This is a genomic window from Methyloversatilis sp. (assembly GCF_030698125.1).
Taxonomy (GTDB): domain Bacteria; phylum Pseudomonadota; class Gammaproteobacteria; order Burkholderiales; family Rhodocyclaceae; genus Methyloversatilis.
Map to the genome: position 1 here is coordinate 57,672 of NZ_JAUYNV010000057.1, position 57,671 is coordinate 115,342.

Annotated in this window: 50 protein-coding genes (2 of these 50 cut by a window edge); 15 read left to right on the forward strand and 35 right to left on the reverse strand. The window is 63.6% G+C overall.

Going from position 1 to position 57,671, the window contains the following annotated elements; genetic code table 11:
* From Q8Q80_RS18835 to Q8Q80_RS18845, 3 genes are all read left to right on the forward strand, one after another.
* Nucleotides 1–268, forward strand: partial view of a hypothetical protein gene (locus tag Q8Q80_RS18835; RefSeq protein ID WP_305634386.1) — the 3' end only. It extends 296 nt beyond the left edge of the window; the window shows 268 of its 564 coding nt (coding positions 297–564); its start codon lies beyond the left edge, outside the window; its stop codon occupies nt 266–268.
* Between the two features lie 102 nt (nt 269–370).
* Nucleotides 371–1,726, forward strand: coding sequence for an ATP-binding protein (locus Q8Q80_RS18840; RefSeq protein ID WP_305634387.1), 1,356 nt, complete (start codon nt 371–373; stop codon nt 1,724–1,726).
* Nucleotides 1,723–2,406, forward strand: coding sequence for a response regulator transcription factor (locus tag Q8Q80_RS18845; protein ID WP_257093392.1), 684 nt, complete (start codon nt 1,723–1,725; stop codon nt 2,404–2,406). Before Q8Q80_RS18840 ends, Q8Q80_RS18845 begins: the two co-directional genes overlap by 4 nt.
* Nucleotides 2,407–2,432: 26 nt before the next feature.
* Here the strand turns inward: Q8Q80_RS18845 and Q8Q80_RS18850 are convergent, their stop codons facing one another.
* The 8 genes from Q8Q80_RS18850 to Q8Q80_RS18885 all read right to left on the reverse strand — a co-directional run bounded on the left by Q8Q80_RS18850 (nt 2,433) and on the right by Q8Q80_RS18885 (nt 8,655).
* The gene (locus Q8Q80_RS18850; protein WP_305634388.1) at nt 2,433–3,206 is read right to left on the reverse strand and encodes an RNA methyltransferase; all 774 of its coding nucleotides are present in this window, start codon (nt 3,204–3,206) and stop codon (nt 2,433–2,435) included.
* Nucleotides 3,203–3,670, reverse strand: a complete 468-nt coding sequence (locus Q8Q80_RS18855) for a CopD family protein (protein ID WP_305634389.1) — start codon at nt 3,668–3,670, stop codon at nt 3,203–3,205. The genes Q8Q80_RS18850 and Q8Q80_RS18855 overlap by 4 nt, the downstream gene beginning before the upstream one ends.
* Nucleotides 3,671–3,761: 91 nt before the next feature.
* Nucleotides 3,762–5,351 carry an alkyl hydroperoxide reductase subunit F gene (ahpF, locus tag Q8Q80_RS18860; protein ID WP_305634390.1) on the reverse strand — a complete coding sequence of 530 codons (1,590 nt, stop codon included), beginning with the start codon at nt 5,349–5,351 and terminating at the stop codon, nt 3,762–3,764.
* Between the two features lie 95 nt (nt 5,352–5,446).
* On the reverse strand, nt 5,447–6,010 hold the full coding sequence (gene ahpC, locus Q8Q80_RS18865; RefSeq protein WP_257081736.1) for an alkyl hydroperoxide reductase subunit C: 564 nt from the start codon (nt 6,008–6,010) through the stop codon (nt 5,447–5,449).
* Between the two features lie 301 nt (nt 6,011–6,311).
* Nucleotides 6,312–7,322, reverse strand: a complete 1,011-nt coding sequence (gene arsB / locus Q8Q80_RS18870; protein WP_305634391.1) for an ACR3 family arsenite efflux transporter — start codon at nt 7,320–7,322, stop codon at nt 6,312–6,314.
* 9 nt (nt 7,323–7,331) lie between these two features.
* The gene (locus Q8Q80_RS18875; protein ID WP_305634392.1) at nt 7,332–7,823 is read right to left on the reverse strand and encodes an arsenate reductase ArsC; all 492 of its coding nucleotides are present in this window, start codon (nt 7,821–7,823) and stop codon (nt 7,332–7,334) included.
* A gap of 1 nt (nt 7,824) precedes the next feature.
* Nucleotides 7,825–8,316 (reverse strand): ArsI/CadI family heavy metal resistance metalloenzyme, encoded by a 492-nt coding sequence (locus Q8Q80_RS18880; RefSeq protein ID WP_305634393.1) that lies wholly within the window; start codon nt 8,314–8,316, stop codon nt 7,825–7,827.
* Between the two features lie 12 nt (nt 8,317–8,328).
* Nucleotides 8,329–8,655, reverse strand: coding sequence for a helix-turn-helix transcriptional regulator (locus Q8Q80_RS18885; RefSeq protein WP_305634394.1), 327 nt, complete (start codon nt 8,653–8,655; stop codon nt 8,329–8,331).
* Nucleotides 8,656–8,804: 149 nt separating this feature from the next.
* On the opposite strand from Q8Q80_RS18885, the gene Q8Q80_RS18890 reads away from it, so the two are divergent.
* Together Q8Q80_RS18890 and Q8Q80_RS18895 are read left to right on the forward strand one after the other, a co-directional pair.
* On the forward strand, nt 8,805–9,176 hold the full coding sequence (locus Q8Q80_RS18890; protein WP_305634395.1) for a cupin domain-containing protein: 372 nt from the start codon (nt 8,805–8,807) through the stop codon (nt 9,174–9,176).
* Nucleotides 9,173–9,505: a cupin domain-containing protein gene (locus tag Q8Q80_RS18895; protein WP_305634396.1), complete on the forward strand. Its 333-nt coding sequence runs from the start codon at nt 9,173–9,175 to the stop codon at nt 9,503–9,505. Before Q8Q80_RS18890 ends, Q8Q80_RS18895 begins: the two co-directional genes overlap by 4 nt.
* 6 nt (nt 9,506–9,511) lie before the next feature.
* On the opposite strand, the gene Q8Q80_RS18900 is transcribed toward Q8Q80_RS18895, so the two are convergent.
* From Q8Q80_RS18900 to rpsB, 17 genes are all read right to left on the reverse strand, one after another.
* On the reverse strand, nt 9,512–9,751 hold the full coding sequence (locus Q8Q80_RS18900; protein ID WP_305634397.1) for a thioredoxin family protein: 240 nt from the start codon (nt 9,749–9,751) through the stop codon (nt 9,512–9,514).
* 21 nt (nt 9,752–9,772) lie between these two features.
* Complete coding sequence (locus tag Q8Q80_RS18905) at nt 9,773–10,777, reverse strand: permease (protein ID WP_305634398.1); 1,005 nt, start codon at nt 10,775–10,777, stop codon at nt 9,773–9,775.
* A gap of 99 nt (nt 10,778–10,876) precedes the next feature.
* Nucleotides 10,877–11,467 carry a ribonuclease HII gene (rnhB, locus tag Q8Q80_RS18910; RefSeq protein ID WP_371132790.1) on the reverse strand — a complete coding sequence of 197 codons (591 nt, stop codon included), beginning with the start codon at nt 11,465–11,467 and terminating at the stop codon, nt 10,877–10,879.
* 5 nt (nt 11,468–11,472) lie between these two features.
* The gene (lpxB, locus tag Q8Q80_RS18915) at nt 11,473–12,630 is read right to left on the reverse strand and encodes a lipid-A-disaccharide synthase (protein ID WP_305634417.1); all 1,158 of its coding nucleotides are present in this window, start codon (nt 12,628–12,630) and stop codon (nt 11,473–11,475) included.
* Nucleotides 12,630–13,409: an acyl-ACP--UDP-N-acetylglucosamine O-acyltransferase gene (gene lpxA / locus Q8Q80_RS18920; RefSeq protein ID WP_305634420.1), complete on the reverse strand. Its 780-nt coding sequence runs from the start codon at nt 13,407–13,409 to the stop codon at nt 12,630–12,632. Before lpxA ends, lpxB begins: the two co-directional genes overlap by 1 nt.
* Complete coding sequence (gene fabZ, locus Q8Q80_RS18925) at nt 13,409–13,843, reverse strand: 3-hydroxyacyl-ACP dehydratase FabZ (RefSeq protein ID WP_069037473.1); 435 nt, start codon at nt 13,841–13,843, stop codon at nt 13,409–13,411. The genes lpxA and fabZ overlap by 1 nt, the downstream gene beginning before the upstream one ends.
* A 10-nt stretch (nt 13,844–13,853) precedes the next feature.
* The gene (lpxD, locus tag Q8Q80_RS18930; RefSeq protein ID WP_305634422.1) at nt 13,854–14,894 is read right to left on the reverse strand and encodes a UDP-3-O-(3-hydroxymyristoyl)glucosamine N-acyltransferase; all 1,041 of its coding nucleotides are present in this window, start codon (nt 14,892–14,894) and stop codon (nt 13,854–13,856) included.
* A gap of 6 nt (nt 14,895–14,900) precedes the next feature.
* Nucleotides 14,901–15,371 carry an OmpH family outer membrane protein gene (locus Q8Q80_RS18935; protein ID WP_305634424.1) on the reverse strand — a complete coding sequence of 157 codons (471 nt, stop codon included), beginning with the start codon at nt 15,369–15,371 and terminating at the stop codon, nt 14,901–14,903.
* Between the two features lie 82 nt (nt 15,372–15,453).
* Nucleotides 15,454–17,745, reverse strand: coding sequence for an outer membrane protein assembly factor BamA (gene bamA, locus Q8Q80_RS18940; protein ID WP_305634434.1), 2,292 nt, complete (start codon nt 17,743–17,745; stop codon nt 15,454–15,456).
* A 19-nt stretch (nt 17,746–17,764) separates the two neighbouring features.
* Nucleotides 17,765–19,123 carry an RIP metalloprotease RseP gene (rseP, locus tag Q8Q80_RS18945; RefSeq protein WP_305634459.1) on the reverse strand — a complete coding sequence of 453 codons (1,359 nt, stop codon included), beginning with the start codon at nt 19,121–19,123 and terminating at the stop codon, nt 17,765–17,767.
* On the reverse strand, nt 19,120–20,280 hold the full coding sequence (ispC, locus tag Q8Q80_RS18950) for a 1-deoxy-D-xylulose-5-phosphate reductoisomerase (RefSeq protein WP_305634644.1): 1,161 nt from the start codon (nt 20,278–20,280) through the stop codon (nt 19,120–19,122). Before ispC ends, rseP begins: the two co-directional genes overlap by 4 nt.
* On the reverse strand, nt 20,280–21,116 hold the full coding sequence (locus tag Q8Q80_RS18955) for a phosphatidate cytidylyltransferase (protein WP_305634470.1): 837 nt from the start codon (nt 21,114–21,116) through the stop codon (nt 20,280–20,282). Before Q8Q80_RS18955 ends, ispC begins: the two co-directional genes overlap by 1 nt.
* Nucleotides 21,109–21,894, reverse strand: coding sequence for a polyprenyl diphosphate synthase (gene uppS / locus Q8Q80_RS18960; RefSeq protein ID WP_305634493.1), 786 nt, complete (start codon nt 21,892–21,894; stop codon nt 21,109–21,111). Before uppS ends, Q8Q80_RS18955 begins: the two co-directional genes overlap by 8 nt.
* A 15-nt stretch (nt 21,895–21,909) precedes the next feature.
* The gene (gene frr / locus Q8Q80_RS18965) at nt 21,910–22,467 is read right to left on the reverse strand and encodes a ribosome recycling factor (RefSeq protein WP_305634502.1); all 558 of its coding nucleotides are present in this window, start codon (nt 22,465–22,467) and stop codon (nt 21,910–21,912) included.
* Between the two features lie 76 nt (nt 22,468–22,543).
* Nucleotides 22,544–23,257 carry a UMP kinase gene (gene pyrH / locus Q8Q80_RS18970; RefSeq protein WP_305613233.1) on the reverse strand — a complete coding sequence of 238 codons (714 nt, stop codon included), beginning with the start codon at nt 23,255–23,257 and terminating at the stop codon, nt 22,544–22,546.
* Nucleotides 23,258–23,267: 10 nt separating this feature from the next.
* Nucleotides 23,268–24,167, reverse strand: a complete 900-nt coding sequence (gene tsf, locus Q8Q80_RS18975; RefSeq protein WP_305634536.1) for a translation elongation factor Ts — start codon at nt 24,165–24,167, stop codon at nt 23,268–23,270.
* Nucleotides 24,168–24,248: 81 nt separating this feature from the next.
* Complete coding sequence (rpsB, locus tag Q8Q80_RS18980) at nt 24,249–25,007, reverse strand: 30S ribosomal protein S2 (RefSeq protein ID WP_305634546.1); 759 nt, start codon at nt 25,005–25,007, stop codon at nt 24,249–24,251.
* 274 nt (nt 25,008–25,281) lie between these two features.
* On the opposite strand from rpsB, the gene map reads away from it, so the two are divergent.
* The 3 genes from map (at nt 25,282) to Q8Q80_RS18995 (ending at nt 31,430) form a co-directional block, all read left to right on the forward strand.
* Nucleotides 25,282–26,103, forward strand: a complete 822-nt coding sequence (gene map, locus Q8Q80_RS18985; protein ID WP_305634555.1) for a type I methionyl aminopeptidase — start codon at nt 25,282–25,284, stop codon at nt 26,101–26,103.
* A 3-nt stretch (nt 26,104–26,106) separates the two neighbouring features.
* Entirely contained in the window at nt 26,107–28,689 is a 2,583-nt protein-coding gene (locus tag Q8Q80_RS18990) for a [protein-PII] uridylyltransferase (RefSeq protein ID WP_305634565.1), read from the forward strand.
* Nucleotides 28,690–28,826: 137 nt separating this feature from the next.
* Nucleotides 28,827–31,430: an EAL domain-containing protein gene (locus Q8Q80_RS18995; RefSeq protein ID WP_305634573.1), complete on the forward strand. Its 2,604-nt coding sequence runs from the start codon at nt 28,827–28,829 to the stop codon at nt 31,428–31,430.
* On the opposite strand, the gene def is transcribed toward Q8Q80_RS18995, so the two are convergent.
* Both def and Q8Q80_RS19005 read right to left on the reverse strand, forming a co-directional pair.
* Nucleotides 31,409–31,939 carry a peptide deformylase gene (gene def / locus Q8Q80_RS19000; RefSeq protein ID WP_305634583.1) on the reverse strand — a complete coding sequence of 177 codons (531 nt, stop codon included), beginning with the start codon at nt 31,937–31,939 and terminating at the stop codon, nt 31,409–31,411. The two genes, Q8Q80_RS18995 and def, sit on opposite strands and share 22 nt — an antisense overlap.
* Nucleotides 31,936–32,685, reverse strand: a complete 750-nt coding sequence (locus tag Q8Q80_RS19005; protein ID WP_305634592.1) for an S-methyl-5'-thioinosine phosphorylase — start codon at nt 32,683–32,685, stop codon at nt 31,936–31,938. The genes def and Q8Q80_RS19005 overlap by 4 nt, the downstream gene beginning before the upstream one ends.
* A gap of 338 nt (nt 32,686–33,023) precedes the next feature.
* Here Q8Q80_RS19005 and typA point away from each other — a divergent pair, with 338 nt between their 5' ends.
* On the forward strand, nt 33,024–34,838 hold the full coding sequence (typA, locus tag Q8Q80_RS19010) for a translational GTPase TypA (protein WP_305634615.1): 1,815 nt from the start codon (nt 33,024–33,026) through the stop codon (nt 34,836–34,838).
* 78 nt (nt 34,839–34,916) lie between these two features.
* On the opposite strand, the gene Q8Q80_RS19015 is transcribed toward typA, so the two are convergent.
* The 6 genes from Q8Q80_RS19015 to smc are packed head-to-tail and all read right to left on the reverse strand — an operon-like array spanning nt 34,917 to nt 43,760.
* The gene (locus tag Q8Q80_RS19015) at nt 34,917–35,435 is read right to left on the reverse strand and encodes a hypothetical protein (RefSeq protein ID WP_305634617.1); all 519 of its coding nucleotides are present in this window, start codon (nt 35,433–35,435) and stop codon (nt 34,917–34,919) included.
* 3 nt (nt 35,436–35,438) lie between these two features.
* Nucleotides 35,439–35,984: a hypoxanthine-guanine phosphoribosyltransferase gene (locus tag Q8Q80_RS19020; RefSeq protein ID WP_305634619.1), complete on the reverse strand. Its 546-nt coding sequence runs from the start codon at nt 35,982–35,984 to the stop codon at nt 35,439–35,441.
* Nucleotides 35,981–36,865 carry a UTP--glucose-1-phosphate uridylyltransferase GalU gene (galU, locus tag Q8Q80_RS19025; RefSeq protein ID WP_257081766.1) on the reverse strand — a complete coding sequence of 295 codons (885 nt, stop codon included), beginning with the start codon at nt 36,863–36,865 and terminating at the stop codon, nt 35,981–35,983. The genes Q8Q80_RS19020 and galU overlap by 4 nt, the downstream gene beginning before the upstream one ends.
* Nucleotides 36,866–36,869: 4 nt before the next feature.
* Nucleotides 36,870–38,957: an NAD-dependent DNA ligase LigA gene (ligA, locus tag Q8Q80_RS19030; protein WP_305634621.1), complete on the reverse strand. Its 2,088-nt coding sequence runs from the start codon at nt 38,955–38,957 to the stop codon at nt 36,870–36,872.
* Nucleotides 38,957–40,177, reverse strand: coding sequence for a cell division protein ZipA C-terminal FtsZ-binding domain-containing protein (locus Q8Q80_RS19035; RefSeq protein WP_305634623.1), 1,221 nt, complete (start codon nt 40,175–40,177; stop codon nt 38,957–38,959). The genes ligA and Q8Q80_RS19035 overlap by 1 nt, the downstream gene beginning before the upstream one ends.
* A gap of 25 nt (nt 40,178–40,202) precedes the next feature.
* Nucleotides 40,203–43,760, reverse strand: coding sequence for a chromosome segregation protein SMC (smc, locus tag Q8Q80_RS19040; RefSeq protein WP_305634625.1), 3,558 nt, complete (start codon nt 43,758–43,760; stop codon nt 40,203–40,205).
* A gap of 348 nt (nt 43,761–44,108) precedes the next feature.
* Here smc and Q8Q80_RS19045 point away from each other — a divergent pair, with 348 nt between their 5' ends.
* Together Q8Q80_RS19045 and Q8Q80_RS19050 are read left to right on the forward strand one after the other, a co-directional pair.
* Nucleotides 44,109–44,351 carry a type II toxin-antitoxin system Phd/YefM family antitoxin gene (locus Q8Q80_RS19045; RefSeq protein ID WP_305634627.1) on the forward strand — a complete coding sequence of 81 codons (243 nt, stop codon included), beginning with the start codon at nt 44,109–44,111 and terminating at the stop codon, nt 44,349–44,351.
* Nucleotides 44,348–44,611, forward strand: coding sequence for a Txe/YoeB family addiction module toxin (locus tag Q8Q80_RS19050; protein WP_305634630.1), 264 nt, complete (start codon nt 44,348–44,350; stop codon nt 44,609–44,611). Before Q8Q80_RS19045 ends, Q8Q80_RS19050 begins: the two co-directional genes overlap by 4 nt.
* 422 nt (nt 44,612–45,033) lie before the next feature.
* On the opposite strand, the gene Q8Q80_RS19055 is transcribed toward Q8Q80_RS19050, so the two are convergent.
* Both Q8Q80_RS19055 and Q8Q80_RS19060 read right to left on the reverse strand, forming a co-directional pair.
* Nucleotides 45,034–45,429, reverse strand: a complete 396-nt coding sequence (locus Q8Q80_RS19055) for a type II toxin-antitoxin system VapC family toxin (RefSeq protein ID WP_305634632.1) — start codon at nt 45,427–45,429, stop codon at nt 45,034–45,036.
* Nucleotides 45,426–46,262, reverse strand: coding sequence for a hypothetical protein (locus tag Q8Q80_RS19060; RefSeq protein ID WP_305634634.1), 837 nt, complete (start codon nt 46,260–46,262; stop codon nt 45,426–45,428). The genes Q8Q80_RS19055 and Q8Q80_RS19060 overlap by 4 nt, the downstream gene beginning before the upstream one ends.
* A gap of 414 nt (nt 46,263–46,676) precedes the next feature.
* Here Q8Q80_RS19060 and Q8Q80_RS19065 point away from each other — a divergent pair, with 414 nt between their 5' ends.
* From Q8Q80_RS19065 to Q8Q80_RS19080, 4 genes are all read left to right on the forward strand, one after another.
* Nucleotides 46,677–48,785 (forward strand): type I secretion system permease/ATPase, encoded by a 2,109-nt coding sequence (locus Q8Q80_RS19065; protein ID WP_305634646.1) that lies wholly within the window; start codon nt 46,677–46,679, stop codon nt 48,783–48,785.
* Between the two features lie 90 nt (nt 48,786–48,875).
* Nucleotides 48,876–50,309 (forward strand): HlyD family type I secretion periplasmic adaptor subunit, encoded by a 1,434-nt coding sequence (locus tag Q8Q80_RS19070; RefSeq protein WP_305634636.1) that lies wholly within the window; start codon nt 48,876–48,878, stop codon nt 50,307–50,309.
* 100 nt (nt 50,310–50,409) lie between these two features.
* Nucleotides 50,410–51,318, forward strand: coding sequence for a hypothetical protein (locus Q8Q80_RS19075; RefSeq protein WP_305634638.1), 909 nt, complete (start codon nt 50,410–50,412; stop codon nt 51,316–51,318).
* A gap of 12 nt (nt 51,319–51,330) precedes the next feature.
* Nucleotides 51,331–57,671 carry part of the coding region annotated (locus tag Q8Q80_RS19080; protein ID WP_305634640.1) for a S8 family serine peptidase on the forward strand (this coding region is incomplete at its 3' end). Its footprint extends 2,409 nt past the window's final position, so 6,341 of the 8,750 annotated nt are shown.

The window sequence follows — 57,671 nt, forward strand, 5'->3', positions numbered from 1 at the left end:
CTATCGCCGGGCACTTGCGGCACCTGGCGCAACAGTGCAGGAAATGGCGTCAGCGCTCGGCCCGCTGGCCGATGGCCGCGATCCATACGAAGCCTGCAATCGGTGGCTGATAGACGAAGCGCTCGCGCATGCTGGCGGCGCACTGTGTTTCATCTGTCTGTGGAATGGCGACGGTCCGGAGGGCCCGGGCGGTACGGCTCACATGGTGGCCGAGGTCGGCGCACACGGCGGCCTGATCGAGCATATCGACACGCGTCTGCTCGCCTGACGCGGAGCCGCGAATCCGGGCTGGCGCAAGGGAAACAAGCGGGAACATTTCCCGGCGACCTTCGCATTAGCATGCAAGCCCTGCCTCGACCGGATTACCCGCATGAGTCTGCGCATCAGACTCACCCTCATCATTGCGTCGCTGATGACCTTGCTGGTCGTTGCCGACAGCGTACGCAGGCTGTACGACGCCCACGATGACGCAGTCGCCGAGATGGAATCGGTGGCCCGGCTTGCGCACGCGCTGCTGCCCAGCGCGCTGTCGCCGCCGCCGGTCGGCGTCAGCGCCGAAGCCCTGCTCGCCAGCATCCAGCTCACCCGCGAACTGAGCAGCCTGCGCCACCTGACGGTGGAAGTGCGGGCGGCGAGCGGACAGCTGATATTGAGCTCGCGCAGCGGCCCGGAACAATCCGCGCCCTTCGCACTGGGCTGGATGGGCGAGCGTTTGCGCAACCGTACGCCATTGCGCAAGGACATCCTGGTGGGCCAGCAGGTCATCGGCTACTACCTGCTGGTGCCCAATGCCGACGACGAATTGCGCGAGATATGGGACGACTACGTCAAGCAGACATCGATGGTCGCCGCGATCGGGCTGATTGCCTGCCTGATGGTGTTCTGGGCGGTCGGCCGGGCGCTGCATCCGCTGGGCAGCGTGATGCGTGCGCTGTCGGCGATCGGCGAAGGGCGGCTCGACGCGCGGCTGGAAAACGTCGGGCCGGGCGACCTGGCACCGCTGTCGGAATCGTTCAACAGCATGGCGTCCACCCTTGAAGCGGCGGTCGACGAACGCGCGCGGCTGCTGCGCAAGCTGATCACGCACGAAGAAGAGATCCGCCACGCGCTGGCGCGCGACCTGCACGACGAGCTGAGTCCGTATCTGGTGGCCATTCACCCGCATGCGCGGCTGCTGGCGGACGCCTGCGAAGGCCGGCCGGAACTGGCAGAACATCGCGAATCGGCACACTGGATGTCGGAACAGGTCGGCCACATGCTGCGTCTGGTGCGCAATCTGCTCGAACACCTGCGCCCGCCCGACATCGAAGAGCTGGGTCTGGGGCATGCGCTGCGCGAACTGGGCAAGCAACGCAGCCGCTGTGCCGACGCGGCCCAGGTGAATTTCGATCTGCACGAGGATCTGGGCCAGCTGTCGGCGATGCACGACATCACGCTGTACCGCATCGTGCAGGAGTGCATGACCAATACCGTCAAGCATGCGCGCTGCACCCGCATCGACATCCGGCTCGACATCGATCCCGCCGCGGGCCGGGTATCGCTGCGCGTACGCGACGATGGCGAGCCGCGACCGCACGCCACACCCGATAGCGGCTTCGGTCTGGTCGGCATGCGCGAACGCGCACTGGCGCTGGGCGGTGACTGCCGCGCCGGCCCGCGCCCCGAAGGTGGCTGGCAGGTTGATGCCTGGCTGCCGCTGAAAACTTCGCTACAGGAAAAATCATGAGCCTCCACAGCCCGATCCGCGTTCTGCTCGTCGACGACCATGCCGTCGTGCGCGCCGGCTACCGTCGCTTTCTCGAACACAACCGGGCCATGGAGGTGGTCGGCGAAGCCGGTACCTCGGACGAGGCCTATCAGCTGTTCCGAATGCTCAAGCCGGACGTGGTGGTGATGGACATTTCGCTGCCCGGTGCCAGCGGCATCGAAGCGACGCGGCGCATGCTGGCGCTGGACAACCGCGCCCGCGTGCTGATGTTCTCGATGCATGCGCAGCCTGCGTTTGCGCGCCAGGCACTGGAAGCCGGCGCGATCGGTTTCCTGACCAAGGACACCGAACCCGAAGCGCTGGTGCAGGCCGTGCTCGCCGCGGCGCAGGGGCGACGCACGCTCAGCCCGCGCGTGGCCGAACAGCTGGCGCTGGACAATGTGATGCCGGACGAGAAGCGGCTCGACGTGCTGACGCCACGCGAATTCGAAATCTGCCGTCTGCTGCTGGCCGGCATGTCGGTCGACGAAATCGCCGACGCACTCAAGCTCAGTCCGAAGACGATATCGAACCGCATGAGCGAAATCCGCCAGAAGCTCGACGTGCGCAGCGATGTCGAACTGGTGCGCCTGGCCACTGCCGCCGGACTGGTGCCGTGGGCGGCGCGACCGGACGCAGCAGGCGATTTCGGACAATGAGCCGGCAGTGAGCGGTCACTGAGCGGTCAGCACGTCTGGCGCTGACGCACCTGTTCGAACAGGCAGACTGTCGCCGCCATGGCCACGTTCAGCGACTCGGCTGCGCCGGGCATCGGAATCCGTATCGCATCACTGGCCAGTACGCTGATCGCCGGCGACAGCCCTGCGCCCTCATTGCCGAACAGCCAGGCGACCGGTCCGCGCAGGTCCAGGGCATAGGGCGATATCTGCGCATCCAGCCGCGTTGCGACGACCTTGCCTGCGAAGCCTTGCAGTAGCCCGGCCACGTCGCAGTGTTCCCGGATGCGCAGGCTGAAATGGGCGCCCTGCCCGGCGCGCAGCACTTTCGGACTCCAGGCCTGGGCGCAACCGGTGGTCAGCAGCACGTCCGCGACACCGGTCGCCCAGGCGGCGCGCAGCAGCGTGCCGAGGTTGCCGCTGTCCTGTACCGCGTCGAGCACCAGACAGTCACCGCGCACCGGTCCGGACGCTCCGGGAATATCGATCAGGCCGAGCAGACCGGTCGGCGTGTCGGTCGGACTCAGTTCGTCGAACAGGCCATCGGCGAGTAACAGCACTGCGTCGCCGTGCTCCGCCAGCAGCGCCGACACCTCCGGATGATGCAGGGCACGTTCGGCAACGATGGCGAGCGACGGCCGGTGCCCGGCGTCCAGCGCACTGCGGAACAGGTGCAGGCCGTCGATCAGCGTGCTTGAGGTGTCGCGCCGCTCCTTCGACGACGTGGCGAGCTTGCGCAGCTGCTTGAACTGCGGATTGTCGCGTGACTGGATGTGCTTCATCCGGCAACCAGCCAGCGTCCCAGCGTCGCCGTCGCGATGGTGACGAAACCCAGCACGGTGTTGAAGCCGACCAGCTTGCGGATCTGCGCCAGCGCGGCGCCGCCGGCCGGCCAGTCGGATGCATCGACCGCGCGCAGAAGCCGCCGGTACGGCGCGAAGAAGACGTGCATGAAAACGGCCATCATGACCAGACCCGCGGCCAGCATCAGATGCCAGTGCAGCGGTGCATCCTTCATGCCGACCGCCAGCATCATGATCAGACCGCTGGCAAGGATGACTGCGACGGCCGCCCATACCCACGGGAAGAAGCGGCCGAACACCGCGCGCCACAGACGCAGCCGGGCCGGCGGCTCAAGCTGGACCGCCGCGACCGGGCGCAGGCAGACATAGGCGAAGAACATGCCGCCGACCCAGATCGAGACGGCGGCGATGTGGAAGAACAACAACAGGGGTGTGAGCGACATGGCAGCGGATTCCGGTAACCGTCCGCCGCGGCGCCATGCCGCGGACGGACAGCCGGCATCTTACCGCCGCCTGTCCATGCCGCCCGCAGCGTCAGGCCGCAGCGGCCGCTTCCGGCGCCGAGTGGCGGATCAGGTAATCGAACGCGCTGATTGCGGCCTTCGACCCTTCACCCATGGCGATGATGATCTGCTTGTACGGCACGGTGGTCACGTCACCGGCCGCGAACACGCCCGGAATCGACGTTTCGCAGCGCGCATCGATGTCGATTTCGCCGTACCTGGTCAGCGTCATGGACGAACCCTTCAACCATTCGGTGTTCGGCACCAGACCGATCTGGATGAATACGCCTTCCAGATCGACATGGTTCAGCTCGCCGCTCGTGCGATCGATGTAGTTCAGGCCATTGACCTTCTTGCCATCACCGACGATGTCCTTGGTCTGCGCGTGCGTGATGACCCGGACGTTCGGCAGGCTGTGCAGCTTGCGCTGCAGCACAGCGTCAGCGCGCAACTGCTTGTCGAACTCGATCAGCGTCACGTGACCCACCACGCCGGCCAGATCGATGGCTGCCTCGACGCCCGAATTGCCGCCACCGATCACGGCCACATTCTTGCCTTTGAACAGCGGACCGTCGCAATGCGGGCAGTAGGCCACGCCGTGATTGCGGTATTCGCGCTCGCCCGGCACGTTGATTTCGCGCCAGCGCGCACCGGTCGACAGGATGACCGAGCGGCTCTTCAGCGTGGCACCGCTGGCCAGCGTCAGATGGATGTATCCGTCGCCCGAATCCGCTGCCGGCACGAGCTTTTCGACCCGCTGCAGGTTCATCACGTCGATGTCGTAAGCCTTCACGTGCTCTTCCAGCGCGGCGACCAGCTTGGGGCCTTCGGTTTCCTTCACCGAAATGAAGTTCTCGATGCCCAGCGTATCCATCACCTGACCGCCGAAGCGCTCGGCGACCAGCCCGGTGCGGATGCCCTTGCGCGCGGCGTAGATCGCCGCTGCCGTGCCGGCCGGTCCGCCGCCGACGACCAGCACGTCGAACGGCGCGCGCGCCGAAACCTTTTCGGCTTCGCGCTCGGCGACCTTGGTGTCCAGCTTCGGCAGGATTTCCTCGATCGTCATGCGGCCCTGACCGAAGTGCTGACCGTTCAGGAAGATCATCGGAACCGCCATGATCTGGCGCTCTTCGACTTCCTTCTGGAACAGCGCGCCGTCGATCGTGACCGCGCTGACGCGCGGGTTCAGCACCGCCATCAGGTTGAGCGCCTGCACGACGTCCGGGCAATTGTGGCAGGACAGGCTCATGAAGACTTCGAAGTGGAAGTCGGCGTCGAGCGCCTTGATCTGGTCGATCACTTCCTGCTCCACCTTCGGCGGATGCCCGCCCGCCTGCAGCAGCGCCAGCACCAGCGAGGTGAATTCATGGCCGAGCGGAATGGCGGCGAAGCGCAGCTTCATGTCGCCACCCTTGCGGTTGATCGAGAACGAGGGCTTGCGCTCGTCGTCGTCGCGCTGCTCGACCAGCGTGATCAGGTTCGACAGTTCGGCGATTTCCGCCAGCAGCGATTGCAGTTCGCGCGAAGCATCGCTGTCGTCCAGCGACGCCACCAGCTCTATCGGGTGGACAAGCTTCGTGAGGTAGGCCTGCAACTGGCCCTTGAGGGTGGCATCGAGCATGGTCTGTTCAGCTTCCTGTTTTCGGACTGACAAAATGAAACGCCCGGGCCAGGCGAATGAAACTCCTGGACCCGGGCGCGTGCAACGGTGAAGCTTTAGATCTTGCCGACCAGGTCAAGCGACGGGACCATCGACTGCGCGCCCGGCGTCCACTTGGCGGGGCAGACTTCGCCCGGGTGCGACGTCACGTACTGGGCCGCCTGCACCTTGCGCAGCAGTTCCTTCGCGTCACGACCGATGCCGAGTTCTACGATTTCAGCCATGCGGATCTTGCCTTCCGGGTCGATCACGAAGGTGCCGCGCAGCGCCAGACCGGCTTCTTCGATCATGACGTCGAAGTTGCGGGTGATGGCACCGGTCGGGTCACCAATCATCGGGTACTTGATCTTGCGGATGGTGTCCGACGCATCGGCCCAGCCCTTGTGCACGAAGTGCGTATCGGTCGAAACCGAGTAGATTTCGCAACCGATCTTCTGGAATTCGCCGTACATGTCGGCGAGGTCGCCCAGTTCGGTCGGGCACACGAATGTGAAGTCGGCCGGGTAGAACACGAATGCCGACCACTTGCCCTTCAGGTCTGCTTCGGTGATGTCTACAAACTTGCCGTTGTGGTAAGTGGTTGCCTTGAAGGGTTTGACGGTTGTTCCGACGAGGGACATCTGTATTCCTTTCTTTCTTCGTGGGTGGAGGAAAACATCTTATTTTCTAACCGAGCGGCCTGAATTTTAGACTTAATCTAAAACTATTTCCACCCGTCACACACCGGGAGGATCAGCGCCTGCAGACACTCCGGATGGCTTGCCGGCTGAGTTGCGGATCGCGTCCGCAATTCGATTGTACCCAATATATAAACGCATGCAGTAACCCTGCAAACCTACGTCGTCGCCGTCGCACTTTGGGGCACGTCATCCCCGGATCAAGACCTCACTGCAGAAATCCGGTTCCGCAAACGGCGATGACTCAGGCCGGGAAGCGGTGCCTGTTCCGGTTGGTGAAGGCCACCAGCGACAGCATCACAGGCACTTCGACCAGAACGCCCACCACCGTGGCCAGCGCAGCGCCGGAGTGCAGGCCGAACAGCGAAATCGCCACTGCAACGGCCAGTTCGAAGAAATTCGAGGTGCCGATCAGGCAGGCTGGCGCCGCCACGCCATACGACAACTTCATGCGACGCGCTGCGATGAAGGCAATGGCGAAAATGCCGTAAGTCTGGATGATCAGCGGAATCGCGATCAGGCCGATCACCAGCGGTTGTGCCCGGATCGTCTCCGCCTGGAAGCCGAAAAGAAGCACGACCGTGGCCAGCAGACCGACGATGGAAGCCGGTTTCAGGCGCGCCACGAAACGCGTCAGTGCAGCACCGTCGCGCAGCATGCGCCGCGTCAGCACGCCGGCGACCAGCGGCAGCACGACATACAGCACTGTGGACAGCAGCAGCGTTTCCCAGGGCACGGCCACATCGGTCACGCCGAGCAGGAAGGCCGCAATGGGCGCGAACGCGAACACCATGACCAGATCATTCACCGACACCTGCACCAGCGTGTAGGCCGGATCGCCCTTCGTCAGCTGGCTCCACACGAAAACCATCGCCGTACAGGGCGCGACACCGAGCAGGATCATGCCGGCGATGTATTCGGTGGCCGATTGCGGATCGACCCAGGGCGCAAACAGATAGCGGAAGAACAGCACGCCGAGTGCCGCCATCGTGAAGGGCTTGACCAGCCAGTTGATGACCAGCGTGAGCACCAGTCCCTTTGGCCGGCGACCGACATCGCGCACGGCCGCGAAATCGATCTGGATCATCATCGGGTAGATCATCACCCAGATGAGCACCGCGACCACCAGATTGACGTGCGCGAATTCGAGCGCCGCAACCGCCTCGAATGCGCGCGGCGCCAGCAGGCCCAGGCCCACGCCCGCCGCAATGCACGCCGCCACCCAGATGCTCAGCCAACGTTCGAACAATCCCATGACGCGGCCTCAGCGATCGGCCAGACTGCGCGCGGTCTGTTCAAGGCGGAGCGCGTCCAGACGTTCGGCCGGCAAGGCAACCAGGATTTCGAGCCGGCGGCGAATCATCGTCATCGTGTCGCGGAAAGCCATCAGCCTTGCCGCATCGGGACCGGTCGTGGCGGACGGATCGGCATAGCCCCAGTGTGCGGTTGCCGGATGGCCCGGCCAGACCGGGCACAGCTCGCCGGCTGCGCTGTCGCACACCGTGATGATGAGGTCCATCTCCGGCACGTCGGGTCCGGCGAACGTGTCCCAGTTCTTGCTGCACACGCCGGTCGTATCAACACCCGCTTCGGCCAGCGCCTGCAGCGCAAACGGATTCACCCGACCAGACGGCTGGCTGCCGGCCGAAAACGCGCGGAAACGCCCGCCGCCCAGGTGGTTCAGCAGGCATTCTGCGAGCACACTCCGCGCCGAATTATGGGTGCACAGGAACAGTACGTTCAGTGGCGCGCCCATGTCAGCAGCACCCGGAACCGGACGACTTGACGCCGATGGCCAGCGGCTTGCCGCGCGTGACGGGCGCCTTGGGCGCACAGCATGCCGACGCTGCTTCTGTTGCCACCGCAGCCGGTGCTTCGTTGAACACCGGAATGTCACCCAGCGTGTGGAAGTGTTCCCACGCAATGCCCTGCGGATCGGTGATCCAGTGCTTCTCGCTGCGCGCGTAGCAGCAACTCGTGGCGCCTTCGTCCAGCAGCGCCATGTCGGCCGCTTCAGCGCTTGCCTTCATCGCCGCCAGTTCGGCCGGGTCGTCGGTCTGGATGCCCAGATGATCGATCCCCGGCTGGCTGCCGCGGGTGGAAATCGCGAAATTGACCGGCGGATCTTCCAGCATCCATTTGGCGTAGTCTGCCTCGTGGCGCGCCGGTTGCGCGGAAAAAAGCTGGTTGTAGAAGGCGATGCTCCGATCGAGATCATCGACGTGCAGATGGACGTGAAAGCGCTTCATGGCGGACTCCGTTCAGCAGGTTTTACAGACAGGCGCTACCGGTTCGGCACAGGGCGCGCCGCGGCAGCAGTTTTCGGTCAGATAGCCAAGCAGCGCGTTCATCTGCGCATAGTCGGCGCGGTAGATCAGATGGCGGCCATCGCGCGTCGGCACGATCAGCCCGGCGTGGCTCAATTCCTTCAGGTGGAAGGACAGCGTGGTCGGAGCGACACCCAGCGCCTCGCCCAGCGCACCGGGCGTCACGCCGTCGGGGCCGGCGACGACGAGGGCGCGAAAGACGCGCAGGCGGATTTCCTGCGCAAGCGCCGACAGGGAGCGGATGACGTTCTGTTCTTCCATAGTTCAATAATACTTGAATTATAAAATTGAACAAGAAGTCAGTGCCAGGCAGACGCAGCGTCGGGTCGAATCCGGTCGTACCATCACGTTCTGCCTGAACGCACATTCCTTGCTGACGCGCGACCACAGCCGACACCGATGAAGATCCGATGAAAACCGCCCGCACCGACATTCCTGCCTACATCACCAAGGACGGCTCGCAGATCCGCGAACTGATGCATCCGTCGCTGCACGGCGGGCGGGCGCAAAGTCTGGCGGAAGCGACCATCCCCGCCGGCACACGCACCCTGCTGCATCGGCACGGCGTGACCGAAGAGCTTTATCACGTGACCGCTGGCCAGGGCAGCATGACACTGGGCGACGCCCGTTTTGACGTGGCGGCTGGTGACACCGTGCTGATTGCACCCGGTACGCCGCACTGCATCGAAGCCACCGGCGCCGGGGCGCTGGTCATCCTGTGCTGCTGCAGTCCGGCGTATGCGCACGACGACACCGAACTGCTGGAGGGCGGCGCGCCATGAGCGGCAATCTTTTCGACGGCTTGCCGGTGGGCGTGCAGGGAGCGGAGCGCATCGACACGCTGTGTGCCCGGCCCGGCGTGCGCATCGAGCGCATCGTGTCGACCGGCCAGAGCAGCCCGCCCGGATTCTGGTACGACCAGCCAAACGACGAATGGGTGGCCTTGCTGAGTGGTTCCGCGACACTGCGCTTTACCGACGAGGACGCGCCGCGGACACTTCAGCCGGGCGACTGGATCTTCATCCCGGCGCATCGCCGCCACCGCGTGGACCGCACCGATACCGACGTCGCATCGGTCTGGCTGGCGGTGCATCTGAACCCGCCGGACTGAGCAGCTTCAGTCGGCCTTGCCAAGCAGGGCGGCAACTTCCTGCACGGTCAGCACCTTGCCGACCGACACCAGCTTCCCGTCGATCACCAGCGCCGGCGTCGACATGACGCCATGGGCGGCGATCTCCGCGAAATCGGTCACCTTGACGATATCCGCCTGCTGGCCGCGAGCATCGAGCGCCTTGCGCGCGTTGTCGGCCAGCTCGATGCACTTGCGGCACCCACTGCCCAGTACCTTGATGATCATGTGCGTCTCCTCGTTGAAGCGTCAGACGAATGCGCCCGCAAAGGCGTTGAACAGGAAGCCGATCAGCATGATGCCGCTGGCCACGATGCCGACGAATACCGCCAGCAGCGGCGTGCGGACAACACGCTTGAGCATGATGATGGAGGGCAGCGACAGCGCGGTGACCGACATCATGAACGCCAGCGCCGTACCCAGCCCGACTCCGCGCGCCACCAGCGCTTCGGCGATCGGCAGGGTGCCGAAGATGTCGGCATACATCGGCACGCCGATCAGCGTGGCAAGCGGCACCGACCAGGGCTTGTCCTGACCGAGCAATCCATTGATCAGGCTGCCCGGTATCCAGTTGTGGATCGCGGCGCCGATGCCGACCCCGATCAGGATGTACAGCCAGACCCGACGGACGATGTCGATGACCTGATCGCGCGCGAACCGCAGGCGCTCGCGCACGCCCGGCTCGCTGTCCTCGAGCTGGATGACCGGGCTGTTGAACACGAAAGGTTCGATGTGGCGCTCCATCCCGGCGCGGCTGATCAACGTGCCGCCGATCACCGCAAGAACGACGCCGACGGTCACGTAGGCGAGTGCGATCGGCCAGTTGAAAATGCTGGCCAGCAGGATGACCGATGCCAGATCGACCAGCGGGGACGAAATCAGAAATGAGAACGTGACCCCTACAGGCAGGCCCGCCCTGGTGAAACCGATGAACAACGGGATGGACGAGCAGGAGCAGAAGGGCGTGACGGTACCCAGCAGCGCCGCCAGCACATTGCCGCGCACACCGGTGAAGCGGCCCAGGATGCGCCGCGTGCGTTCCGGTGGAAAGTGGCTCTGCACGTATGAAATGGCAAAGATCAGCACGGCCAGCAGGATGAAGATCTTCACCGTGTCGTAGATGAAGAAGTGCACGCTGCCGCCGATGCGGCCACTGACCGGCAGGCCCATGCCCTGCTCCACCAGCTGGCGAACGAGATCCGACAGCCACTGCATGCGCAGCAGCTGGTCATTGAGCCAGCCGAAAATGGTCACATGGGGTACGGATAGAAGGGCATTACCCGTATCCTGGTCTGCTGAAGCACGTGCGTCTTGTGCGCGATCAACATGCGGCGAGACAGGCCGGGACTACAGTCAGTCCGAGGTGCCGAAGTCCAGCCAGCTTTGCACCACCGGCGCAAAGCTTCGGCGATGGATGGGCGACGGACCGTGCTCGCGCAACGCAGTCAGGTGCTCGCGTGTCGGATAGCCCTTGTGGCGCGCGATGCCGTACTGCGGGTAGAGCACCGCAAGCGCCAGCATTTCCCGGTCGCGGCAAGTTTTTGCAAGAATGGATGCGGCGGAGATCGCTTGTTCCAGGGCATCGCCGCCGATGATGGCGCGCGCCGGCACGATCAGCCCGGGCGGCACCCGGTTGCCGTCAATCAGCACTTCGTCCGGCGGCACTTGTAGCCCTTCGACGGCTCGCCGCATCGCCAGCATCGTGGCGTGCAGGATGTTCAGGCGGTCGATTTCCTCGACCGTCGCCACGCCCACTGCCCAGGCCAGTGCGCGTTCGCGGATCAGTGGCGCCAACGCCTCGCGCTTCTTTTCGGACAATTTCTTGGAGTCATTCAGGCCGTCGATCGGCCGCGCCGGGTCGAGGATGACGGCCGCCGCATAGACCGGCCCGCACAGCGGTCCCCGCCCCGCTTCATCGACGCCGGCAGCCTTCCATTCAACGATGCCTGTCACGATACAGCCGCCGGCAGATGCGGCAGGATGGCCGCCGCTGCCCGCACAGCCGTGCCCTGCCTCAGCATGTTGTGGATGCGCTCGAATTCGGCGATCTGAGCGTCGCGTGCGGCCTCGTCCTCCAGCAGGGTATCGAGCGCATCCGCCAGTTCGCGTGGCGTGGCCGCGTCCTGCAACCGTTCCGGCACGACAAAGCGCCCCGCCATGATGTTGGGCAGGCTGCCCCAGGGCTGATAGGCCATGCGCTTCATGATCTGCCAGCTCAGCGCGTGCATGCGGTAGGCCATCACGTGCGGCGCGCGACACAGGGCGGCCTCGAGCGTCGCGGTGCCACTGGCCACCAGCGCTGCGTCACAGGCCATCAGCGCATCGCGCGCATGACCGAACAGTATGGTGATCGGCAACTCCCTGGCCTTGCAGGTCCACAGCGCCTGTTCGAACAGGGCGCGCGTCTCGCGCGTCGCCAGCGGCACCAGGAAGCGCAGTTCCGGATGGCGCTCGTTCAGCAGGCGCGCGGTCTCGATCCATATGGTCGCGTGATAGCGCAGTTCCGACTGCCGGCTGCCGGGCAACAGCGCGACGATACGTGCATCCGGCGGCAGAGCAAGCCGCTCGCGTGCGTCGATGCGTTGCGGCAGCGGAGAGATTTCGTCGGCGAAGGGGTGGCCGACGTAGCTCACCGGCACGCCGGCTTTTTCATACAGCGCAGGCTCGAACGGGAACAGGCACAGCATGCGTGACACGCTGCGCGCGATGCCCTTGATGCGTCCGCCTCGCCAGGCCCAGATCGACGGGCTGACGTAATGGATGGCCGGCACGCCGGCATCGCGCAGGCGGCGTTCGAGCCACAGGTTGAAATCCGGTGCATCGACACCGATGAAGGCGGCCGGCCGCGTCTGAAGGAGGCGGGCGAGCAGCGCGCGGCGGATGCCGGACAGTTCGCGATAGTGCCGCAGCACTTCGAAATAGCCGCGCACCGACAGCTTTTCGGCGGGCCACCAGGCGTCGAAGCCGGCGGAACCCATGCGCGGGCCGCCGATGCCGACGAAATCGATATCCGGCCGGACGTCGCGCAGCGCCTTGATCAGGTGCGCAGCCAACTGGTCACCGGATGCCTCACCGGCGACCATGGCCACCGTGATGCGGCCGGACATTATCGGATGATGCCGCGACCGCCAGAAGCGAGGAAGTCGGACAGCATGGCGACTTCGGGAGTCGCTTTCGCCGCCTCGGCGATGGCCGCCCGGGCGTCGTCCAGGCTCAGGCCCTCGCGATACAGCGTCTTGTAGGCGCGCTTGATTGCCGAGATGGCGTCACTGCTGTAGCCGCGACGGCGCAGGCCTTCGCTGTTGATACCATGCGGCGTCGCCGGCACGCCGTTGGCCAGCACGAAGGGCGGCACGTCCTGCAGCACGCTCGAGTGCACGCCGCAGAAGCTGTGTGCGCCCACGCGCACGAACTGGTGCACGCCGGTGAAGCCGCCGAGAATGACCCAGTCACCCACATGCACGTGGCCGGCGAGCGCCGTGTTGTTGGCCATGATGGTGTGGCTGCCGACCTGACAGTCGTGCGCCACATGCACATAGGCCATGATCCAGTTGTCGTTGCCGACCCGGGTGACGCCGACGTCCTGCGTGGTGCCGCAATTCATCGTCACGTATTCGCGCAGGGTGTTGCGGTCGCCGATTTCGAGTCGCGTCGGTTCGCCGGCGTATTTCTTGTCCTGCGGATCGCCGCCGATCGAACAGAACGGGTGTATCTGGTTGTCGCAGCCGATGCGCGTGTGCCCGGCGATCACCACGTGCGGATGCACGCGTGTGCCTGCACCGATCTCGACATGCGGGCCGATCACACTGAAGGCGCCGATGTCGACGCCGTCAGCCAGCTGCGCGGCCGGATCGACGATGGCGGTCGGATGAACGGTGACCGTCATCAGCTGGGCCGAACCGCACAGAGCAGGTCGCATTCGGTCACGACCTGGCCGTCCACCTTGGCGCGGGCGTTGTACTTCCAGATGCCGCGCGAATGACGGATCAGGTCGACTTCGAGAATGAGCTGGTCGCCTGCCATGACCGGTTTCTTGAAACGCGTGTTGTCGACGCCGCACAGGTAATAGACCGAATCCGCGTCGGGGGTCGTGCCCAGCGTTTCGAAGGACAGGATGGCTGCAGCCTGGGCCAGCGCTTCGATGATCAGCACGCCGGGCATGACCGGATGGTTCGGAAAGTGCCCCGGGAAGAACGGCTCGTTGATGGTGACGTTCTTCAGCGCGTGGATGTACTTGTTCGCTTCGACGGCGAGCACCCGGTCCACCAGCAGGAACGGGAAACGGTGCGGCAGCGACTTCAGCACCGCGTGGATGTCCATGGATTTCAAGTCAGTCTTCCTTGCTGCTTTGCAGTGATTCGATCTGGCGCTCGAGCGCACGCAGCCGCTCGGCCATGGAATCGAGCTGGCGGATGCGGACGAAGTTGCGCGACCACTCGGCGTGTTCCATCGACGGCAGCGAGCCCGTGTAGATGCCGGCCTTGCCGATGGACTTGCTGGCGAAACTGACGGCCGACACGACCACGTCGTCGACGATGTCGATGTGACCCATGATGTTCGACGAGCCGCCTATCATGCATCGCTTGCCGATGTGCGTGCTGCCCGCCACGCCGGAACAGGCCGCCATGGCCGTGTGGTCGCCGATGTGTACGTTGTGCGCGATCTGGATGAGGTTGTCGAGCTTCACGCCGTCGCCGATCACCGTGTCGTCCAGCGCACCGCGATCGATGGTGGTATTGGCACCGACTTCCACATCGTTGCCGATGATCACGCGGCCGATCTGCGGAATCTTCACCCAGCTCGCGTCAGCTTCGCGCGCGAAGCCGAAACCATCCGCGCCGATGACCGCACCCGAATGCAGGATGCAGCGCTCGCCAACCACCGAGTTCGGATACAGCGTGACGCGCGCATGCAGCCGCGTGCCGGCGCCGATCGAACACGCCTCGCCGATCACCGATCCGGCACCGATGGATACGCCGGGGCCGATGAACGCACCGGCCCCGACGACCGCGCCGGCGGCCACTTCGGCGCTGTCATCGACGTGCGCCGAAGCATCGACCGATGCATCGGCATGGATGCCGGCGCGCACGACAGGTTCGGGATTCAGCAGTCGCGCGACGCGCGCGAAATAGAGCGAGGGATTGCGAACGCGGATGTGAGGTCGGTCGAGATTTTCGCCGTCTGCCGGCGATACGATGAAAGCACCGCCGCGGCTTGCATCCAGCGCGCTGCGATACTTTGCCCCGGCCATGAAGGCAATCTGCTGCGGCCCCGCGGTGTCGAGAGAAGCAACCTGTTCGATCAACAACCCGGGGTCACCGTGCAGGGTGCCGCCAAGTTGCTCGACCAGAGCGCCAAGTCTGGCTGGCATGCGCAGTTACTTGCCCGGAGGGGGATCTGCAAGCGCCTTCAGCACCTTTTCGGTGATGTCGATACGCTGACTGCGATACACCACTTCCTGAAAGATGATGTCGTACTTTTCGGCTTCTGCAATGACCTTGATTGCCTTGTTGGCACGATCAAGCACGCTGGCCAGTTCTTCATTGCGCCGCTGATTCAGGTCCTCGCGGTACTCGCGCTCGCGCCGCTGCATGTCGCGGGTGAGGTCGTTGAATTCACGCTCCTTCGCCCGCTTGTCACTTTCGGACAGGGTGACCGCGTTCTTTTCCATGGTCTGCTGCATCGACTGCAGCTGCTTGGCCAGTTTTTCAAGTTCCTGGCTGCGCTTTTCGAATTCCTTTTCGAGCTTCTTCTGTGAACGGACGGCCGGCGCTGCTTCGCGCAGGATGCGTTCCGTATCGACGAAGCCGATCTTCACATCCGTTTCGGCATGCGCGTTCGTCGCCATACCTGTCATCGCCATTGAAATCAATGCGATAAAGGCGAAACGTGAGAAAACACTTGACCTGTTCATTCGTGGTATTCGAGGTTCAGAAGGTACTGCCGAGCTGGAACTGGAAGCGCTGGAGGCGGTCCGTGGGTTCCTTGTTGAGCGGTTGCGCGACGCTGAACTTCAACGGCCCCATGGGCGAGCTCCACGCCACGGAAAGGCCCGCACTATAGCGCAAATCGCCCAGGCTCAGCGTGTCGCCGGAAGTCCAGACCTGCCCCGCATCGATGAAAGTACCCAGCCGCAGCGTCTTGTCCTGCGAGCCCGGTAACGGGAAAAGCAACTCGGCGTTGCCGACGATGCGTCGATTGCCGCCCACCGTATTGAACAGGATGTTGCCGGCGGCGTCTCGATCACGCTCGCCGAGTGACGAGGTCTGGAAACCGCGTACCGAGCCGATGCCACCCGCGAAGTAGTTCTTGTAGAAAGGCAGCGGTTTATCGTTGTATCCGTCGCCATAGCCAACATCACCGTTGAGCATCAGAACGAAATCCCCGAACAGTGGGAAGTAGCGTTGATGCTGATACGACGCCTTGTAATAGCGAAGCGAGCCCGGCGGCAGTGAAACTTCGACATTCACCCGCTGTGTCGACCCCTTGGTCGGGTAGATCACGCTGTCGCGCGTATCGCGTGCCCAGCCTATCGTACCCACCAGCGAGGTGTTCGAATCGCCGAATTCATTGACGAAGTTAAGGTAGCGCTGCGGGCTGTTGCTGAAGGTGTCGATGCTGGTCTGATCAACTGCAAGACCGAAATTGATGCGGTCGTCCTCGCGGATCGGGAACCCCCAGCGCATGCCGGCACCGACCGATGATGTGCGGTAGTTGCCGATGCGCAGACGCGACGGATCAACGTTGCGCAGATACACGTCGAAACCGCGCGATATGCCGTCCGGCGTGTAATACGGATCCGTGAAGGACAGCGAATAGGTCTTGTTGATGCTGCCGCTGTTCAGACCGAGCGACAGCGACTTGCCGCTGCCGAACAGGTTCTGCTGCGACACCGAGGTGGACAGGATGAGGTTTTCCGAACTGGAGAAACCGGCACCGAAGGCCAGGTTGCCGGTCGGTTTTTCCTTGACGGTCAGATTCACATCGACCTGGTCGGTCGTCCCCGGGACGGCGGGTGTTTCGACGGTGACACCGTCGAAGTAGCCCAGACGGTCAGCCCGCGACTTGGATCGGTTGATCCGTTCGCCGTCGTACCAGGCGCCTTCCATCTGCCGGAATTCACGTCGCACCGCCTCGTCGCGCGTCTTCGTGTTGCCGGCGATGTTGATCCGGCGCACATAGACCCGGCGGCCGGGATCGACGAATACGTTGAACGAAACGGTACGCTTTTCACGGTCCGGTTCCGGCACGGCATTGACGTTGGCGAAGGCATAACCGTCGTTACCCAGACGGTCACTGATCGCCTTGGTCGTTTCTGTAAGCTTCTTGCGCGAAAAATCCTCTCCGGCATTCAACTTGACCAGGCCCCGCAATTCTTCTTCCGGAATCAGCAACTCGCCCGAAAGTTTGACGCCGCCGACGGTGTACTTTTCGCCTTCGGTGATCGAAATCGTGATGTAGATGTCCTGCTTGTCCGGCGTGATCGACACCTGGGTCGAGTCGACGTTGAATTCGAGATAACCGCGGTCGAGGTAATGACTGCGCAGCGTTTCGACGTCAGCGCTCAGCTTCTGGCGCGAGTACTGGTTGTTCTTGTTGTACCAGCTCAACCAGTCGCCGGTGCTCTGGCTCAGCAGCTTCAGCAGATCCTTTTCCTTGAAGGACTTCGCACCGACGATGTTGATCTGTTTGATCTTGGCAGCAGCACCCTCGTTGATTTCGAAGGTGACCGCCACGCGGTTGCGCTCCAGCGGAGTGGTCGTCGTCTTGACGTCGACCGAGTACAGCCCGCGCGTCAGGTACTGACGCTTCATTTCCTGCTCCGACCGCTCGAGCACGCTGCGGTCGAGGATGCGTGATTCGGCGAGGCCGAAATCCCGCATCGCTTTCTTGATCGTGTCCTTGTCGAATTCCTTCATGCCGATGAATTCCAGCGATGCAATGGCCGGCCGCTCGTCGACGACGACCACCAGCACATCACCTTCGACTTCGACCCGCACATCCTTGAAGAAGCCGGTCGCGAACAGTGCCTTGATGGCCTCTGCCGCCTTGTCTTCGGTGAATGTCTCGCCGACCTTCACCGGCAGATAGCTGAATACCGTACCGGCTTCGGTGCGCTGGATGCCTTCGACCCGGATGTCCCGCACCACGAAGGGTTCGAAGGCGAACGCATGAGCCGACAACAATCCCGCGAGCAGGGCGGGAAGCAAAAACTTGCGCATGGGGTATTTCAGCGGGCAGTCAACCGAAAAGCCGATTGATATCGTTGTAGAAGGCGAACGCCATGAGCATCAGCAGCAAGGCCAGACCGATCTGCTGGCCGATTTCCATGACTCTTTCAGACACCGGGCCGCCCTTGATAAATTCGACCGTATAGTACATCAAGTGCCCACCGTCCAGCAGCGGCACCGGCAGCAGGTTCAGCACGCCCAGACTGATGCTGATGAGGGCGATGAACTTGATGTAATGCAGCACGCCCATGGCAGCAGACTGGCCTGCGTAGTCGGCAATCGTGACCGGCCCGCTCAGGTTTTTCCACGACAGATCGCCGGTGATCATGCGGCCGAATGCCTTGAGGCTGAACAGCGCCGTGTCCCAGGTCTGCGTGACGGCCAGGCCGAAGGATTCGATCACGCCGTGTTGCGCCGTGACGAACAGCCGCTCACGCAGCCCTTCGGGTGTTTCGGGTGTCACGCCGAGCCGGCCGAAACGCTGGCCGCCTTCTTCCACCGCGACGACTTCGGCGTTCAGATCGAGCGCGACGCCACCGCGCAGCACCTGGACCACCACCTCACGGCCGCCCAGCTCGCGGACAACGCCGACCATCGACGCCCAGTCATCGACCGGCTTGCCATCGATCGCCACGATGCGGTCACCCGGGCGCATGCCGGCCTTGCCGGCGGCACTGTCGGCGGCCACTGTTGCGACGACCGGATCGATGCGCGGCCGGAACAGTGTCAGGCCGGCGCGCTCCATCAGACTGGCGTCGACTTCGGATCCGATGCCCGACAGGTCGATGCGACGGTTGTTGATTTCGTTGTGCACGCTGATCGTTTCCATAATCAGCGTGCCGCCGTGCAGCGCTGCCTGCGCCACGCTCCAGCGCAGATCCTGGGCGGACACGATGTCCTTGCCATTGATCGAGCGCACCAGTTCGCCATCGGTCACGCCGGCCACCGCCGCCGGCGTGCCGACTGCCGGCGCAGCAAGCAGCGGGCGCAGCTCTTCCATGCCGTTGATGAACAGGCCCCAGTAGATCAGGATGGCCAGCAGGAAATTGGCGATCGGCCCGGCCGCCACGATGGCGAAGCGGCGCCCCACGCTCTGCCGGTTGAAGGCACGCGGAAGCTCCGATGCCGCGACCTCGCCTTCGCGCTCGTCCAGCATCTTGACGTAACCACCGAGCGGAAACAGCGCGATCACCCACTCGGTGCGGTCCGGCCCGAAGCGACGCGACAGCAGCGGCCGGCCGAATCCAACCGAAAAGCGCAGCACCTTGACGCCACACAGCCGGGCGATGCTGTAGTGGCCCAGCTCGTGAACCGTGATGAGGATGCCGAGCGCCAGCACAAAGGCGCCCGCGTAGAAGAAGGGGCTCAAGTGCGAGCCCTGATGGCACGCTGCGCGGTCTGGCGGGCAGCGGCGTCGGCGGCAAAGACGTCGTCGAGTGTGGTGGCAGGCATGTCGGGCAGCGTATCCAGGGTTTCGGCAATCACGTCTGCTATGGCACGGAAACCAAGCCGACGTTCCAGAAAAGCCGCGACCGCCACTTCATTGGCGGCATTCAGCACGGCCGGCGTACCCCGACCTGCCGCCAGCGCTGCGAAAGCCAGTCGCAGGCAGGGAAAGCGTTCCAGATCCGGGCGTTCGAACACGAGATTGGCCGACATGGCCAGATCGAGCGCACCAACCCCGGACTCGATGCGTTCCGGCCAGGCCAGTGCGTGCGCGATCGGGGTGCGCATATCCGGATTACCCATCTGCGCCAGTACCGAGCCATCGACGTATTCGACCATCGAATGCACGATGCTCTGCGGATGGATCACCACATCGATGCGCTCGGCCGCCGTATCGAACAGCCAGTGTGCCTCGATCACCTCGAGGCCCTTGTTCATCATGGTTGCCGAATCGACCGAAATCTTGCGTCCCATTTCCCAGTTCGGATGCGCACACGCCTGATCCGGCGTCACGTGGTCGAGCTGATCGAGCGGCGTGCAGCGGAATGGTCCGCCCGAAGCGGTCAGCAGGATGCGGCGCACACCTGCCCTGCCCTGCGTCGGCAGGCACTGGAAAACCGCGTTGTGCTCGCTGTCGATCGGCAGCAACGTGGCGCCGTTCGACGCCACCTCCTGCATGAACACCGCGCCGCACATGACCAGGCTTTCCTTGTTGGCCAGCAGGATGCGCTTGCCTGCGCGTGCAGCCGCCAGCGTCGGCCGCAGGCCGGCGGCACCAACGATGGCCGCCATGACGGTGTCCACCTCGGGCAGCGCCGCGATCGTTTCGAGCGCCTCGCTGCCATGCATGACTTCGGTCGGCACCCGCCCCGCCAATATGCCGCGCAAGGAGCTCGCCGCAACGGCGTCCGCCACCACGGCCAGTTTCGGCGCAAAGGCGAGGCATTGTTCGGCCAGCTTGTCGATCTGGCGGTGACCCGACAGCGCCACCACCTCGAAACGATCAGGGTGGCGCGCCACGACATCCAGCGTGCTGACGCCGATCGAGCCGGTGGCACCCAGTATGGTCAGTCTGCGCATCACGTCTGCGCTCCGGGAAGTAGATTGAGCAGGGCAAAACCAATCAGGGGCAAGGTCGCGGTCAGGCTGTCGACACGGTCGAGAACGCCGCCGTGGCCGGGCAGCAGCTGGCTGCTGTCCTTGATGCCGGCCTGGCGCTTCATCATCGATTCGAACAGGTCGCCGACGATGCTGACCGCGGTGAGCAGCAGCAATATCACCGACCAGACCAGCCAGGCGGGCATGTCCGCCTCACCGAACAGCAGCGGCTTGATCGCCAGACCATAGCATTGCACGGCGATCACCGCGCCGACGGCACCTTCCCAGGTCTTGCCCGGGCTGATCGCCGGTGCCAGCTTGTGCCGCCCGAATGCGCGACCGGTGAAATACGCGGCGATGTCGGCGATCCACACGACGGCCATCAGCAGCAGCAGCGGCACGAGCCCCTGCGCGCGCAGCTGTATCAGCGCCAGCGCAGGCGGCACGAGTACAACCAGGCCAGTCAGTGCCATCCAGAAACCCGACGGACGGCCGCCGCGCCACATCCATACCGGTACGATCAGCAACCAGAACACGATGGCCAGCGCGTGCAACGCCGAAAGTGGCGCCATGGCCTGCGGCAACACGCCGGCGGGTCCGAAGGCAAACGCCGCGGCCGCGGCAACAAGTACAAAGGTGATCACGCCGGAGCCAAGGGCGCCGCCGGAGGCAAGACCGCTCAGACGGCCCCACTCCCAGCCGGCAAGGCCGAGGATGACGGCCACCAGCCAGCCCCAGGCGGTGAGATCGAGCAGGGTCAGTGCCGCGTACAGACCTGCCAGCAATGCGATGGCGGTCAGTACCCGCTGTTTAAGCATGCCGGCCGACCGCGCCGAGCGCGGCTGCAGTGGCAGCCTGCACCTGTTCGCTGGTGCGTCCGAAACGGCGCTCGCGCTGCTGGAAGGACGCGATGGCTTCATCGACGGCCGAGCCGTTGAATTCCGGCCACAGCTTGTCGGTGAAATACAGCTCGGTGTAAGCCAGTTGCCAGAGCAGGAAATTGCTGATGCGCTGCTCGCCGCCGGTGCGGATGAACAGGTCGGGTTCCGGCGCATACGCCATTGCAAGGTGAGGGGTCAGATCGCTCTCGACGAAACCTTCCCGCCGCGATGGATTCGCCTTCAGCATGCACTCCGTCGCCTGCAGGATGTCCCAGCGGCCGCCGTAATTTGCGGCAATCGTGAGATGGAGTCCGGTATTGCCGGCGGTCAGCGCTTCGGCGCTGCGGATCATGTCGATCAATCTGGGTTCGAAGCGCGAAAGATCACCGATGACGCGCAACCGTATCGAATTCTCGTGCAGGCGGACGACCTCCTCTTCCAGCGCACGCATGAACAGCTGCATCAGGAAGCTCACCTCTTCCGGCGGACGACGCCAGTTTTCGGAGCTGAACGCGAACAACGTGAGGTAGCCGACGCCGCGCTCGGCGCAACGCGACACCACTGCGCGCACGGCTTCGACCCCCTTGCGATGGCCGGCCACCCGCGGCATGAACCGGCGGCGCGCCCAGCGGCCGTTGCCGTCCATGATGATGGCGATATGTTGCGGAACCGGCAGGTTGCCGCCGTCGACCGGCTTGCTGGGGCGCGAGGACACGATGCGGTTTCGGCCTCAGACCGCCATCAGGTCTTGTTCTTTCTGCGCGAGCAGCTTGTCGACCTCTGAAATGTATCGGTCGGTCAGCTTCTGGATGTCGTCCTGCGTACGCCGCTCATCGTCTTCCGAAATCGTCTTGGCCTTGACGGCGTCCTTCAGTACGCTGTTCGCGTCACGGCGCAGGTTGCGCACCGCGATACGGCCGTTTTCGGCCTCGCTGCGCACCACCTTGATCAGTTCCTTGCGCCGCTCTTCGGTCAGCGCAGGCATCGGCACGCGCACCACGTCGCCCATTGCCGACGGGTTCAGACCGAGATCGGAATCGCGGATGGCCTTCTCGACCACCGGCAGCAGTTTCTTTTCCCACGGCTGCACGCCGATGGCGCGTGCGTCGATCAGCGTGACGTTGGCCACCTGGCTGAGCGGCACCATCGAGCCGTAATAATCGATCTGGATGTGGTCGAGGATGCCGGTGTGCGCACGTCCGGTACGTACCTTGCCGAAGTCGGCCTTGAGCGACTCCAGCGTTTTCTGCATCTTCTGTTCTGTGGTTTTCTTCAACTCGGGGATCATGAAGTCGCCTCTTGTTGGAAGTTGCGGCCGCTCGTCGGCAGCCTGTTGAGCCATGGCGAGCGCAAAACACGCACCACTATATATGGACCAGCGTGCCCTCGTCTTCGCCCATCACCACGCGCTTGAGTGCGCCCGGCTTGAAGATGCTGAATACCTTGATCGGCAGTTGCTGGTCGCGGCACAACGCGAGCGCAGTGGCGTCCATCACCTTCAGGTCGCGACTGATCGCCTCGTCGAAGCTGATGCGCTCGTAGCGGGTCGCATCGGGCACCTTCATCGGATCAGCGCTGTACACGCCGTCGACCTTGGTTGCCTTCAGCACGATCTCCGCCTCGATCTCGCGTCCGCGCAGCGCAGCCGCCGTGTCGGTCGTGAAGAAAGGGTTACCCGTACCGGCAGCAAAAATGACGACCTTGCCTTCTTCCAGGTAGCGGATCGCCTTGCCGCGGATGTAGAACTCAACGACCGGCTCGATGCTCAGCGCCGACTGCACCCGTGCGGCAACGCCGGCCTGACGCATCGCGTCACCCAGCGCCAGCGCGTTCATCACCGTCGCCAGCATGCCCATGTAGTCGGCAGTGGCGCGATCCATGCCGGCCGCGCCACCCGCCACCCCGCGGAAAATGTTGCCACCGCCGATCACCACGCCCACCTCCACGCCCAGGGCGCGGATTTCGGCGATCTCCCCGACGATGCGGGCAAGCATGTCGCGGCTGATGCCGTAGTCGTCATCGCCCATCAGGGCTTCACCCGACAGCTTCAGCAGTATCCGGCGGTAGGCAACAGTCATGCAGGCTCCTTCAGCGTGCTGCAGCAGCTGCAGCGGCCTGTGCGGCCACTTCGGCGGCAAAGTCGGTCGTCTTCTTCTCGATGCCTTCGCCAACCAGATACAGCGTGAAGCCGGCGATCCTTGCCGACTTCGCCTTCAGCAGCTGTTCAATGGTCTGCTTGCCGTCTTCCGCCTTGACGAAAACCTGGCCGAGCAGCGTCACTTCCTTCAGGAATTTCTGCACCGAGCCTTCGGCGATCTTGGTGATCATCTCTTCCGCCTTGCCGGCTTCGCGCGCCTTTTCAATAGCGACGCGACGTTCGGCATCAATCAGGTCGGCCGACACACCGCTCGAGTCGAGTGACTTCGGCTTCGACGCGGCAATGTGCATCGCCAGATCCTTGGCGAGCGCTTCGTCGCCACCGACGACATCGACCAGTACACCGATCTTCGAGCCGCCATGCACGTAGCTGGCGACCTTGCCTTCGGCGGCAATGCGCACGAAACGGCGAATCGACATGTTTTCGCCGATCTTGCCGACCAGTGCAGCGCGCGTCGATTCGACCGTGCCTTCGCCCATCGGCAGCGCCGACAGTGCGGCGACATCCGCCGGATTGTGCTCGGCGATCAGTTTTGCGCTGCCATTGACCAGTGCGAGGAAGTCATCGTTCTTCGCCACAAAGTCGGTTTCGCAATTGACTTCGACCATCGCGGCAAGCTTGCCGTCGGCCGACAGGTAAAGGCCGACGATGCCTTCGGCTGTCACGCGGGCAGCGGCCTTGCTGGCCTTGTTACCCAGTTTCACGCGGAGGATTTCTTCCGCCTTCTGCAGGTCGCCACCGGCTTCGGTCAGCGCCTTCTTGCATTCCATCATCGGAGCGTCGGTCTTTTCGCGCAGCTCCTTGACCATTCCTGCGGTGATTTCCGCCATGCTGAGTCCCGCCTTCCATCTGCTGTTCGTGCAATTCGTCAAACACCCGACGACCGCGTGAGCGGCCGCCGGGACGGTTCATCAGGCCTGCGGTTCCGCTTCGGCTTCAACTTCGACGAATTCGTCGTCGCCCTTGAGCTGCGCGACCAGATCCTGGGCGGCGGTGTTACGGCCTTCAAGGATGGCGTCTGCCACGCCCGATGCGTACAGGCGAATGGCACGGCTCGAGTCGTCGTTACCCGGAATCACGTAATCCACGCCGAGCGGCGAGTGGTTGGTATCGACCACGGCGATCACCGGAATGCCGAGCTTGTTGGCTTCGGTGATGGCGATCTTGTGGAAACCGACGTCGATGACGAACAGCGCGTCCGGCAGGCCATTCATGTTCTTGATGCCGCCGATGCTCTTCTGCAGCTTGATCAGCTCGCGCTGCAGCACCAGGGCTTCCTTCTTCGGCATGCGTTCCATGCTGCCGTCCTCGACCAGCTGTTCGAGGTCCTTCAGGCGCTTGACCGACAGCTTCAGCGTCTTGAAGTTGGTCAGCATGCCGCCGAGCCAGCGCTCGTCGACATACGGCACGCCTGCGCGCTGCGCTTCTTCGGCCACGATTTCACGAGCCTGGCGCTTGGTACCGACCAGCAGGATGGTGCCCTTGTTGGACGACATGCGGCGGATGAACGTCATTGCCTCGTTGTAGCGGGCAACCGTCTTTTCCAGGTTGATGATGTGGATCTTGTTGCGATGGCCGAAAATGTACGGGGCCATCTTGGGGTTCCAGAAGCGGGTCTGATGTCCGAAATGGACACCCGCCTCCAGCATTTCACGCATGGATACGGACATTGAAGTCTCCGATCAGGGTTTACCTCCGCCCGGCCGTGTTCGCAGCCGCAATTGCCGGCTACGCACCCTATCGGTCGAGCTGCCGTATCGACGGCAGCACCGGGCGTGTGGATTTGTCTGACGTACCTGACGAGGTACTGGAATCAAACAGCCAGCGATTCTAGCAGCCGCAGTGCAACAAACTCAAGCGATCCGGCATGCAAGCGTTTGCCGCCGTCGGGCGCTTCGGCTAACCTGAGCGGTCCCCGAGCGTATTTGAAGAACAGCTACCCATATGAGTGTCACCATCAAGACTGCGGAAGAAATCGAAAGCATGCGCGTCGCGTGCAAGCTGGCGTCAGAGGTGCTCGATTTCATCGAACCGCATGTCCAGCCCGGCATCACGACCGAAGAACTTGACCGGTTGTGCCATGACTACATGGTGAATGAGCAGAAAACCATCCCGGCGCCGCTCAACTATGCGCCGCCCGGCTACAGCCCGTTCCCGAAGTCGATCTGCACGTCGGTCAACCATGTCGTGTGCCATGGCGTGCCGGCGGCGCGTGCGCTGAAGAAGGGTGACATCGTCAACCTGGACATCACGGTGATCAAGGACGGCTTCCACGGCGACACCAGCCGCATGTTCATGGTCGGCAACGACGTCAGCAAGCAGGCCAGCCGGCTCTGCCAGATCACCTTCGAATGTCTGTGGCTCGGCATTTCCCGCGTCAGGCCGGGGGGGCGCCTGGGCGATATCGGTCACGTGATCCAGCGGCACGCGGAGACGAACGGCATTTCCGTGGTGCGCGAATTCTGCGGTCACGGTATCGGCCGCAAGTTCCACGAAGACCCCCAGGTGCTGCATTACGGCAAGCCCGGAACCGGCATGGAACTGCAGCCCGGCATGATCTTCACCATCGAGCCGATGGTGAATGCCGGCCGCGCCGCAGTGTCCGAACTGGCGGATGGCTGGACCATCGTCACGCGCGATCGCACGCTGTCGGCGCAATGGGAACATACGGTCGTCGTCACCGACGAAGGTTACGAGGTGCTCACCTTGTCCGACGGCTGCCCACCCCCGCCAGCGCTGATCGGCGACGCCCGCGGAGTGGCCTGACGGGTGGACGCACCGGCCGGCACCGACGCGCTGCGCCTGCTGGCGGCCACGCTGCGTGCCGAACTGTCGGCGGCCCAGATACGCCTGCGCGAAACGTTCGAACGCGACGGCAACAGCCAGCGCCTGCTGCGCGACCGCGCCCGCGCCGTCGATGCCGCCCTGCGCCAGCTCTGGGCGGCAGCCGGCATGCCGCGCACGGCAGCGCTGGTCGCCGTCGGTGGCTATGGCCGCGGCGAGCTGTATCCGGCGTCGGACGTCGACCTGCTGTTCCTGACCCCGCCGCAACTGTCGCCGGACATCGAATCGCGGCTGGAAATGCTGGTCGGCCTGCTGTGGGACATCGGGCTCGATATCGGCCACAGCGTTCGATCCGTCGGCCAGTGCGTAGACGAGGCGTCGCGCGACATCACGGTCGAAACCACGCTGCTCGAAGCGCGCCTGCTGGCCGGCTCGCGACGCATGTTCCGCGAGCTGAGCCATGAGCTGGCAATACAGCGCGATCCGGGCAGTTTTTTCAAGGCCAAGCGCCTCGAACAGGACGAACGCCACCAGCGCTACCAGGAGACGCCCTACAGCCTGGAGCCGAACTGCAAGGAAAGTCCGGGCGGGCTGCGCGATCTTCAGGTCATCCAGTGGATCGCACGCGCCGGCGAGTTCGGCTCGACCTGGGCCGAACTGGCGGCGCGCGGCCTGATCACTTCGACCGAATCACGTCAGCTGCACCGGATCGAACGCTTCATGCGCGACACCCGGGTCCGGCTGCACCTGATCGCACGGCGGCGCGAAGACAGGCTGATCTTCGACCACCAGGAGGCACTCGCCGCGGCGTTCGGCATGCAGGCCACGCCGACCCGGCGCGCCTCCGAAGTGTTCATGCAGCGCTATTACCGCAGCGCGAAGATGATCACGCAGCTGAACACCATCCTGCTGCAGAACATTTCCGCTGCGCTGTTTCCATCTGGCGACACGGTCGTGCAGCCGATCAACGCACGCTTCCAGTCCAGCCGCGAACTGCTCGACGTGGTGTCGGAAGACGTGTTCGAAAACACCCCGAGTGCGCTGCTCGAATGTTTCACGCTGCTGCAGACGCACCGCGAACTCAAGGGCATGACGGCACGCACGCTGCGCGGATTGTGGCGGGCGCGCCGCCTGATCGATGCGAAGTTCCGGCGCGACCCGCAGAACCGCATGCTGTTCCTGTCTCTGTTCCAGCAGACACGCGGCCTGGTGCATGAAATCCGCCGCATGAACCAGTACGGCATCCTCGGCCGCTATCTGCCGGCCTTCGGCCGCATCGTCGGCCAGATGCAGCACGACCTGTTTCATGTGTACACCGTCGACCAGCATATCCTGCAGGTGATGCGCAACGTGCGTCGCTTTACGATGGCCGAGCACGCGCACGAATATCCGCTGCTGTCGCGACTGATCACCGCCTTCGAACGGCGCTGGCTGCTCTACCTGTCGGCGCTGTTTCACGACATCGCGAAGGGCCGTGGCGGCGATCATTCGCAGCTGGGCATGCGTGACGCACGCCTGTTCTGCGTACAGCACGGCATCGCTTCCGAAGACGCCGATCTGGTGGTGTTCCTGGTCGAGCACCACCTGTCGATGTCGTCGGTGGCGCAGAAGCAGGATCTGTCGGATCCGGACACCATCCACGCCTTCGCCGCGCTGGTGCGCACCGAACGTCGTCTGACGGCGCTGTACATCCTGACCCATGCAGACATCCGCGGCACCAGTCCCAAGGTGTGGAATGCCTGGCGCGGCAAACTGCTGGAAGACCTCTACTTCTCGACCCTGCGCGTGTTGCAGGGCGAAAGTCCGGGCGCATCCGGCACGCCCGACCGGCAGGAGGAAGCACGCCACCTGCTGCGCTACTTCGGCCTGCGCGAAGGCATCGAAAACGAGTTCTGGGCCAGACTCGACACCGTGTACTTCATGCGGCACGAGGCCGACGAAATCGCCTGGCACACGCGCATGCTCTATTTTCAGGCCAACGCCAGCACGCCGGTCGTCAAGGCACGGCCCAACCAGGTCGGCGACGGCCTGCAGGTGATGGTCTATGCACCCGACCAGCCCGATCTGTTCATGCGCCTGTGCGGCTTCTTCGGCCGGCTCGGCTACAGCATCGCCGATGCCAAGATCCACACCACGACCGACCGGCACGCGCTGGACAGCTTCATCCTGCTCGACCCGAACCGGCACCTGAATTCGCGCGACATGATTGCGCTGATCGAAACCGGACTGGCCGAGCGGCTGCAGAACCAGACACTTGCCGAGCAGCCGGTCACCGGCCGGCTGTCACGCGAGGTCAGGCACTTCCCGATCACGCCCGAAGTGCTGATCAAGCCGGACGAACGCAAGCAGCACCACATCATGCAGGTCACAGCCGCCGACCGACCCGGCCTGCTCTATTCGGTTGCCCGCGTGCTGGCCGCGCATCACATCAATCTGCACACGGCCAAGATCACGACGCTCGGCGACCGGGTGGAAGACGTGTTTCTCGTTTCCGGTGCCGAACTGGAAAAAAGCACGACGCTGATCAGACTCGAGCAGGAGCTGCTCGGAGAACTGGCTATCCTCTAGTGTTACCGTTCAGCGTGGCGCCAACAAACCCCATGCTCCAGCCCGCACTTCAGCCATCGCCCCGGACTCCGGGCAGAGACACTCACAGCTCCCCCACCCACACCTGCGACACATCCCGCACTTACCGGATCTGACCGTTGAGTTTCTCCACGTACACCCCGCGTCGCCTGTCCCTGCTTGACCGGAGCAAGCCGCTGGCGATCGCGCTCATCGCGCTGTTGTCCGGACTGGCACTGACCGCCTACATCGCCGATGTCGAGGCGGATCAGATGCTGCAGCGCCAGCGCGATGAAGTGGCAGCACAGATCGGTGTCGTGCGGGCGCGTCTGGAAAGTGAAATCAACAGCGCCGCCCATCTGTCGCTCGGTCTGGTCAGCTATGTCGCGGCCAACCCCACCATCACGGGCGATGCTTTCAACCGGGTGAGCGAACGCATGCTCGCCTACGGACGCCACGTTCGCAGCATCGCGCTGGCGCCCGACAACGTGCTGAGTTTCGTCCACCCGCTCGCCGGCAATGAAGCAGCGCTCGGCCTGCGCTATCTGGACCATCCGGCGCAACGCGATGCGGTGCTCAAGATGATGGAAAGCCGACGCTTCGTGCTCGCCGGCCCGCTCGAGCTGGTGCAGGGCGGTGTCGGACTGATCAACCGCTTTCCGATCTACCTGCCTGCGGGAGAGGGCCGCCCGGAAATATACTGGGGACTGGCCTCCATCGTGCTGCGCTTCGACACCCTGCTCAAGGCGAGCGGTTTGCTCGACGCCAACCCGCACGTCCGCTATGCCCTGCGCGGGCGCGATGGTCTGGGCGCGGCCGGCGAGGTCATCCACGGCAAAGCGGATGTGTTCAGCCTCGACCCGGTCAAGGTCGACGTCGTGCTGCCGGACAACGCGCGCTGGCAGCTGGCTGCCGTACCGGTCGGCGGCTGGCGCGGCGCGCTGCAGGAAACCCGCGTCATCAGCATCTGGATGGCCGGCAGCCTGATTTCTCTTGCGATCGCAGGCTTGCTCGGTCTCGGGCAGCTGCAGATCCGTCGCATCCGGCTGCGCGACGCCGATCTGTCGCTGGCCGCCAGCGTGATCCAGAGTTCGAACGAAGCCATCGTGGTGACCGACGAAGGGGATCGCATCGTGTCGGTCAATCCGGCGTTTTCGAAACTCACCGGACAAACGCGTGAAGCGGTGCTCGGCAAGCTGGCGTCAGCCGTGGTGTCGACGCCCTACGACGCGTCGAGTCACGCGTCATTCGTCGAGCGCATTGACGCCGGTGGCGACTGGTCGGGCGAACTCGACGATCGGCGCGCCGATGGCGAAACCTATCCGAAGCGACTCAGCATCTATCCGGTCAGCAATCTGCATAGCGGCATCGTCCACTACGTGCACTCGTTCAGCGACATCAGCGAACGCAAGGCCGCCGAACGCAAGATCCATCATCTGGCTCACCACGACGTGCTCACCGGGCTTCCGAACCGGCTCAGCCTGCAGGGCCGGATGGAACAGGCCATGGCCGAAGCGCGCCGGCACGGCACGCTGATCGCCGTGATGATGATAGACATGGATCACTTCAAGGACATCAACGACACGCTGGGTCATCACGTGGGCGACGCGCTGCTGGTCGATGTCGCGCAGCGGCTGCTCTGCTGCGTGCGCCACAGCGATGTGGTGGCTCGGCTGGGTGGCGACGAATTCGTCGTACTGGTGACAGACATGGCATCCACGCTCACGGCTGCCGCCGTCGCGGAGAAGATCGTGTCGGCGCTGTCGGCGCCTTACCAGGTCGAGGCCTACCGACTGCACTCGACGCCCAGCGTCGGCATCGGCGTGTTCCCGAATGACGGCACCTCGGTCGATACCCTGCTGCGCAACGTCGATACGGCGATGTACCACGCAAAGGCTGCCGGCCGGAACAATTACCAGTTCTTCGACCAGAGCATGTCGGCCAATGCGAGCGAGCGGCTGGCCTTGCAGGGCAGCCTGCATCACGCAATCGAAACCCGCCAGTTCGTGCTGCATTACCAGCCGCAGATCGAAGTCGCCACCGGCCGGCTGGTCGGCGTCGAGGCGCTCGTGCGCTGGCAGCATCCCGAGCGCGGTCTGGTGCCGCCGAACAGCTTCATTCCGATCGCCGAAGAAAGCGACCTCATCATCAAGCTCGGCGAATGGATCCTGCAGGAGGCCTGCTGGCAGCTGAGCCGCTGGAAGGACCAGGGCCTGAAGCTGCGGGTGTCGGTCAATCTGTCGGCGCGCCAGCTGCGCTCGAAGAACCTGCTGCATCAGGTGGAAGACACCCTGATGCGCCATGACCTGCGCCCGGGCGAGCTCGAGCTCGAAATCACCGAAAGTGTGGCCATGGACAATCCGGACGCCACGCTTCGCATGCTCGGCCAGTTGCGCGAACTGGGCGTCGAACTGGCGATCGACGATTTCGGAACGGGCTACTCATCGCTGAGCCATCTGAAACTGATGCCGTTGCAACGCCTGAAGATCGACCGCTCGTTCGTGAAGGACATCGAAAGCGATCCGGACGATGCGGCCATCTGCGCCGCGACGATCAGCCTGGCGCAGCACCTCGGGCTCAGTGTGGTGGCGGAAGGCGTGGAAACGGAAGCCCAGCTCGCCTTCCTCGGCACTCTTGGCTGCGAATGCGTACAGGGCTATCTGTTCAGCAAGCCGCTGCCGGCCGCCGAATTCGAGGCGTGGGCCGCGCAGCATGCGGCCGCTCAATCGTCGCTGGCGTCCTGATCGGGAAACAACACGTCGGTATAGCCGAATCGGCTGAAGTCGCGCACCCGCATCGGGTAAAGCACGCCATCGAGATGGTCGCATTCGTGCTGCACCACCCGGGCGTGAAAGCCGTCGACCTCGCGCTCGATCACCGTGCGCTGCGGATCGAAGCCGCTGTAGCGCAGCCGGGCATGACGCACCACGACGCCACGCAGGCCGGGCACCGACAGACAACCTTCCCAGCCCTCCTCCATATCCATGCTGAGCGGTGTCAGCACGGGATTGACCAGCACGGTGAATGGCACGACGGGTGCCTCCGGATAGCGCACCGACGGCGAGCCGCCAAACACCACGACGCGCAGGTCGACACCGATCTGCGGCGCGGCAAGCCCGGCGCCGTCGGCCGCCTGCATGGTGTCGATCAGGTCCTGCACCAGCGCATCGAGTTCCGGGCAGCTGAAGCGCCTGACCGGCTGCGCCACGCGCAGCAGTCGCGGGTCACCCATGCGCAGGATGTCGCGGATCATGCGCACTCCCCGTTGGTGCACAGGGCTTCGAGCAGGCGGCGAACGCGCGTCATCGCCTCCTGCAGCATGTCCTCGATGGCCGACATTTCGATACCGTGCAGCGAATCACCACGACCGGCAGCGTGGTTCACCACCACATTGATCGCTGCGTAGGCGAGGCCGGCCTCGCGCGCCAGCGCCGCTTCGGGCATGCCGGTCATGCCGACGAGGTGCGCGCCGTCGCCTTCAAGCCGGTTGATTTCCGCCGCCGTCTCCAGCCGCGGGCCCTGGGTCGCCGCATAGACCGCGCCATCGACCACCTGCTCGCCGGCTCGCGCGGCGGCATCGAGCAACGCCCTGCGCAGGGCGGCGTCATACGGCTCCGTGAAATCGATGTGCTTCACCTGTCCATCGTGGCCATCGAAGAACGTGCTGTGACGGCCCCAGGTGTAGTCGATGATCTGGTCCGGCACGACCAGCGTGCCCGGCCCGAGGTCGGCCCGGATGCCGCCGACCGAGGCAACCGACACGATGCGCGCCACGCCGACGCTGCGGAGCGCCGAAATGTTCGCGCGGTAATTCACGCGGTGTGGCGCAATGGTGTGGCCGTATCCGTGGCGTGCGATGAACACCAGATCCCGCCCGGCCAGGCGGCCGAAGGTCAGCGGGCCGGACGGCTCGCCGTAGGGCGTACGCACCACTTCGCGACGGGTGACGTCAAGATTGGCCAGCTGCGTCAGACCGCTGCCGCCGATGATCGCCAGCATATGTGCACTCCTTTATTCCGGGTCATCCAGTCTATCAGGCAAGAAAAGCCCGGCTTTCGGGGTTGTCCTGGCGGCATCACGGAACGGCGATCCCGGCGGGGACGCCGCAAAGGGGCCTTCCGCACGAATACGGCAAGGTGCTGACCGAAGGGCCGTGGGAGCGACGTCCTCGTCGCGATCAATGCGGCGACCGTCGCTGAGCGAAGTGCGCATCGCGGCGGGGACGCCGCTCCCACAATGGGAGCTCCCGCACGGATGCGGCACGGTGCGGGGAGGCCGACTCAGCTGGCGTGCCGTGCTACACTTGCGTGTTTTTCTTATTGCGCTGCACCATTCCTATGTCCCGCTCCATACGCAACATCGCCATCATCGCGCACGTCGATCATGGCAAAACCACGCTGGTCGACCAGCTGCTGCGCCAATCCGGCACCTTCGCATCGCACCAGCAGGTTTCGGAGCGGGTGATGGATTCAAACGATCTCGAAAAGGAACGTGGCATCACGATCCTTTCGAAGAATTGCGCGATCGAGTTCGAAGGCACCCACATCAATATCGTTGACACCCCGGGCCACGCCGACTTCGGCGGCGAGGTCGAGCGCGTGTTGTCGATGGTCGATGGCGTGCTGCTGCTGGTCGATGCGGTCGAAGGTCCGATGCCGCAGACCCGTTTCGTCACGCGCAAGGCGCTGGCGCTCGGCCTCAAGCCCATTGTCGTGGTGAACAAGATCGACCGTCCGGGCGCACGTCCGGACTGGGTGGTCAATCACACCTTCGACCTGTTCGACAAGCTGGGCGCCACGGAGGAACAGCTCGACTTTCCGGTCGTGTACGCCTCGGCGCTGAATGGCTTCGCGATGCTCGATTCGAGCACCCCGGGCACCAATATGCGTCCGCTGTTCCAGGCCATCCTCGACAACGTGCCGCAGCCGGAAGTCAATGAAGACGGCCCGCTGCAGCTGCAGGTGTGTTCGCTCGATTACTCGACCTACATCGGCCAGCTCGGCATCGGTCGCATCACGCGCGGCCGCATCAAGCCGAACCAGGAAGTCGCCGTGTATTACGGTGATGAACTGCGCGGCAAGGCCAAGGTCGGCCAGGTGCTGACCTTCAAGGGTCTGGAGCGCACGCAGGCCGAATCGGCCAGCGCTGGCGACATCGTGCTGGTGTCCGGCATCGATCAGGTCAATATCGGCGTCACCATCTGCGATCCGGAATCGCCGGCGCCGATGAAGCCGATCGCGGTTGACGAGCCGACTTTGACGATGAATTTCATGGTGAATGCCTCGCCGCAGGCCGGTCGTGAAGGCAAGTACGTCACCAGCCGCCAGATTCGCGAGCGGCTGGAAAAGGAACTGCTGAAGAACGTCGCGCTGCGTGTTGAATACACCGACGATTCGGACGTGTTCATGGTGTCGGGTCGGGGTGAGTTGCACCTGACCATCCTGCTCGAAACGATGCGCCGCGAAGGCTACGAACTGGCCGTGGGTCGCCCGCGCGTGGTGTTCAAGGAAATCGACGGCGTCAGGAGCGAGCCGTATGAATTGTTGACCGTCGACGTCGAGGAAACGCATCAGGGCGGCGTGATGGAGGAACTGGGTCGTCGCCGTGGCGAGTTGCAGGACATGCAGTCGGACGGCAAGGGCCGGGTGCGCATCGAATACCGCATTCCGGCGCGCGGCCTGATCGGCTTCCAGGGCGAATTCCTGAATCTGACGCGCGGCACCGGTCTGGCCAGTCACGTGTTCGACGATTACGGTCCGGTCGCCGGCGCCATGTCCGAACGGCGCAACGGCGTGCTGATTTCGCAGAACGACGGCGAAGCCGTGGCCTACGCGCTGTGGAACCTGCAGGACCGCGGCCGCATGTTCGTGAGCCCCGGCGACGTGCTGTACGAAGGCATGATCATCGGCATCCACTCCCGCGACAACGATCTGGTGGTGAACCCGATCAAGGGCAAGCAGCTGACCAACGTGCGCGCGTCCGGCACCGACGAAGCCGTCCGTCTGGTGCCACCGATCTCGCTGACGCTGGAATCGGCGATCGAATTCATCGCCGACGACGAACTGGTCGAAATCACGCCGAAGACGATCCGCCTGCGCAAGCGTCACCTGAAGGAACACGAACGCAAGCGCGCCTCGCGCGACGACGCCTGAAATTTCGAGGCATGTAATGAAAAAAGGGAGCGCTCAGGCGCTCCCTTTTTTTGTCCGTCCGTCGCTCGGCGCGCCCGGTCACTGCGGGCCGCTGCACACCGGTTTCGGTTCGGCGCAAAGGCGCGCATAGGCCGTCTGCAGAACCCGTGCATCATTGCTGGCACGGTGCCGGGTAGTATGCAGTTCTTCGCTGACTTCCTTCTTCACCTCGTGCCAGCGCGCCGCCTGTGCTTCGCTCAGCAGTTCTCGCAGGCTGCGCAGGTGAAAGTGCGGCACGCGATCCACCTCGTCGTAAAGACGGGACAGCCAGGCGTAGTCATTGCCCCAGGCGTCGCTATAGACGTCCTGGTCGCGCAGCGCCTCGTCGAGACGGCAGACGACATCTTCTATCGGCAGGCCGTACTGCATGAGCACTTCGCGCGTGATGTGATGGATCGCCTCGGCGCTCTGGTCCCAGTGCCGCCATTGCGCCGGTGGGCGAACGAGGCAACAGATTGTGCGGCCATCGGGCAGGATGCAGCCGACCTCGATCGGATAGCTGCCGGCCCCGAAGCCGGACGCTTCGACGTCAAGAAACACCGGCAGCGCTTCGGCCATCGCCTACTCCCTGAGTGCGTAAATGGCCGGGAGGTTGCGCCAGGCACCGCGCACGTCCATGCCGTATCCGAAAACGTAGCGGTCCGGCAATTCGAGTCCGGTGAAGTCGGCCTTGATCGGCTTGGTCCGCCCGATCATTTTGTCGGAAAACACGGCGGTCAGGCAGCGTTGCGCACCCGCGTCGAGCAGGTGGCGGCGTATCGCGGCCAGCGTGATGCCCTCGTCGAGGATGTCGTCCAGTACCAGCACGGTTCGCCCGGCGACCGGGATGCGCGGCTCGCTGATCCAGCGCAGCGCACCGCCCTGCGTGTCGCCGCCATAGCGCGTGACGTGCAGGTAATCGAAATCGAGCGGGAAGGCGAGCTGCGGCAGCAGATTGCCGGTGAACACCACAGCGCCGCCCATGACCGACAGCAGCAGCGGATAGCTGTCGCCCAGTGCGGCGGTGATTTCACGCGCCAGCCGGGCAACCGTGGCGTCGACCTGCGCCGCGTCGCAGATCAGTTCGGCGCCGTCGAGCAGCGCCTGCGCATCGGCGAGACGGCTCACGCAGCGTCGGCGGCTGCGGCGTGCTGCGCGTCCAGCCAGGCCGAGAACGCGGCGCCGACTTCCGGATGCTTGCGCGCCAGTTCGACCGTGGCCTGCAGATAACCGAGCTTGGAGCCGCAGTCGTAACGCGTGCCCTTGAACGGATAGGCCAGCACGGCCTCCTCGCCCAACAGCGCGGCGATCGCGTCGGTCAGTTGCAGTTCGCCGCCGGCGCCCGGCGTCAGGGCGCGCAGGTGATCGAAAATGCTCGGTGTCAGGATGTAGCGGCCGACCACCGCCAGCGTCGACGGCGCCACTTCGGGCTGCGGCTTCTCGACAATGCCGGTCACGCCATACAGGCCGCCGACATCGGCATCCGTGCTGACGATGCCGTAGCTCGCCGTCTGACTGCGCGGCACTTGCTGCACGCCAAGGATGGAGCGGCCGAAGCGATCGAAAATGTCGGTCATCTGCTTCAGGATCGGCGGCTCGCCATCGATCAGGTCGTCGGCCAGCAGCACGGCGAACGGCTCGTCGTTCACCACCGGCGCCGCGCACAGCACCGCATGGCCCAGACCGAGCGGTTCCGACTGGCGGATGTAGATGCAATTGACGTGCTTGGGCACCGTGTTGCACAGCGCCAGCAGTGCGGTCTTCTGCTTCATTTCGAGCTCGTGTTCCAGCTCGTAGGCCTTGTCGAAGTGGTCGGCGATCGAACGCTTGGTGCGGCCGGTGATGAAGATGAGGTCGGTGCACCCTGCGGCAACGGCCTCTTCCACCGCGTACTGGATCAGCGGCTTGTCGACCACCGGCAGCATTTCCTTCGGATTCGCCTTGGTGGCGGGCAGGAAACGGCTGCCGAGACCAGCCACCGGAAATACGGCTTTACGCACTGATTTCATCTACTTATGACTCCCTGTTGCCGAGCAGCGACAGCAGCCCGGATTCATCGAGGATGGTAATCCCCAGTTCTTGCGCTTTGATGAGTTTGGAGCCGGCATCCGTGCCAGCCACCACAAAATCCGTCTTTTTCGATACCGAACCCGCCACTTTCGCGCCCGCCGCCTCGAGCAGATCCTTTGCTTCGTCGCGCGACAGCGTCGGCAGCGCGCCGGTCAGCACAATGGTCTTGCCGACCAGCGGGCCGCTGGCCACCTGCATTTCACCCTCTTCCCACACGATGCCGCAGGCACGCAGCTGTTCGACCACTTCGCGGTTGTGCGGCTGCGCGAAAAAGCGGTGGATGCTCGCCGCCACCACCGGCCCGACGTCCGGCACCTGCGCCAGTTCGGCTTCGCTGGCGTCCATGATGCGGTCCATGCTGCCCAGGTGACGCGCCAGATCCTTCGCCGTCGCCTCGCCGACATGGCGGATGCCGAGCGCGAACAGGAAACGGCCGAGCGTCGTCGTCTTCGACTTCTCCAGCGCGGCGACCAGATTTTCGGCCGACTTGTCCGCCATGCGGTCAAGCTCCGCCAGCTTCAGCACACCCAGCCGGTACAGGTCGGGCAGGCTGCGGATCAGGCCGCCGTCGACCAGTTGCTCGACCAGCTTGTCGCCCAGCCCCTCGACGTCCATCGCCCGCCGCCCGGCGAAATGCAGCAGGGCCTGCTTGCGCTGCGCTGCGCAATACAGCCCGCCGGTGCAGCGGTGATCGATTTCGCCTTCTTCGCGCACCACGTCGGAACCGCACACCGGGCAGTTCATCGGCATGGAGAATGCCCGCGCGTGCGGCGGCCGTCTGTCCGACAACACCGACACGACTTCGGGAATCACGTCACCGGCGCGGCGCACGACGACCGTGTCGCCGACATGAACGTCCTTGCGGCGGATTTCCGACTCGTTGTGCAGCGTGGCATTGGTGACCGTCACGCCACCGACGAACACCGGTGCCAGCCGCGCCACCGGTGTCAGCTTGCCGGTGCGGCCGACCTGTACCTCGATGTCCTGCACCGTGGTCAGCGCTTCCTGCGCCGGGTACTTGTGCGCCACCGCCCAGCGCGGCTCGCGCGTCACGAAACCGAGCTTCTGCTGCAGCGCCAGGCTGTTCACCTTGTACACCACACCGTCGATGTCGAACGGCAGGCCCGGTCGCGTCTCGGCGATGCGCGCATGAAAGGCGGCCAGCGCGTCGGCGCCGCTGCAGACCGCGCGGTGTTCGCACACCGGCAGGCCGAAGGCAGCCAGCGCGTCGAGCACGCCCGAGTGGGTGGCCGGCACATTCCAGCCCTGCACCTCACCGAGACCATAGGCGAAGAACGACAGCGGGCGCCGCGCCGCGATGGCCGGGTCGAGCTGACGGATGCTGCCGGCCGCCGCATTGCGCGGATTGACCAGCGTCTTCTCCCCCGCCGCGTCGGCGCGCAGGTTGAAGGCATCGAAACGATCTCGCCGCATGTAGACCTCGCCGCGCACCTCAAGCACTTCGGGCAAGCCGGGCGCATCGAACAGCGAGGGCGGCTGTGAAGGCGAATGTGAAGGCGGCTGCGGCACCAGCGTCAGCGGTACCTCGTGAATGGTCCGTACGTTCTGCGTCACATCCTCACCGGTTTCGCCGTCGCCGCGCGTGGCGGCCAGCACCAGCACGCCCCGCTCGTAGCGCAGATTGATCGCCAGGCCGTCGAACTTCAGTTCGGCTGCGTACTCAACCGGCGGCTGCGTGTCGTCCAGCTTCAGTTCGCGCCGCACGCGCGCGTCGAAGTTCAGCGCGCCGGTCGATTCGGTATCGGTTTCGGTACGGATGGACAGCATCGGCACGACATGGCGCACCGGTGCGAAGGCGGGCAGCGGCTTGCCGCCGACCCGCTGCGTCGGCGAGTCAGGCGTGCGCAGCGCCGGGTGTTCGGCTTCGAGCGCCTGCAGTTCGCGGAACAGCCGGTCGTACTCGGCGTCGGGAATCTCCGGCGCGTCGAGTTCGTAATACAGGCGGTCGTGCCGGGCGATCTGCGCGCGCAGTGCTGCCGCGCGCTCGGTGGCCGATGCTGCCGACGGCATCAGCTGAACAGCCGGTTCGCCGATTCGCTGCCCGGCTTGATGCCGAACTGGATCATGCGGCCCTGGAATTCGGCCACCTTGCCGCGGATCAGTGCGAGCGAGGCGGGCGACAGCGGCTGCCGGTTGTCGTCCACCACTTTGGCGCCCAGCGTGTGCGCGAACTGTTCGGCCACCATGACCATGCGGTCGAACTGGCGCGCGCCATCAGCCACGGTCGGCACGTCGAGCAGCAACGTGACGCCCTGGGTCTGCAGCGCCTTCATCGTGTCGGCCGAAAACTGTTCGGCATCGAGGCTGCACAGCGTGTAGAGCGTGTTGCCGACATCGTCGCGCGCGTGGAACTGGCCGCCGCTCAGCGTGAACCCCTGCGCCTCGGCCAGACCGCGCAGCTTGGTGCCGGAAATGAGCGACTCGCCGGCGACCAGATTGAGACCGATCTGCACGTCGACCGAAGCGGCGAAACTGTCCAGCTCGCGCGCCCGGCCGAGCAGTTCGCGCACATCCGGAAAATGCACCACCGCCAGGAAGCGGTCGGCCACGCCCTGCAGCGCGTGGGCCAGCGCCGACACCGACGCTTCCGACAGCGCACCGCGCCGATCCGCCAACTGCACCGCCAGTTCGACCTTCGACAGCGCACCCGCGGTCTGCGCGGTCAGCGGCAACCAGCGGCCGGCATGTTCGTCGCGCCCGCGCAGGCGCATCGTCACGGCAAGGGTCTGCGTGAGGTCATTCCACGTGCGCAGGAATTCGGTCGCCGCCACCGGCGCCTCGAATTCGATCGTGATCAGCTCTTCCACCTGCCGATCTGCCCAGCCGTCGGCCATCGGCTCCGGGGCATCGGGCGGGGCATCCGTTGCCCATTGCGCCACGGTGCGGTCGGCTTCGGCCGGCGAGGCGGCGACCGGCGCCAGCGGTTCGGTGATGTCGGTCACCGGCTCCTCCGCGAGCATCGGGTCCTGCGTTTCGCGACGCACCTGCTGCGTGGCCGACGGGTCGGACAACGGCGCGGCGTCGTCGCTCAGGTCGAAATCCAGCGTGGGCTCGAGACGCCGCGGCGGCGCGTCGGGCGGGTCGATCAGCACGTCGGCATGGGTTTCGCCCAGTGCGCGTTCGGCGGTCTGGCGGTGGCGCTTTTCCTGCCACATGTTGTAGCCGACCACTGCACCGATGCCCACCACGCCCAGTGCGATCAGTCCGATCTGCAGTTCAGTCAGTTGCATTGATGACCTTCCTCTTTATGTTTTTTCAGACGCTGACCGCTTCATCGCGCAGTTTCAGCGCCTGTTCCATGTCGACCTCGACCACGCGCGAACATCCGCGCTCCTGCATCGTGACGCCCACCAGTTGTTGCGCCATTTCCATCGTGATCTTGTTGTGGCTGATGAACACGAACTGCGTAGCGGCCGACATGCGCTTGACCATTTCGCAGAAGCGTTCGGTGTTGGTGTCGTCCAGCGGCGCATCGACTTCGTCCAGCATGCAGAACGGCGCCGGATTGAGCTGGAACAGCGCGAACACCAGCGCCGTCGCGGTCAACGCCTTTTCACCGCCCGACAGCAGCTGGATCGACGCGTTGCGCTTGCCCGGCGGCTGTGCGAACACCTGCAGCCCGGCATCCAGAATTTCGTCGCCGGTCATCACCAGCCGCGCCTCGCCGCCACCGAACAGCTCCGGGAAGATGCGGCCGAACTCGGTATTCACGCGATCATACGTGTCCTTGAGCAGGGCACGGGTTTCGCGGTCCATGCTGCGGATGGCATCTTCCAGCGTGCCGATGGCCTCGCGCAGGTCGGCCGACTGCATGTCCAGATAGCCCTTGCGCTCGGCCGCCTGGGTCAGTTCTTCCAGTGCGGCCAGATTCACCGCGCCGAGCGCCGCGATGTCGCGGTTCAGGCGGGCGATTTCACCATTCAGACTGCCTTCGCGCACGTTTTCCTGCTCGCCTTCGGCAACCAGCGCATCGAGCCGGCCTTCCGGCAGCGTGATTTCGGCCAGCCGCTGCGCGAACTGTTCGGCGTTCAGCGCCGCCGCCTGCTGCTTCAGCCGGCACTCGGCCAGACGCTCGCGCGCCGGCGCCAGCCGCTGTTCGCTCTGCGCGCGCTGCGCATCGAGGTCGCGCAGCTGCGCCGCCAGCCCTTCCTGCGTGTCGCGGCAGGTGGCCAGCACCTGTTCGCGTGCGCGGCGGGCGTCCAGCGTCTGCTGCAGCGTGGCGTCGATGCTGCGCTCGTCGATCTGCGCAAATTCGTCGCGCCGCAGTGCGCATTCGAGTTCGGCGTTTTCGAGCTGAGTGCGCGCGACCGACAGGTTGTTCGCCAGATCGGTCAGCCGGCTGGCGCATTCGCGCTGCGAAAAGCCGGCTTCCTGCACCTCGCGCGCCGCCGCCTGATCGGCAAAGCGCGCCTCGCGCAGCGTGCCGTCGGCGCTCTTGTGCGCCTCCAGCGCCGCGTCGAGCCGGTTGCGCTGCACATCGATCAGTTCGCGTGCGCGCTCGATCTCGATTTCGGCGCGTTCCAGATGCGCCTGTTCGGTCTGTTCCGCCTGATCCACTTCGGCGCGGTCGCGCTCCAGTGCGGCGCGCTGCTCGTCGAAGCGCGACACCGCCTGGCCGAGCTTGATCTGGTCGACCTGCGCGGTGTGCGCCGCCTGGGTCAGCGACTGCTGCTCGCGCCGCGCCGCCGCCTGTTCTTCGTGTGCCGCGGCCAGCGCCGCTTCGGCTTCGCGCAGCGCCTCGCGCGCCTCGGCCAACGCGGCCTCGGCCATGTCGATGTCGCGGCCCAGTTGTTCGATGTCGCGCGCGCGCTCCAGCACGCCATGCGTGCGCGCGTCCGGCGCATAAAGCGTGAGCGACGAACCCTGGGCGACGCGGCCCTGGCGGTCGACCTGGGCCGCACCGCCCTGGGCCGCACCGCCCTGGGCCGCTCCGCCCTGTAGCGAACTCCCCTGAGCCGGTAGCGCCAGCACCTCGACGGCCGCCACCGGCCCGAGCCACAGGTCGAGCAGCGCGTCCCAGCGCGCGTCGAGCGTCTGTACGCAATGGCGCAGGCTGTCGGCCGAAAGCGGCGTGCGCGGGTCGGCGCCCGGCAGTGCGAGGGTCAGCGTCTGCGGTGCGGCACCGGCCGCACCGGCGGCGGCCAGCGTGTCGGGCGATGTAGCATCGAGCGCGCCCAGGCGCTCGCGCAGCACGGCTTCGACGGCCAGCTCCCAGCCGGCATCGACCTTGATGGCCTGCCACAGCGGTCGAGCGTCCTGCAGGCCGAGCGCTGCCAGCCAGGGCGCGAGCTTGCCGTCGCTCTGCGTCTTGCGCTGCAGCTCGACCCGCGCGTCGCGTCGGGCGCGGGTTTCGGTCAGCGTGCGGGTGGTGGCGCGCTCGCCGTCCTGCGCGTTGCGCACCGCGCCCTGCAGCTGCGGCACCGCGATCTGCGCCGCCTGCATGCGCTGCTGCGCGGCATCGACCGCCGCCTGCAGCTCTTCGAGTCGCGCCTGGGCCAGCGACAGCGCTGCGCGGTCCGGCTCGATCAATTGTGCCGCGTCGTGCGCGATGCGCTCGCGCCGGCCGGCCAGCGAATGCAGCATGCGGCCGGCGTTCGCGCGGTGGGTTTCTTCCACCTTGAGCTGCTGTTCGACCGCCGCCAGATCGCGCCGCGCCTCGGTCGCCAGTTGCTCCGCCTCCTGGAACGCGGCTTCGGCTTCAGGCAGCAGCGCGCGTGTCGTTTCGTGCCGCGCCTCGGCCTGTTCGATGCGGTGGGCGGCGTGCTCGGCCAGCGTGGTCCAACGCGCGGTGTCGCTTTCGATGCTTTCGATGCGCGCGCGCCAGTTCGCCACCTCGCCATCGAGCTGGGCGATGCGCGCCGCGAGCTTCTGGCGGTTTTCCGCCGCGCGCCGCAGATCGTCTTCCAGCCGGCTGGCTTTCGCGTTGGCGGTCAGCAGTTCGGCCTGCGCCGCATGCACCGCCTCGGAACTGGCGAAATGTTCGGTACGGATGCGCTCCAGCGCTGCCTCGTGGTGGCGCAGCGCCGCGGTTTCGCGTTCGATGTCGTTTTCGATGCGGCCGGCGTCGCCCGCCAGCGTGTCGGCCTCGGCCGCCGCGGCGCGCTGCTTCATCGCCCACAGCAGCGCCTGGCGCTCGACCAGCCGGGTATTCAGTTCGGTGTGGCGGGCGGCAACTTCCGCCTGCTTCTGCAAGCGCTCGATGCGGCTGCCCAGTTCGCCGACGATGTCGTCGAGCCGCACCAGATTGTCGCGCGCGTCGTCGAGCCGGCCCTGCGTTTCACGGCGCCGCTCGCGGTACTTGGTGATGCCGGCCGCCTCTTCGAGAAAGGCGCGCAGCTCTTCCGGCCGCGCCTCGATGATGCGCGTGATCATGCCCTGCTCGATGATGGCGTAGGCGCGCGGGCCCAGGCCGGTACCGAGGAACACGTCGATCACGTCGCGCCGGCGCACCCGCGTGTTGTTGATGAAGTAGTCCGACTGGCCGTCGCGCTCCAGCACCCGCTTGACCGCGATTTCGGCGTACTGCGACCACTGCCCGGCCGCCCTGCCCTGGTCATTGTCGAACACCAGTTCGACCGACGCCCGCCCGACCGGCTTGCGCGTGCCCGAGCCATTGAAGATGACGTCGGTCATCGCATCGCCGCGCAGCGCCGACGCCCGCGACTCGCCGAGCACCCAGCGCACCGCATCGATGATGTTGGACTTGCCGCAGCCATTCGGCCCCACCACGCCGACCAGCTGGCCGGGCATCAGGATGGTGGTCGGATCGACGAAAGTCTTGAAGCCGGCGAGTTTGAGTTTGGACAGTCGCACGGGACGGCGGCGGGGGGCGGATGTAGGGCTAAAAACCGGCTGAATGATATCACTCGGGGCTTCATGGCCCGGCCAGCCTGCAGCGCGATGCGCTGTATCGGCAGTAAAAGTGCGCGCCGACATACGGTGACCGCGGGACTTTGACCTCACGGGCCGGAGCGCTGCAACGCCTGACCCCGCGGCGACGTCAGGCGAACAGGCGGGGGCTCACGAACCCACGCGGGGCAAAAAAGCCGGGGGCCCCTTGTTCGCTGCATGCAGGCGTCTGAAATGCTTCGGGCCGCTCAAAACAGCGATTGAAGTCTCGTACGTAAATACGTACTCTATCGGTCTCATCGGAGATCAACCATGACCACCCTCACCGCCAGCGAAGCACGGGCGAACCTGTATCGACTGATCGACCAGACCGCAGCGTCACACCAGCCCATCCACATCGCCGGCAAGCGCACGAGCGCAGTTCTGATCTCGGCGGAGGACTGGCAATCCATCCAGGAAACGCTGTACCTCTTGTCTGTCCCCGGCATGCGCGAGTCCATCAAGGAAGGCATGGCTGAACCGCTTGGCGAGAGCGCCAGGGAGCTCAACTGGTGAGCTGGCGGGTTGTCTTCGCCAGGCACGCCGGGAAAGACGCGAAGAAGCTGGCCGCAGCCGGCCTGAAGTCGAAAGCCCAGGAATTGCTCGCGGTTCTTGCCAACGATCCATTCCAGAATCCGCCGCCCTATGAAAAGCTCGTGGGTGATCTTGCGGGCGCGTATTCGCGACGCATCAATATCCAGCACCGCCTGGTCTACGAAGTATTTGTCGAGGAGCGCGTTGTCCGTGTGCTCAGGATGTGGTCGCACTATGAATAGAAGCGATCAGTCCCTAATGACGAAGAGCGTGCCACAGACACTGCGGGCGTGATGACGCGTCAGCAGACAAAGCTCGCCGAGCAAGGTGAGGCAGAATCCTGCGCATGCCGTCGCACCGCACCGCACCGCATCGCCCACAGGAAGAAACGACTGGGCACTTGCTCGTGTATTCAATTTTGTGTGCAGCAGCACGATCAGCCCCTTGCTGTTCGGGTGCAGGAAGCCATAGTTGCGCGAGCGCCTGAATCCTCCTGGCACGGCCTGCTACAGGATCAGGTGCAGGAAGTCGGCACCGGGCAGCGTGCGCACCGTCGTCTGACCGCTTCGCCCATCGCGACATCGAAAGCTCACCTGGCCGTCGTGCTCATGATCGCAAGAGAGAATGTCGGCTGCGCCGCTCCGGCCTCCTCTCACCTCCGGCGTTAGCCCGCAGACATCGACAGCGCGCGGTTCGGAAACGCACGTAAAAGCCGCTTGTCCATCGTGATCAGTTTCGTGTCCAGCTTCGCCGCAAGCGCAACGAACTCGCAGTCATACGCTGAGCAGTCGCTGTCGCGTACAAGTTCAAGAACTGTTCGCGACTCAACCTCATATTCGCAACCCGCGAGCAGGCTTTCAGCCTCCGCCTGCAGGGTTGTTGCTTGCTCAAAAGCGATGTCCTTGCGCCGCACGTACCCGGCAAGGATGTTCCTGAACTCGCTTCGCCAGAGGATCGGCGCACACCAATCAGGATCGCGTTCCAACAGTGCCTCTGCAGCAGCGGTGTGCTCACCAGGCAGGTACAGGTAGGCAAGAACGTTTGTATCCACAACGATCATGCCCTGCCCTCGCGTTTGGCCGCGTCAATGTCGTCGTGCGTGAACCGTTGTTTTGGTAACGCAGCGCGCAACTCCCTTGCCCTCGCAAGTCGCTCGCTGGGAGCAAGCCTTGTTGGCAGAAGCACGGCTTCCAGGCATACGATTGCCTCGCTGTTCAGGCTTCGCCTGTGCATCTCGGCTGCGCTCTTCAATCGCTCGTACACGGCGTCAGGTATGTTCTTCAACGTCAGCGTAGTCGGCATGGGTTTGCACCATTTGGAAACCAAAGCGGTTCCATTTTGGCACGTGCAAGCCCGTTCCGCCATCCCGCCGCTGCGGGCCAACGAATACAGCTTCGGTGCGGTGGAACAACTGCTCGCAGACCTCAGGTCCGACGTCGAGCGCTGGGCTTCACCATGAAGGCCATCATCGACGTGTCTGGTAAAGGCTGGGTCTTCACGACCGCCGTGGCTCAGGGTGATCTGCCCCGAACCGGCGAACCGCGAACTACTTGAAAGAAGCGGCTTAAGGACCTTCGCCCTCCCCCGCGTGCCACCCTGACGAAACGGCGGCGACAACCATTTCGAACAGGAACAGCGCGTTGGCGCTCGCGAAGGTGATGCCGTGCCGTACTGCACGACCAGATTCACCACCACCAATACGCCGCCGAGGATGATGAGCACGGCCCGGGTTTCCGGGCCGATGGCGGCGATTTCGCTCAGCGGCGACTCGCCGCGCAGCCAGGCGGCGAACGGGGCGACGGCGATGACGCCGAAAACACGGCAGGCATCTGGCGCATTTGCGCCATGACAGTGCTGGACTGAGTCGGCGGGAGCGACTGGGAGGTAGCTCAAAAGCGCGTTGCGTCGCGCGAAAAATATCGAGGCGCATCTCGTACCGCGCCTTCCCGGTTCGGGAAGCACGGGAATTTCACCCGTCACGAATATTTAACACATCCGTTTGCCTTCCTTAACCACGCGCTGAGGCGCGCCGGACGCTCACCCCTACGAAGTCAAGCGGGTACGCATCATCCATTCGGACGAATGCCGAAAAACACGATCCCTTTTAAATAAGCAGCGGTGTCATACGCATATTCAGGAGTCAAACAAGGTTGCCTCCCGGACTCCGCGCAATGACCAAGGCATCTCATACGCAGCGCGTCAAAAAAAAGATGAAATAACTTGATGAATCAACCACACGCTGCGAGTCATCCGGCCTCACCCACCACCAGCTCGCAACCAGGCTTCAGTGGCCTGAAATGCCTTGCATTGGTCGCCCGATTTCTCGGATGCGCTGCCGATGCCGAGCAGATTCATCATCAGCGCGGCCTCAGCGGCACACCGGTCACGGCCGATGATCTGGTCCGTGCAGCACGCGGTCTGGCCTTGAAGTCGAAAACGGCCCGCCTCGAAACAACGCCGGAGGGGATCAGGCGCCTTGGCAAAGGCTCACTTCCCTGCATTCTCGAAACGCACCACGACGACGACGGCGCTGCCGCCGAGTTTCTGGTACTGGCGCGGGTCGAGGGCGAGAGGGCGCTGATTCACGACCCGCAGGCGGAACGGCCGGTACTGCTCTCGCTGGATGAACTGGCGGCCCGTCTTTCCGGCCGCGCCGTCCTGATCACCTCCCGCGCCCAACTGGCTGGCGCCCTCGCCCGCTTCGATTTCACCTGGTTCGTCCCCGCCGTCGTGAAATACCGGCGCCTGCTGGCGGAAGCGCTCGTCGCGTCGTTCGCATTGCAGATCTTTGCGCTGGTCACCCCGTTGTTCTTCCAGGTGGTCATGGACAAGGTGCTGGTGCATCAAGGCCTGGCCACGCTGCAGGTGATCGGTGTCGGCCTGTTGGCAACCGTGCTGTTCGAATCCGTGCTGTCGGCGCTGCGCACCTATGTGTTTGCGCACACCACGAGCCGCATCGACGTTGAACTGGGCGCCCGGCTGTTTCGCCATCTTCTCGGCTTGCCGCTGGCCTATTTCGAGGCGCGCCGTATCGGCGATTCGGTCGCGCGGGTGCGCGAACTGGAGAACATCCGCAATTTCCTGACCGGTCCAGCCCTGACGTCGGTGATGGACCTGCTGTTCACCTTCGTCTTTCTCGCCGTCATGCTCTGGTACAGCGTGCCGCTGACGGTGCTGGTACTGGCTTCGCTGCCGCTTTACGCGCTGCTGATGGGTTCGACGATGCCCGCGTTCCGCCGCCGGCTGGACGAGAAATTCGCCCGCGGCGCCGAGAACCAGGCATTTCTGGTCGAGGCCGTTTCCGGCATCCAGACGCTGAAAGCGGGCGCGACCGAACCGCAGGCGATACGCCGCTGGGACGAACAGCTCGCCGCCTACGTCGCCTCCAGCTTCCGCGTGACGAAACTGGCCGCCTTCGCCGGCGAAGGCATACAGCTCATCCAGAAGCTCGTCACTGTCGGCATTCTGTGGCTGGGTGCCTACCAGGTCATGGACGGCGCAATGACGGTCGGCAGCCTCATCGCCTTCAACATGCTGGCGGGTCGCGTCGCCCAACCCGTACTGCGTCTCGCCCAGTTGTGGCAGGAACTTCAGCAGGCAGGCATCGCGGTTGCGCGGCTGGGCGACATCCTGAACACGCCGACCGAAACGCGCGCCGCGAGTCGCACCCAGTTGCCGGCGCTGCGCGGCGACATCGAATTCGATCAGGTGCGTTTCCGCTACCGGCCCGACGGCTCGGAAGTGTTGCGCGGCATCAGCTTTCATCTGCGCGCGGGTGAGGTGCTCGGCATCGTCGGCCGCAGCGGCTCCGGCAAGAGCACCGTGGCCAAGCTGGTGCAGCGCCTGTATGTGCCCGAGCGCGGGCGGGTGAAGGTCGATGGCGTCGATCTGGCTTTGGCCGACCCCGCCTGGCTGCGCCGGCAGATCGGCGTCGTGCTGCAGGAAAACCGCCTGTTCGCCCGCAGTGTGCGCGACAACATCGCGCTGGCCGACCCCGGCGCATCGATGGACGCCGTCGTGCAGGCCGCCAAGCTGGCCGGTGCGCACGAGTTCATCCTCGAACTGCCGGAAGGTTACGACACCCTGGTCGGCGAACAGGGCTCGACGCTGTCGGGCGGGCAGCGTCAGCGCATCGCCATCGCGCGCGCCCTGATGACCAACCCGCGCGTGCTCATCTTCGACGAAGCGACCTCGGCCCTCGACTACGAATCCGAACGCATCGTGCACGACAACATGCGCTTCATCTGCAAGGGGCGCACCGTCATCATCATCGCGCACCGGCTGTCGGCGGTACGCGATGCCCACCGCATCATGGTGATGGAAGCCGGCGAAATCGTCGAACAAGGCAGTCATGCCGAACTGCTCGCCGCACCGGGCGGGCGCTACGCGCATCTGCATGCGCTGCAGGCGGGGTGATGAGACCCCCACGCTCACTTCGTTCGCTGCCCCCCGAGGGGGCTGCGCTTGCCCTTGGGGCGGCCCGGCGGGCAGCGCGGAACCTCTGACATGTCGACAATACTGATTCGCCACCTTCCCGCACTGTTCGCCCGTTACTGGCAGGTCTTTCGTGCCGCCTGGGCACAACGCAAGGATCTGCAGCCGCCCTCGCGCGGCACGCTGGAACGCCAGTTCCTGCCTGCCGCGCTCGAACTGATCGAAACCCCTGCGCCGGCAGCCCCCCGCGCCATCATGTGGGCGCTCGTGGCCGCACTGGTGGTCGGGTTGCTGTGGTCCTGGCTGGGGCGGGTGGACATGGTGGCCGTGGCCTCCGGCAAGGTCATATCCGCCGACAAGACCAAGCTGGTGCAGCCGGCCGAAACCGCCGTGGTCCGTCGCATTCACGTCAGCGATGGACAACATGTCGAAGCAGGCCAACTGCTGGTCGAACTCGAAGCGGCCGCCACGGCCCCCGAAGCCGAAACCGAGCGTGCGCAGCAGGCCCTCAACGCCGCCCGGCTTGAGGCCGCCCGCTACGCGGCACTGACCAGTGCCGGCCAGGCCAGACAAGCCGAGGTAAGACTGCCCGCCCTGACCGGCATCCACCCGGACGACCTGCGAGCCGAACAACGCGCCGCACAGAGCCAGTACCTGGAACATCGGGCTCGACTCACCAGTTTCGACGCCGAAATCAGCCGCCGCAGCGCCGAGCTGGCCGCCTCGCGCGAACTGGTGCAGAAGCTCACGGAAACGCTGCCCATCGCCCGCTCCCGCGCCGAAGACTACAAAAGCCTCGTCGAGCGCAACTTCGTGTCGCGCCACGGCTATCTGGAGCGCGAACAAGTGCGTATCGAACAGGAGCGCGACCTTGGCTACCAGGAAGCGCACGCCCTCGAACTGATGGCAGGCATCGAAGAAGCCCGCAGCCGGCGCGCCGCGCTCATCGCCGAATTCGAACGCAATGCCATCGCCGCACAACTCGAAGCACAGAAGCGCGCCAACCAGCTCGAACAGGAACTGATCAAGGCCCGCACGCGCGAAGTGCAGCAGAAACTCATCGCCCCGGTCGCCGGCACCGTGCAGCAACTCGCCATCCACACCGAAGGCGGCGTGGTAACCGAAGCGCAACCACTGATGGCCATCGTGCCGGACGAACAACAGGCCGAGGTCGAAGCCGTGCTCGAAAACCGCGACGTCGGTTTCGTGCAGCCCGGTCAGCGCGCGGTGATCAAGGTCGAAACCTTCCCCTTCACGCGCTACGGAACGATAGAGGGCGAAGTCGCCTTCGTTTCGCAGGATGCCGTGGCGGATGAGAAGAAGGGGCTGGTGTTCCAGGCACGGGTCCGGCTCAAGCACGCCGAACTGAAAGTGGATGAACGCATCGTGCCGCTGTCGCCGGGCATGGCGGTGACCGCCGAAATCCATACCGGCAACCGCAGGGTGATCGAGTACTTCCTGGATCCACTGCGTAAAACGGTGAGTGAAAGCTTAGGAGAGAGGTGAATGAAAGAGTTAATGCCTCCAAGGCAGCACAAAAAATCGAAGAAATACAATATTGAGCAAAACAGTAAGCATTGGTAAATTTATTTAATGGAGAATTGGCGTGATCAAAGATAATTGCATTCCAATAATAGCGTTTGCTCTAGTTGTCGCCGGCGTTAATGCTTACGCTCAGGGACAAACACCCAATCAAGAAGGATATAGTAGAAATACACTATCCGATCGTCACGAAACAAATCAGAAATTCGACGGACAGGCCTTTACGAAAGACAACAATATCTGGGCCTACACCGCAGCGTTTGCAGAAACATTCGGCATGTCTAAAGACGGGGTAGACAACCAACTTGTCGGTATCGAGGCCATCGCATTTCGCATAGAAGACCCCGGATATCGGCTTTGTGGCATGGGCGGAAAAGTTGAACAATGTATGAACCAAAATCGATGCATGCTAGACGTTTATATCGACGAACGGAAACATCCCTTGCCATGGTTGCGCCCAGAACAAAAAGCCGACTGGCACTGGCGCTACAGTTCGTCATTTTTTCTCCGCACTCCAACGGAAAAAGATGGCGCACCCATAATAGAAACAACTGAGTTCATCCCAAACAGGGGTATTAACCGAACTTCTACGTTACGCCCTTTTGCCGACCCAGTCTCCAGAAAAGAGGTTGCTTGGTTCACAAATGCGCGAAGTAGCGCCAATGATGGCCACGGAGGAGACCTCGTTCTAATCTGGGGTTTCAAGCGCAATGTGATTGCGGGTCTAACAATTCTATCGTTAAGTCAAGGCTGCACATTGCCGAACGACTCAAAGAGAAACTCCTCAATTGTATTCCGACTGGAAAGCCGGGATTCAATGACAGGCCCGACCATCAAGAATTTTCACGAATTTTCCTTTCCTGCAACGTTTAGTCAAAAGATACAAGAAGCAATACAGCTTTCCAAGGAAGCGAACGCACGGTATTACAAAAGCTTGTTTGAAAGCACTCAATCCCCAAGGCAAAGCAAATGAAGGAGATTTGAAATGACTTTATCCGTTCAGCAAGATGTGGCACTCAGCAAGCTTGCGCTGCTTGCATACGATGACCTCGATACTGTCGATCATAAACTTGCAACAGATCCCGTTCTTTCTAATTTTTTACGGTACGGCGCGCCGACCATACAGGGGTCGTTTGTCGCGTATGCTTTTAGAGACACAAACACCGGCGCAATAGCCATTTCATATCGAGGCACCGACGGCGCCAACGATGCAAGTGCAGGCACTTCAATTTACTTGGGGAATTGGAATACGCAGTTTCAGCAAGGCTTGGATTTTGCAAAGACCATAAAGGATAGCCTTCCTCCTGGAACCGCCATTTTTGTCACGGGTCACTCGTTAGGTGGAGCTATTGCACAAATAGTGTCGCAAGCATTCGGTTTTGACGGTGCAACAATTGATCCCGGGGCCGCATGGCGAATTGCCCAAACCGCTGAGTTCCAAGCCGCATGCTTTACGCTTGGGCTACCCATAAACGGGGAAGGAGCTCCATCGGGATTCAATAATTACGTTATCGTCAATAGCATCGTTTCCAACGGAACAGGAACACAGATTGGAAATATCCAGTACCTACCGGGGCTTCAGTTTTCAGGTATGCAGGCGCTAAAAGCCTTCCTACTCACGCTGTTTAATCCAGCAGCGGGCGCCGTATATGCCATAGGAAGTGATCAAGCAAGCAATCTTCACTCGGCAGAGCAGATCATCCAGGCTTTAGCCATGTTCAGTACAGTCCTGGGAGATTCAAGTTCTACAGTTCAACTCGTACCCGTATATCAGACAACGACAGGTTCCGTTACAGGACAACCGATAATTACGCCAGTTCCCGGGAAGTTCACCGTTCAGCAAACAGATGGCACGACACTGGCGGCGCTCCAATATTCTGGGCAAATGGACAACCGGTCAATTCAGATCAGCAAACCTGACGGCACGTCGTGTGAGCTCGTTTTTACAGCTCAAGGCAAAGTGACTTCTATCACTGATTTGAATTCACCGACAAGTGGGTCGATAGTAAATCTATTCACTTGCACAATTACCCCTTCTCTTTCTGCAGCTCAGTCCGACGCCGTCGACCCCACCACGGCCCCCAACGCCGACAACGCCACGCTCATCAACGCCGGCGTTTATCTGCTGCAGGGTGTCGGCAACGTCAATACCGCCACCGGCGCGCAGCAAGCGGCAAATTCCATTCTTTCCGGCGACTGGATGCCCGGTGCCAACAATCTGCTTAACTTCGATGCCTGGACCAACCTCCCGACCAGCTACCTTGATCTGACTCTCGTCGACCTTCAGGCTTCGTACACCAATCAACAGGCCGCCAGTGCCAACGTCTGGACGCCGGTCGATCCGCTGGTGCTCGACATCAATGGCGACGGCGTCAAACTGACTTCCTTCGCGGAAGCCCCCGTGCTGTTCGACATCGACCACGACGGTGGCAGCAAGGAACTGACTGGCTGGGTCAGCGCCGAGGACGGCATCGTCGTCATGGACCTGAATGGCAATGGTCAGATCGACGGCATCCACGAAACGATGTCCGAATACTTCAACGGCACGGCCGGCAGCAGCGGCGACGCCGGCACGAAGCCCTACGCCGACGGCTTCGCTGCGCTCAAAAGCCAGGATTCGAATGGCGACAACCAATTCACGTCGGCCGATACCGCCTGGAACAACGTCAAGATCTGGGTCGATGCCGACCACGATGGCGTGACCGACGCCGGCGAACTGAAGAGCTTGGGCACACTGGGTATCACTTCGATCAACCTCTCGCCCAACGCGCAGTCCGGTCTGGTCAATGGCGGCAACGAAGTGCTTGCCACCGGTTCCTTCGTCATCAGTGGCCAGACCCGCGAAGCGCAGGCGGCACGTTTCATCGCCAACCCTGTGGGGAACAATGCGAGCAGCGTTGGCGGCGGCACGAACGTCAGCGCGGAAGACGGCCAGAGCACCCATGTATCCACGCTGACCACCGGGGCCACCCTGGACGTGACCGTGCTCGGCGTGGACAACGTCTATGGCAATGTCGGTAACGATGTGCTGATCGGTGACGCCAATGCCAACTGGCTGGTGGGCGGACAGGGCTCGGACAGTTTCGATGCCGGCGCGGGCGACGACATGCTCATCATCGACGCGGCCGACCTGCAGCAGAACATCGACGCCGGCGACGGCTTCGACATGGTGCAGGTGGTTGGCTCCGAAGGCGTGACGCTCAATCTGGCGCAGGCCGGGGTGGAAGTCGTCGCGGGGGGCACCGGCGACGACATTTTCATCGGTGGCGGCAGGAGCAGTGTTTTCGTGCGCGCCAACGATGGCGACGACATCGTGATCGGCGGCGCGGCCAGCGATGCGCTGTCAGGCGAGAACGGCAACGACCTGATCGACGGCGGTTCGGGCAACGACGTGATTCGCGGCGGGCGCGGCCAGGACCAGCTTTATGGCGGCGCGGGCGACGATCTGATCGAGGGCGGGCAGGACGACGACCGCTTATCCGGCGGCGACGGCAATGACGTGCTCAAAGGCCAGCAGGGCGATGACACGCTCGACGGTGGCGAGGGCACCGACTTCGCCGAGTTCTCCGGCTCGTTTGCCGACTACCGCATTACCCGCTTGTCAGACAGCGCTTGGCGGGTGGTTGACACCAAGGCCGGCCGCGACGGCGCGGACATGCTGACCAGCATCGAGAAGCTGAACTTCGCCGATATCTCGGCCGTGGACATCACGCTGGACAACCCGCTGCCGGTCAAAGACGTGCTGACCATCGACAACCGCACCGGCACCAAGCTGATCAAGGTCGCCGATCTGCTTGCCAACGACCGCGACTGGCAGGGCGATGCGCTGCAGATCACGACGATCAGCGATCTCAAGGGCGGCACCATTGTCGGCACTTACAACAGTGCCACCAGCGAATGGACACCCACGCTTACGGCCAACGGCGAAATCCAGTTCACGCCCTATGCCACCTATACCGGCGTGATGAGCTTCAAGTACAAGATCGCCGATGCAGATGGCACACCCGGTGCCGTCGCCTTCATCGCCGGAACCACGACCGAGGCGGAAATGCGCGGGCAGGTGTTCATCAAAACGCCGGACATGCCCACCGACGCGCTCTTCACAGACCAGTGGTATCTGAATGAGATCAATGTGCTGCCGGTCTGGCAGGATTACACCGGCCGCGGCGTGAGGATCGCGCAATTCGAGCCCGGCATGCCTTTCTCGACAGGCCCGGAGGTCTTTGATTACCGTCACCCCGACCTGCAGGCAAATGTCGACCTCAACTGGCTAGCGAATCCTGACAACAGCGCGCCACAAAGTTTCAGCCAGCACGCAACCCTTGTGGCCGGTGTGATGGTGGGTGCACGCGACGGCCAGGGCGTGGTCGGCGTGGCCTATGACGCAAAGTTGTCGGGCCACTACATTCAAGGCACCGGACTGGAAGTCTCCGCGCTTGAGGACGAGATTACCGATGCGCTCGCCAAGTTCAAAGACTATGACGTTGTAAACAACAGTTGGGGAGCCACCGCAAATTTTGACATCAACGTGGTTCCGGTCGGCACCGTGCAACAAGGCCTGCTTGACGCGATCAAGCTCGGGCGGGACGGCCTGGGTACCGTAATCGTCATGGCGGGAGGCAATGATCGCGCCAACGGTGGAAATACCAACACCAACGCGCTCACTGCCAACCGGGCGGTGATCACCACGGGCGCCATCAACGCCGTTGGAGACATTTCGACACTCAACATCGGGCAGGCACCATTCAGCAATCCGGGTGCCAGCATTCTTGTGTCTGCTCCGGGTTCCAACGTCACATCGACCGCAAGTATTCAGATGAATGACGCGGGAACGATTTTTGGAAGTGATACGAGTGTCACTCAAGGCACGAGCTTCGCGACGCCCATCGTTTCCGGTGTGGTGGCATTGATGCTCGAGGCGAATCCGAATCTCGGTTGGCGCGATGTTCAGCAGATACTCGCGCTGACGGCGAGAAAGGTTAACGATCCGAATACCGACACGGTGTGGAACGGCGCCAACAACTGGAATGGCGGCGGCATGCATACGAGCCATGATTACGGTTTCGGCGAGGTTGACGCCCGTGCGGCAGTTCGTCTGGCCGAAACGTGGGAGGGCAGTCACACAAGTTACAACGAGCGTCACCTGTCCAACGGGCAAGGCAGCCTGAATGGTGGCGCCAATCTCGGTGTTGCGATCACCGACGGGGGGGTAGTCACGCGCACAGTGTCGATCGGTGCCGGTATCCGTGCCGAGCACGTTACCGTCAGTCTCGATATCACTCATTCGAACTGGGGCGACCTGACCGTTGAACTGATTTCGCCAACAGGTACGCCAAGCAAGCTCATTGCCAATCCCGGCACGAGCGCCGCGACGCCTGGCGGCGACGCGGGAACCGGGCAACTCACATTCGCGCTTGATACCACGCATAGCTATGGTGAAAACGCACAGGGCAACTGGCAACTGCGCATCACCGATCGCAGTGGGCGAGGTGCTGGAACGCTCAATGGCTGGAAGGTCGATGTGTACGGCAGCGATTGGAATCAGACGATAGATAGTCGAGATACAGTCTCGGGAGAAACGCCGGTCATATCAACGACGGCAGACGACCAGTACTTCTACACCGATGAATTCACCATCGCACCGGGGACAAACCGCGCCACACTCAACGATACCAATAGCGGCCTGGACATCATAAATGCTGCGGCGGTTTCGAGCGGCTCGATCATCAATCTGAACAACGGCAGTTCCAGCACGATCGCGGGGCGCAATCTCACGATCAACGGCAATATCGAGTTTGCATATGGCGGGGACGGCAATGACACCCTGACAGGCAATGCTTTGTCCAATCGCCTGCAAGGCGGGCGTGGAGACGACATCCTGAGCGGCGGGGACGGATTTGACTTCCTGGACGGCGGGAAAGGCAACGACACTTACACGGGCGGCAATACAAACGATCTGTTCGTCATTCATCAGGATGCTGGCAGCACCGACACGATCACGGATTTTACGGTTGCCAACGGTGCCGAGAAAATCGTTCTGGTCGGATTCAGTCAACTGACGGATTTCACTCAGATCGCTGCGCTGCAGGAAGGTACGGATACGCGCCTGCAACTGGAAAGCGGACAAAGCGTCGTGCTTAAGAACCTGTCTCCGACCCAGATCAGCGAGCAAAATTTTGTATTCGTTAGCGACGCGGCGATGTTGAACCGCTATCTTGGCTACTTCAAAAATCCCGTGGTGACCTATCTCACGAGTGGCGTCGAGAACGGATTGCTGCCCGCCGATTTGGGTGATGTCAGCTATTTCGCACTTGGGGGCAATGATGTCCTTGGTGCGCGCACGACCGACGATCTGATCGATGGCGGCAATGGCGACGATACGCTGTGGGGAGACTACCCTGGCTACACGGTCAGCCCCGGCGCTGACTGGCTCGAAGGCGGAGCCGGCGCCGACTGGCTCTATGGTGGTACAGACGATGATGCACTGCTGGGCGGTAGTGGTAACGATGTGCTGCTCGGCGAGGCTGGCAACGACGTGCTCGCGGGAGCCACCGGTAACGATGAGCTGTATGGCGGCGACGACAACGACGTGCTGTCGGGTGGCGCAGGCGACGACTATCTCGAAGGCGGAAGCGGCAACGACCTGATACGGCTCGAAGGTGACCTGGGCACCGTCAATGGCGCCATCTACGATTACTACGGCACCCGTGTAGGAGGCGCCGGCGCCGACATTTTCAGGATGTCGTCCGATGGAGCCGGTAGTTGGGGATATAGCATCGTCAATGGTTCGGTATCGGCTCACAATCTGATCGCCGATTTCGACCCAAATCAGGTGGGCGAAGTGATCGACCTGAGCGAGATCGACTGGGTTCGCGGCTACACGGATATCAACATCTTGACGTTGTCCCTCGGCGGTACGATCTTCTCCAGCGTCAGTGCTACGAATGGAGGCAACAGCCTCTACGTCATGCTGCGAGGGGTTTCCAGCAGTTCTCTGAACGCCAGTCATTTCCGCTTCGCTGCAACACCCGGCCTGATACTTGGCACAGACTTGGCAGACATACTGGTCGGCGACAGCGGCGCCAACACCATCGACGGCAAGTCGGGTGCGGACAACATGACCGGACGCACCGGAGACGACACCTATATCGTCGACAACACCAGCGACACGACGGTCGAACTGCCCGACGGCGGCTTCGACACCGTGCAGTCGAGTATCAGCCATGCGCTGATGGAAAACTTGGAGAACTTGGTCCTGACCGGCACTGCCGCCCTCAACGGTACGGGCAATCATCAGGCCAATCGGATCACCGGTAACACCTCGGC

Bases quoted from the DNA above. Each gene is read 5' to 3' on its own strand.
- Q8Q80_RS18840 (WP_305634387.1), top strand. From the start codon at position 371: ATGAGTCTGCGCATCAGACTCACCCTCATCATTGCGTCGCTGATGACC.
- Q8Q80_RS18845 (WP_257093392.1), top strand. From the start codon at position 1,723: ATGAGCCTCCACAGCCCGATCCGCGTTCTGCTCGTCGACGACCATGCC.
- Q8Q80_RS18850 (WP_305634388.1), bottom strand. From the start codon at position 3,206: ATGAAGCACATCCAGTCACGCGACAATCCGCAGTTCAAGCAGCTGCGC.
- Q8Q80_RS18855 (WP_305634389.1), bottom strand. From the start codon at position 3,670: ATGTCGCTCACACCCCTGTTGTTGTTCTTCCACATCGCCGCCGTCTCG.
- ahpF (WP_305634390.1), bottom strand. From the start codon at position 5,351: ATGCTCGATGCCACCCTCAAGGGCCAGTTGCAGGCCTACCTCACGAAG.
- ahpC (WP_257081736.1), bottom strand. From the start codon at position 6,010: ATGTCCCTCGTCGGAACAACCGTCAAACCCTTCAAGGCAACCACTTAC.
- arsB (WP_305634391.1), bottom strand. From the start codon at position 7,322: ATGGGATTGTTCGAACGTTGGCTGAGCATCTGGGTGGCGGCGTGCATT.
- Q8Q80_RS18875 (WP_305634392.1), bottom strand. From the start codon at position 7,823: ATGGGCGCGCCACTGAACGTACTGTTCCTGTGCACCCATAATTCGGCG.
- Q8Q80_RS18880 (WP_305634393.1), bottom strand. From the start codon at position 8,316: ATGAAGCGCTTTCACGTCCATCTGCACGTCGATGATCTCGATCGGAGC.
- Q8Q80_RS18885 (WP_305634394.1), bottom strand. From the start codon at position 8,655: ATGGAAGAACAGAACGTCATCCGCTCCCTGTCGGCGCTTGCGCAGGAA.
- Q8Q80_RS18890 (WP_305634395.1), top strand. From the start codon at position 8,805: ATGAAAACCGCCCGCACCGACATTCCTGCCTACATCACCAAGGACGGC.
- Q8Q80_RS18895 (WP_305634396.1), top strand. From the start codon at position 9,173: ATGAGCGGCAATCTTTTCGACGGCTTGCCGGTGGGCGTGCAGGGAGCG.
- Q8Q80_RS18900 (WP_305634397.1), bottom strand. From the start codon at position 9,751: ATGATCATCAAGGTACTGGGCAGTGGGTGCCGCAAGTGCATCGAGCTG.
- lpxB (WP_305634417.1), bottom strand. From the start codon at position 12,630: ATGTCCGGCCGCATCACGGTGGCCATGGTCGCCGGTGAGGCATCCGGT.
- lpxA (WP_305634420.1), bottom strand. From the start codon at position 13,409: ATGACGGTCACCGTTCATCCGACCGCCATCGTCGATCCGGCCGCGCAG.
- fabZ (WP_069037473.1), bottom strand. From the start codon at position 13,843: ATGGACATCCACGCGGTGCTGAAGTCGCTGCCGCACCGTTTCCCGTTC.
- lpxD (WP_305634422.1), bottom strand. From the start codon at position 14,894: ATGCCAGCCAGACTTGGCGCTCTGGTCGAGCAACTTGGCGGCACCCTG.
- Q8Q80_RS18935 (WP_305634424.1), bottom strand. From the start codon at position 15,371: ATGGCGACGAACGCGCATGCCGAAACGGATGTGAAGATCGGCTTCGTC.
- bamA (WP_305634434.1), bottom strand. From the start codon at position 17,745: ATGCGCAAGTTTTTGCTTCCCGCCCTGCTCGCGGGATTGTTGTCGGCT.
- ispC (WP_305634644.1), bottom strand. From the start codon at position 20,280: ATGCGCAGACTGACCATACTGGGTGCCACCGGCTCGATCGGCGTCAGC.
- Q8Q80_RS18955 (WP_305634470.1), bottom strand. From the start codon at position 21,116: ATGCTTAAACAGCGGGTACTGACCGCCATCGCATTGCTGGCAGGTCTG.
- frr (WP_305634502.1), bottom strand. From the start codon at position 22,467: ATGATCCCCGAGTTGAAGAAAACCACAGAACAGAAGATGCAGAAAACG.
- pyrH (WP_305613233.1), bottom strand. From the start codon at position 23,257: ATGACTGTTGCCTACCGCCGGATACTGCTGAAGCTGTCGGGTGAAGCC.
- tsf (WP_305634536.1), bottom strand. From the start codon at position 24,167: ATGGCGGAAATCACCGCAGGAATGGTCAAGGAGCTGCGCGAAAAGACC.
- rpsB (WP_305634546.1), bottom strand. From the start codon at position 25,007: ATGTCCGTATCCATGCGTGAAATGCTGGAGGCGGGTGTCCATTTCGGA.
- map (WP_305634555.1), top strand. From the start codon at position 25,282: ATGAGTGTCACCATCAAGACTGCGGAAGAAATCGAAAGCATGCGCGTC.
- def (WP_305634583.1), bottom strand. From the start codon at position 31,939: ATGATCCGCGACATCCTGCGCATGGGTGACCCGCGACTGCTGCGCGTG.
- Q8Q80_RS19005 (WP_305634592.1), bottom strand. From the start codon at position 32,685: ATGCTGGCGATCATCGGCGGCAGCGGTCTGACGCAGCTGGCCAATCTT.
- typA (WP_305634615.1), top strand. From the start codon at position 33,024: ATGTCCCGCTCCATACGCAACATCGCCATCATCGCGCACGTCGATCAT.
- Q8Q80_RS19015 (WP_305634617.1), bottom strand. From the start codon at position 35,435: ATGGCCGAAGCGCTGCCGGTGTTTCTTGACGTCGAAGCGTCCGGCTTC.
- galU (WP_257081766.1), bottom strand. From the start codon at position 36,865: ATGAAATCAGTGCGTAAAGCCGTATTTCCGGTGGCTGGTCTCGGCAGC.
- ligA (WP_305634621.1), bottom strand. From the start codon at position 38,957: ATGCCGTCGGCAGCATCGGCCACCGAGCGCGCGGCAGCACTGCGCGCG.
- Q8Q80_RS19035 (WP_305634623.1), bottom strand. From the start codon at position 40,177: ATGCAACTGACTGAACTGCAGATCGGACTGATCGCACTGGGCGTGGTG.
- Q8Q80_RS19045 (WP_305634627.1), top strand. From the start codon at position 44,109: ATGACCACCCTCACCGCCAGCGAAGCACGGGCGAACCTGTATCGACTG.
- Q8Q80_RS19055 (WP_305634632.1), bottom strand. From the start codon at position 45,429: ATGATCGTTGTGGATACAAACGTTCTTGCCTACCTGTACCTGCCTGGT.
- Q8Q80_RS19070 (WP_305634636.1), top strand. From the start codon at position 48,876: ATGTCGACAATACTGATTCGCCACCTTCCCGCACTGTTCGCCCGTTAC.